The sequence below is a fragment of the Cupriavidus sp. UYPR2.512 genome (assembly GCF_000379565.1).
Taxonomy (GTDB): Bacteria; Pseudomonadota; Gammaproteobacteria; order Burkholderiales; family Burkholderiaceae; genus Cupriavidus.
Genome location: NZ_KB902854.1, coordinates 54545 through 111099 on the forward strand (window position 1 = coordinate 54545; position 56555 = coordinate 111099).

General features: G+C 65.9%; 48 protein-coding genes and 2 pseudogenes (1 of these 50 cut by a window edge). 23 read left to right on the forward strand and 27 right to left on the reverse strand.

Annotation, left to right across the window (positions count from 1 at the left end):
- The first annotated feature begins 277 nt into the window (after positions 1-277).
- Both selB and A3A5_RS0104985 read left to right on the forward strand, forming a co-directional pair.
- A complete protein-coding gene (gene selB, locus A3A5_RS0104980) occupies positions 278-2188 on the forward strand; it encodes a selenocysteine-specific translation elongation factor (protein WP_018309519.1) in 1911 nt (636 codons plus the stop codon).
- A 442-nt stretch (positions 2189-2630) separates the two neighbouring features.
- Entirely contained in the window at positions 2631-3218 is a 588-nt protein-coding gene (locus tag A3A5_RS0104985) for a helix-turn-helix transcriptional regulator (RefSeq protein WP_081623804.1), read from the forward strand.
- An 85-nt stretch (positions 3219-3303) separates the two neighbouring features.
- On the opposite strand, the gene A3A5_RS0104990 is transcribed toward A3A5_RS0104985, so the two are convergent.
- Positions 3304-4545 carry an ABC transporter substrate-binding protein gene (locus tag A3A5_RS0104990; protein ID WP_018309520.1) on the reverse strand — a complete coding sequence of 414 codons (1242 nt, stop codon included), beginning with the start codon at positions 4543-4545 and terminating at the stop codon, positions 3304-3306.
- Positions 4546-4573: 28 nt separating this feature from the next.
- Positions 4574-5629, reverse strand: coding sequence for a cyclase family protein (locus tag A3A5_RS0104995; protein WP_018309521.1), 1056 nt, complete (start codon positions 5627-5629; stop codon positions 4574-4576).
- 390 nt (positions 5630-6019) lie between these two features.
- On the opposite strand from A3A5_RS0104995, the gene garD reads away from it, so the two are divergent.
- Positions 6020-7585, forward strand: coding sequence for a galactarate dehydratase (garD, locus tag A3A5_RS0105000; protein ID WP_018309522.1), 1566 nt, complete (start codon positions 6020-6022; stop codon positions 7583-7585).
- Positions 7586-7603: 18 nt separating this feature from the next.
- Here garD and A3A5_RS0105005 read toward each other — a convergent pair whose 3' ends face one another.
- Positions 7604-7828 carry a DUF3820 family protein gene (locus A3A5_RS0105005; RefSeq protein ID WP_013952607.1) on the reverse strand — a complete coding sequence of 75 codons (225 nt, stop codon included), beginning with the start codon at positions 7826-7828 and terminating at the stop codon, positions 7604-7606.
- 206 nt (positions 7829-8034) lie between these two features.
- Positions 8035-8940: a LysR family transcriptional regulator gene (locus tag A3A5_RS0105010; RefSeq protein ID WP_018309523.1), complete on the reverse strand. Its 906-nt coding sequence runs from the start codon at positions 8938-8940 to the stop codon at positions 8035-8037.
- A 116-nt stretch (positions 8941-9056) separates the two neighbouring features.
- Between A3A5_RS0105010 and A3A5_RS0105015 the strand changes: the two genes are divergently transcribed.
- Positions 9057-10253 carry a CaiB/BaiF CoA-transferase family protein gene (locus A3A5_RS0105015; protein WP_018309524.1) on the forward strand — a complete coding sequence of 399 codons (1197 nt, stop codon included), beginning with the start codon at positions 9057-9059 and terminating at the stop codon, positions 10251-10253.
- Positions 10246-11385, forward strand: coding sequence for an acyl-CoA dehydrogenase family protein (locus tag A3A5_RS0105020; RefSeq protein ID WP_018309525.1), 1140 nt, complete (start codon positions 10246-10248; stop codon positions 11383-11385). Before A3A5_RS0105015 ends, A3A5_RS0105020 begins: the two co-directional genes overlap by 8 nt.
- Before the next feature lie 27 nt (positions 11386-11412).
- Here A3A5_RS0105020 and A3A5_RS0105025 read toward each other — a convergent pair whose 3' ends face one another.
- The 5 genes from A3A5_RS0105025 to A3A5_RS0105045 form a co-directional block, all read right to left on the reverse strand.
- The gene (locus A3A5_RS0105025) at positions 11413-11961 is read right to left on the reverse strand and encodes a ProQ/FinO family protein (RefSeq protein ID WP_018309526.1); all 549 of its coding nucleotides are present in this window, start codon (positions 11959-11961) and stop codon (positions 11413-11415) included.
- Between the two features lie 323 nt (positions 11962-12284).
- Positions 12285-12659 carry a cupin domain-containing protein gene (locus tag A3A5_RS0105030; protein WP_018309527.1) on the reverse strand — a complete coding sequence of 125 codons (375 nt, stop codon included), beginning with the start codon at positions 12657-12659 and terminating at the stop codon, positions 12285-12287.
- Positions 12660-12987: 328 nt separating this feature from the next.
- The gene (locus A3A5_RS0105035; protein ID WP_035811832.1) at positions 12988-14028 is read right to left on the reverse strand and encodes an MBL fold metallo-hydrolase; all 1041 of its coding nucleotides are present in this window, start codon (positions 14026-14028) and stop codon (positions 12988-12990) included.
- 63 nt (positions 14029-14091) lie between these two features.
- Positions 14092-14433 carry a hypothetical protein gene (locus A3A5_RS0105040; RefSeq protein ID WP_018309529.1) on the reverse strand — a complete coding sequence of 114 codons (342 nt, stop codon included), beginning with the start codon at positions 14431-14433 and terminating at the stop codon, positions 14092-14094.
- 328 nt (positions 14434-14761) lie between these two features.
- The gene (locus tag A3A5_RS0105045) at positions 14762-16276 is read right to left on the reverse strand and encodes a PLP-dependent aminotransferase family protein (protein WP_018309530.1); all 1515 of its coding nucleotides are present in this window, start codon (positions 16274-16276) and stop codon (positions 14762-14764) included.
- Positions 16277-16410: 134 nt separating this feature from the next.
- Here A3A5_RS0105045 and A3A5_RS0105050 point away from each other — a divergent pair, with 134 nt between their 5' ends.
- The 4 genes and pseudogenes from A3A5_RS0105050 to A3A5_RS37630 all read left to right on the forward strand — a co-directional run bounded on the left by A3A5_RS0105050 (position 16411) and on the right by A3A5_RS37630 (position 22050).
- Positions 16411-17682, forward strand: coding sequence for a 4-aminobutyrate--2-oxoglutarate transaminase (locus A3A5_RS0105050; RefSeq protein ID WP_018309531.1), 1272 nt, complete (start codon positions 16411-16413; stop codon positions 17680-17682).
- Between the two features lie 9 nt (positions 17683-17691).
- Positions 17692-19143: an NAD-dependent succinate-semialdehyde dehydrogenase gene (locus tag A3A5_RS0105055; protein WP_018309532.1), complete on the forward strand. Its 1452-nt coding sequence runs from the start codon at positions 17692-17694 to the stop codon at positions 19141-19143.
- A 273-nt stretch (positions 19144-19416) separates the two neighbouring features.
- On the forward strand, positions 19417-20394 hold the full coding sequence (locus A3A5_RS0105060; RefSeq protein ID WP_018309533.1) for a tripartite tricarboxylate transporter substrate binding protein: 978 nt from the start codon (positions 19417-19419) through the stop codon (positions 20392-20394).
- 65 nt (positions 20395-20459) lie between these two features.
- Positions 20460-22050: pseudogene (locus A3A5_RS37630) on the forward strand (gamma-glutamyltransferase family protein).
- 87 nt (positions 22051-22137) lie between these two features.
- On the opposite strand, the gene A3A5_RS0105070 reads toward A3A5_RS37630, so the two are convergent.
- Positions 22138-22731: a hypothetical protein gene (locus tag A3A5_RS0105070; protein WP_018309534.1), complete on the reverse strand. Its 594-nt coding sequence runs from the start codon at positions 22729-22731 to the stop codon at positions 22138-22140.
- Between the two features lie 155 nt (positions 22732-22886).
- On the opposite strand from A3A5_RS0105070, the pseudogene A3A5_RS40735 reads away from it, so the two are divergent.
- Positions 22887-23167, forward strand: a pseudogene (locus A3A5_RS40735) (winged helix-turn-helix transcriptional regulator); the annotation flags it as partial.
- A 10-nt stretch (positions 23168-23177) separates the two neighbouring features.
- Here the strand turns inward: A3A5_RS40735 and A3A5_RS0105080 are convergent.
- The 4 genes from A3A5_RS0105080 to A3A5_RS0105095 all read right to left on the reverse strand — a co-directional run bounded on the left by A3A5_RS0105080 (position 23178) and on the right by A3A5_RS0105095 (position 27783).
- Positions 23178-24545, reverse strand: a complete 1368-nt coding sequence (locus tag A3A5_RS0105080; protein ID WP_018309535.1) for an MFS transporter — start codon at positions 24543-24545, stop codon at positions 23178-23180.
- Between the two features lie 83 nt (positions 24546-24628).
- On the reverse strand, positions 24629-25807 hold the full coding sequence (locus A3A5_RS0105085; protein ID WP_018309536.1) for an FAD-dependent monooxygenase: 1179 nt from the start codon (positions 25805-25807) through the stop codon (positions 24629-24631).
- A gap of 42 nt (positions 25808-25849) precedes the next feature.
- Positions 25850-26707, reverse strand: a complete 858-nt coding sequence (locus tag A3A5_RS0105090; RefSeq protein WP_018309537.1) for a fumarylacetoacetate hydrolase family protein — start codon at positions 26705-26707, stop codon at positions 25850-25852.
- 32 nt (positions 26708-26739) lie between these two features.
- Positions 26740-27783 (reverse strand): cupin domain-containing protein, encoded by a 1044-nt coding sequence (locus tag A3A5_RS0105095; RefSeq protein WP_018309538.1) that lies wholly within the window; start codon positions 27781-27783, stop codon positions 26740-26742.
- A gap of 114 nt (positions 27784-27897) precedes the next feature.
- Here A3A5_RS0105095 and A3A5_RS0105100 point away from each other — a divergent pair, with 114 nt between their 5' ends.
- Positions 27898-28377 (forward strand): MarR family winged helix-turn-helix transcriptional regulator, encoded by a 480-nt coding sequence (locus tag A3A5_RS0105100; protein ID WP_026200469.1) that lies wholly within the window; start codon positions 27898-27900, stop codon positions 28375-28377.
- 86 nt (positions 28378-28463) lie between these two features.
- Here A3A5_RS0105100 and uraH (A3A5_RS0105105) read toward each other — a convergent pair whose 3' ends face one another.
- The 3 genes from uraH (A3A5_RS0105105) to A3A5_RS0105115 are packed head-to-tail and all read right to left on the reverse strand — an operon-like array spanning position 28464 to position 30681.
- A complete protein-coding gene (gene uraH, locus A3A5_RS0105105; RefSeq protein ID WP_011616942.1) occupies positions 28464-28799 on the reverse strand; it encodes a hydroxyisourate hydrolase in 336 nt (111 codons plus the stop codon).
- Positions 28800-28829: 30 nt separating this feature from the next.
- Positions 28830-29339: a hydroxyisourate hydrolase gene (gene uraH, locus A3A5_RS0105110; RefSeq protein WP_018309540.1), complete on the reverse strand. Its 510-nt coding sequence runs from the start codon at positions 29337-29339 to the stop codon at positions 28830-28832.
- A 1-nt stretch (position 29340) separates the two neighbouring features.
- Entirely contained in the window at positions 29341-30681 is a 1341-nt protein-coding gene (locus A3A5_RS0105115) for an MFS transporter (protein WP_018309541.1), read from the reverse strand.
- A 390-nt stretch (positions 30682-31071) separates the two neighbouring features.
- Between A3A5_RS0105115 and A3A5_RS0105120 the strand changes: the two genes are divergently transcribed.
- Positions 31072-32016 (forward strand): LysR family transcriptional regulator, encoded by a 945-nt coding sequence (locus A3A5_RS0105120; protein WP_018309542.1) that lies wholly within the window; start codon positions 31072-31074, stop codon positions 32014-32016.
- A 125-nt stretch (positions 32017-32141) separates the two neighbouring features.
- A complete protein-coding gene (gene uraD / locus A3A5_RS0105125) occupies positions 32142-32660 on the forward strand; it encodes a 2-oxo-4-hydroxy-4-carboxy-5-ureidoimidazoline decarboxylase (RefSeq protein ID WP_018309543.1) in 519 nt (172 codons plus the stop codon).
- 9 nt (positions 32661-32669) lie between these two features.
- Here the strand turns inward: uraD and A3A5_RS0105130 are convergent, their stop codons facing one another.
- Both A3A5_RS0105130 and A3A5_RS0105135 read right to left on the reverse strand, forming a co-directional pair.
- The gene (locus tag A3A5_RS0105130) at positions 32670-33335 is read right to left on the reverse strand and encodes a hypothetical protein (protein WP_018309544.1); all 666 of its coding nucleotides are present in this window, start codon (positions 33333-33335) and stop codon (positions 32670-32672) included.
- Entirely contained in the window at positions 33332-34738 is a 1407-nt protein-coding gene (locus A3A5_RS0105135) for a selenium-binding protein SBP56-related protein (protein ID WP_018309545.1), read from the reverse strand. The genes A3A5_RS0105130 and A3A5_RS0105135 overlap by 4 nt, the downstream gene beginning before the upstream one ends.
- A 307-nt stretch (positions 34739-35045) precedes the next feature.
- Between A3A5_RS0105135 and A3A5_RS0105140 the strand changes: the two genes are divergently transcribed.
- Positions 35046-35465 carry a PaaI family thioesterase gene (locus A3A5_RS0105140; RefSeq protein ID WP_018309546.1) on the forward strand — a complete coding sequence of 140 codons (420 nt, stop codon included), beginning with the start codon at positions 35046-35048 and terminating at the stop codon, positions 35463-35465.
- Between the two features lie 9 nt (positions 35466-35474).
- Here the strand turns inward: A3A5_RS0105140 and A3A5_RS0105145 are convergent, their stop codons facing one another.
- A complete protein-coding gene (locus A3A5_RS0105145; RefSeq protein WP_018309547.1) occupies positions 35475-36473 on the reverse strand; it encodes an AraC family transcriptional regulator in 999 nt (332 codons plus the stop codon).
- Between the two features lie 160 nt (positions 36474-36633).
- Here A3A5_RS0105145 and A3A5_RS0105150 point away from each other — a divergent pair, with 160 nt between their 5' ends.
- From A3A5_RS0105150 to A3A5_RS0105175, 6 genes are all read left to right on the forward strand, one after another.
- Positions 36634-37614, forward strand: coding sequence for a quinone oxidoreductase (locus tag A3A5_RS0105150; protein WP_026200470.1), 981 nt, complete (start codon positions 36634-36636; stop codon positions 37612-37614).
- Positions 37615-37626: 12 nt separating this feature from the next.
- Entirely contained in the window at positions 37627-38469 is an 843-nt protein-coding gene (locus A3A5_RS0105155) for a TauD/TfdA family dioxygenase (protein WP_018309549.1), read from the forward strand.
- A gap of 50 nt (positions 38470-38519) precedes the next feature.
- Positions 38520-39578 (forward strand): 3-keto-5-aminohexanoate cleavage protein, encoded by a 1059-nt coding sequence (locus A3A5_RS0105160; RefSeq protein ID WP_018309550.1) that lies wholly within the window; start codon positions 38520-38522, stop codon positions 39576-39578.
- Between the two features lie 114 nt (positions 39579-39692).
- A complete protein-coding gene (locus tag A3A5_RS0105165) occupies positions 39693-40703 on the forward strand; it encodes a tripartite tricarboxylate transporter substrate binding protein (protein ID WP_018309551.1) in 1011 nt (336 codons plus the stop codon).
- 135 nt (positions 40704-40838) lie between these two features.
- Entirely contained in the window at positions 40839-41222 is a 384-nt protein-coding gene (locus A3A5_RS0105170) for a hypothetical protein (protein WP_026200471.1), read from the forward strand.
- 58 nt (positions 41223-41280) lie between these two features.
- A complete protein-coding gene (locus A3A5_RS0105175) occupies positions 41281-41622 on the forward strand; it encodes a zinc ribbon domain-containing protein YjdM (RefSeq protein WP_026200472.1) in 342 nt (113 codons plus the stop codon).
- Positions 41623-41688: 66 nt separating this feature from the next.
- On the opposite strand, the gene A3A5_RS0105180 is transcribed toward A3A5_RS0105175, so the two are convergent.
- On the reverse strand, positions 41689-44976 hold the full coding sequence (locus A3A5_RS0105180; RefSeq protein WP_018309554.1) for a bifunctional cytochrome P450/NADPH--P450 reductase: 3288 nt from the start codon (positions 44974-44976) through the stop codon (positions 41689-41691).
- A 164-nt stretch (positions 44977-45140) separates the two neighbouring features.
- On the opposite strand from A3A5_RS0105180, the gene A3A5_RS0105185 reads away from it, so the two are divergent.
- Positions 45141-45788: a TetR family transcriptional regulator gene (locus A3A5_RS0105185; RefSeq protein WP_018309555.1), complete on the forward strand. Its 648-nt coding sequence runs from the start codon at positions 45141-45143 to the stop codon at positions 45786-45788.
- 80 nt (positions 45789-45868) lie between these two features.
- Here A3A5_RS0105185 and A3A5_RS0105190 read toward each other — a convergent pair whose 3' ends face one another.
- Entirely contained in the window at positions 45869-46312 is a 444-nt protein-coding gene (locus A3A5_RS0105190; protein WP_018309556.1) for a cupin domain-containing protein, read from the reverse strand.
- A gap of 277 nt (positions 46313-46589) precedes the next feature.
- On the opposite strand from A3A5_RS0105190, the gene A3A5_RS0105195 reads away from it, so the two are divergent.
- Positions 46590-47747 (forward strand): pyridoxal phosphate-dependent aminotransferase, encoded by a 1158-nt coding sequence (locus A3A5_RS0105195; protein WP_026200473.1) that lies wholly within the window; start codon positions 46590-46592, stop codon positions 47745-47747.
- A 24-nt stretch (positions 47748-47771) separates the two neighbouring features.
- Positions 47772-49073, forward strand: coding sequence for an MFS transporter (locus A3A5_RS0105200; protein WP_018309558.1), 1302 nt, complete (start codon positions 47772-47774; stop codon positions 49071-49073).
- Here the strand turns inward: A3A5_RS0105200 and A3A5_RS0105205 are convergent.
- The 5 genes from A3A5_RS0105205 to A3A5_RS0105225 all read right to left on the reverse strand — a co-directional run.
- Positions 49070-50296, reverse strand: a complete 1227-nt coding sequence (locus A3A5_RS0105205; protein WP_026200474.1) for a cyanophycinase — start codon at positions 50294-50296, stop codon at positions 49070-49072. The two genes, A3A5_RS0105200 and A3A5_RS0105205, sit on opposite strands and share 4 nt — an antisense overlap.
- Positions 50297-50743: 447 nt before the next feature.
- Positions 50744-51967 carry a polyhydroxyalkanoate depolymerase gene (locus tag A3A5_RS0105210; RefSeq protein WP_018309560.1) on the reverse strand — a complete coding sequence of 408 codons (1224 nt, stop codon included), beginning with the start codon at positions 51965-51967 and terminating at the stop codon, positions 50744-50746.
- A 662-nt stretch (positions 51968-52629) separates the two neighbouring features.
- The gene (locus tag A3A5_RS0105215; protein ID WP_018309561.1) at positions 52630-53952 is read right to left on the reverse strand and encodes a CitMHS family transporter; all 1323 of its coding nucleotides are present in this window, start codon (positions 53950-53952) and stop codon (positions 52630-52632) included.
- A 229-nt stretch (positions 53953-54181) separates the two neighbouring features.
- Entirely contained in the window at positions 54182-55222 is a 1041-nt protein-coding gene (locus tag A3A5_RS0105220; protein WP_018309562.1) for an isocitrate/isopropylmalate dehydrogenase family protein, read from the reverse strand.
- A 325-nt stretch (positions 55223-55547) separates the two neighbouring features.
- Positions 55548-56555, reverse strand: partial view of a CYTH and CHAD domain-containing protein gene (locus tag A3A5_RS0105225; RefSeq protein ID WP_018309563.1) — the 3' portion only. Its footprint extends 525 nt past the window's final position; only the last 1008 of its 1533 coding nucleotides appear in the window; its start codon lies beyond the right edge, outside the window; the stop codon is at positions 55548-55550.

Sequence of the window (56555 nt, forward strand, 5' to 3'; positions counted from 1 at the left end):
GCCAGGTCTCCGGGTCAATCTGTCCATGCAGTTGTCATTTAAGGCATCGCTTATAGGCACGCAAAGAATCGCTGAATTTACCTTAAGTGGCCAGGCAATTATCTTGTCCCCAACGATGCAGGAACCCTGAGCGCAGCGGTATCGGTGCACGCTCGAGCAAGCCTCATCGGCCTTTCGAACAGGGACAGGAGACCATGCATGTTCACGACGAGAATATTCCGGCGACAGTACCTGATGGCCTGCGTCGCGCCAGGCTGCCGGGCGACCTGACGCGGCCATGATCGTTGGTACGGCAGGACATATCGATCACGGCAAGACCAGCCTGGTCAGGGCGCTGTCGGGCATGGATGCCGACCGCCTGAAGGAAAAGAAGGCGCGCGGCTTCTCGATCGAGCTTGGCTATGCGTACGTGCCGCTTGAGAACGGCGACGCGGTCGGCCTGGTCGATGTCCCGGGCCACCAAAAGCTCATTCACACCATGGCCGCGGGCGCAAGCGGCATCGACTTCGCGCTGCTCGTGGTCGCCGCCGATGCCGGCGTGATGCCGCAAACGCGTGAGCACCTGGCCATTGTGCAACTGCTCGGCATCCGGCGCGGCGCGATTGCGCTGACCAAGGTCGATCGTGTGGATGACGCGCGGCTACAGCAGGTGCGCGAGGAGATCGCGGTGTTCCGGCTCGGCAGCATGCTGGAAGATGCCCCGGTTTTTGAAACCTGCGCAACGCGCGCCGACGATCCGGGTGTGAAAGCGTTGAAGCGGCACCTGCACGCGGCCGCGGCTGCGTCGCGCACCAGGCGCGACGACGGGCTGTTCCGCCTTGCGGTTGACCGGGTCTTCACGCTTGCCGGGCAAGAGACGATCGTGACGGGAACCGTGGTGTCGGGGCGCATCCATGTCGGCGACAGGGTGTTGCTCGCGCCAAAGAACGAGTCTGCGCGCGTGAGCAGCATCCATGCGCAGAATCGTCCTGCTGCTGCCGGGCGGGCGGGGCAGCGCTGCGCGCTGAACCTGGCCGGCATCGACAAGGGCGCGATCGACCGCGGTGACTGGGTGGTCGATGTGCGCCTGGCACAGGCGTCGGAGCGCATCGATGTGATGCTGACCCTGTTGCCGGACGCCCCCGCGCTGGAGCACTGGGCGCCCATGCATGTTCATCTGGGCACGCAGCACCAGGTGGCGCATGTCGCGCTGCTCGATGGCCCGACGCTTGCCCCCGGCCAGCGCGCGCGCGTGCAGCTTGTGTTCGAGCGGCCGGTGTGCGCGCTGCCTGGCGATCCCTTTGTCGTGCGGAATGCGCAGGCCAGCCGCACCATCGGCGGCGGCGATGTACTTGATCCGTTCGCGCCCGCGCGCAAGCGCCGCTCCCCGGCGCGGCTGGCGTGGCTCGACGCGATGCAGGCCATGCTTGACACCGGTTCGGTTGGCACATTGCTCGAGCAGGCGCCAAACGGGCTGTCGCGCGCGCTGCTGGAGCGGCTGAGCGGCATGCCGGCGGCGGCCATCGAACTGCCGCGGGACACGCGCGTGATCGAACTTCCGGGCGACGATGCCTTGCTGGTGTCCAGCGCGGCGTGGCAGGCGCTGGCGGGGCGATTGACCACTGCGCTGCGGCAATTTCACCAACGCTCGCCGGATGTACTCGGTCCGGAGGTGGCGCGTTTGCGCAGGATCGCCGCACCGCTCGCGCAAGACGCATTGTGGTGCGCGCTCATCGATGACGCCTGCGCGCGCGGTGACATCGTCAGGAACGGCCCCTGGCTGCACCTGCCCGAGCACACCGTGACGCTCGACGATGGGGAGCGCGCGCTTGCCGCGACACTGCAGCAGGCCATGAAGGCGGGGCGCTTCGATCCGCCATGGGTGCGCGAGCTGGCGAGCACGCATGGGGTGCCGGAGGACAGGGTGCGGCAACTGATGCGCAAGCTCGCGCGTCATGGCGAGACCTTTCAGGTCGTGCATGACCTCTTCTACGATCCGGAGGCTATTCGCGAGCTGGCCTTGCTCGCCGCTGTCGATGCCAGCAAGAACGCCGGCACGGTCGTCGCTGGGGCATTTCGCAATGCCACCGGCCTCGGACGAAAACGGGCGGTTCAGGTCTTGGAATTCTTTGACCGTGTTGGCTACACGCGCTTCGACCGTGGCCGGCATCTGGTGCGCACGGAAAGTCGTTGGCTGGAGTTGCTCTGACGGTTGCACGGTCCCCGCTGACAGAGGTCACTGCCACCTCTGTCAGCGGGCCGGGCCGCTCCCCCTTCCTGACCTCGCCCCCCCCTTCGCAAGAGGCAGGAACTGCTGAGGCTTCGTTCATTTGCCCCAACTCTCGTTGACGACGGATTTGGAAGACCCTGGCGGGGCCATTATTATGTGACCGAAGCACCGGGCAAATGACTGGCATGATGATATCGAAACCGTGTGGAAGGTAATACCCTGCTGATCAGCAGGGTGCTTTTGGAGTCGGGCGGCATGGTTATTCATCAGCCAGCTCGAAAACCTTGAATGGTGCTGGCGGTACCAGCGCCATACATATATTTGGCGTGTGATTTAATATTCACGTTGGCCGAGAGGGGTTCGGGTGAATCCGGGCGAAGGGCCCAATCAAAGCGCCAGTATCGGGGGGTTCTGGACTGCCATGAGTATCGAGATCAAAAAAGATATCACCGAGTTCGCGGACCATCTGCTGGACGCCGTGTTCCTGGTCGACACAGGCGGCCGCATCCAGTATGTCAGCGCGGCCTGCGAGGGCATTTTTGGCTATACGCCGAAGGATATGGCGGGCGAGTTCATCATCGATCTTGTCATGCCTGCCGACCAGGACCGGACCATTATCGAGGCCAAGCAGGTCATGTCGGGAAAGAAGCGGATCGGTTTTGAAAACCGCTATCGCCACAAGGACGGCAGCGCCGTCCATATCATGTGGTCCGCCGGATGGCTCCAGTCGGAACGGCTGCGCGTCGGGGTTGCCCGAGATGTCACTGCGCTGAAGAAAGAGAGCATTCTTGACCTTGGGCTGGCGCTTTCTTCCGTTCCGTTGGCGCCCCACGAGCAGAAAGTCTTGCGGCTGTTGTTGACCGACGCATCGGAAAAGCAGATTGCCCAGCGCCTCGGTTTGGCCGTTTCCACGACCCACTCCTATGTGACCGGCATATTCCGGAAGTTCGGCGTCAGGGGCCGGGCCGGATTGATGAGCCTGTGGCTGGAAAACCTGACCAGGGATTAGCGGTAGCGGAAAACCGAGGACTGGGCCACGGCGGGGGGCGATGTGGTTCGCTACTGCGTTACCCCTGTCATTCGTCGGCCCTCTATCAGCGCCTGACCAGCGAACACTGTGACTTCGATACCGGCATGAATGCCTGCTCGCCCGGCACTGTGGCCAGCACCTTGTAGTAGTCCCATGGGTACTTGGACTCGGCCGGTGTCTTGACCTCGAACAGATACATGTCGTGGACCATGCGGCCGTCTTCGCGGATGCGGCCGTTCCTCGCGAAGAAATCGTTGATGGGCATGGCCTTCATCTTTTTCATCACCGCCGCGGTCTCGTCGGTGCCCGCTGCCTGCACGGCCTTCAGGTAGTGCGTCACCGATGAATACGCACCTGCCTGGCTCATGTTAGGCATCTTCTTCAGCTTGTCGAAATAGCGGCGCGACCAGGCACGGGTGGCGTCGTTCATGTCCCAGTAGAAGGCCTCGGTCAGCACCAGCCCGGAGGCGGTCTTCAGGCCGATGGCGTGGATGTCGTTGATATAGAGCAGCAGGCCCGCCATGCGCTGCGTGTTGTTGCGGGTCAGGCCGAATTCAGAGGCGGCCTTGATCGCGTTGACGGTATCGCCGCCGGCATTGGCCAGGCCCACCACCTGTGCCTTGCTGGCCTGCGCCTGCAGCAGGTAAGAGGCAAAGTCGCTGGTGGCCAGCGGATGGCGCGCGGCGCCAAGCACCTTGCCGCCGGTCTCGTTGATGACGGCGGTGGCCGAGTCCTGCAGCGTGTGGCCGAAGGCGTAATCCGCCGTCAGGAAGAACCAGGACTTGCCGCCGCGCTGTACCATCGCGCGCGCGGTGGTGTTGGCCAGCGCGTAGGTGTCGTAGGCGTAGTGCACTGACACCGGCGTGCACAGGTCGTTGGTGATGCGCTCGGTGCCCGGGCCGGAGAACACCACGATGCGGTTCTTCTGTCTTGCAACCTCAAGCACCGCCAGCGCTGGCGCCGACGCGGCCACGTCGAGGATGGCGTCGACATTGGCGGTGTCGAACCATTCGCGCGCCTTGTTGGCGGCGATGTCGGCCTTGTTCTGGTGATCGACCACCACCAGCTCGATCTTCTTGCCCAGCACCTTGCCGCCGAAATCGTCGATGGCCATCTGTGCGGCAGTGGCGCTGCCGCGGCCGGTGACATCGGCATACAGGCCGCTCATGTCGAGCAGCATGCCGATCTTGACGACATCGTCAGAGACAGCGGCCTTGGGCTGTGCCTGGGCGGTGCCGCAGGCAAGCGCCGCGGTGAAGGCGAAGGCGCTGGCGGCAATGCGGCGGATCGAGTGGCGATGGTTCATGGTGTCTCCCTGAATTATTGTTGTTGGCTCATACCGTGGCGATCGGCGTCACCGGCGACCCCACTGCGCCGGGCAGGCGCAGCGGCGGGGCGGTGAGCTGGAAGCGGGTACGGCCGTTGGCGCGCAACCAGTCCGCCAGTTCGCGCAGGTACCATAGCTCGCCCAGCGGCAGGCCGAGCTTGAACAGGCAGTGGTGGTGCAGCGGCAGCAGCGGGTGGCGCTTGTCGCCGTCGGGCGCGGGGCGCGCGGGGTAGCGTTCCACCGCGTAGTTGTCGGCGATCAGCGCGGCGATGCCGGCATCGGTGATCCAGTTCAGCAGGCGGTCGTCGCGGCCGTCGAGCGCGCAGCAGCTGTGGTGCAGCACGGCTTCATCGGGGTCGCGCTGCATCGACAGCACCACCTCGGCAAAGCCAGTGCGCAGCAGCAGCATGTCGCCGCGTTCGACTTCCACCTTGCCGGCGTCCAGCGCGTGCATCAGGTCGTCGTAGCCGACATTGCGGAAATCCATGCCGAAGGTGTGTGCCAGGTCCACCAGCACGCCCCGGCCCTGCATGCCCTTGACCGCGAAGTTCTCGATGCCCAGCGCCTGCGCGGCACTGTGGTCGTGGCCGCAAGGGTGCGCGGCGAAGTTGTCGTCCTCGGCATAGTCCACCGGGCCGACGATATGCTCGTTGGCGCGGTAGCCGTTGTAGTAGACGCGCTCCAGGCGGCCGTCGCCGTCGGCATCGAACAGCGCACCCACGTGCGCCAGTGCATCCCATTGCGTGCTGTACTGCAGGCACAGCAGCACCTGGTCGTCGCTGATGACGTCGGTGGCGGCCGGGTCCATCCTGGCCAGCGGGAAGTTCACATAGGGGATGTCGTCGCGAAAGGTGGGCCGCAACACCGGCGGATGCCGGCGCGGGTTGAGCTTGTTGCCGCCGGGGTAGTCCAGCGGCAGCGACAGGCAGAAGCTGATGCCGGCCTGCACCTCGCGCGCGCCTTTGACGACCTGCTCCGGGCCGATCAGGTTGATGCGGCCGAGCTGGTCGTCGGGGCCGAAGTCACCCCAGTTGGAACCTTGCGGACGTTGCTTCCAGCGCATGAGTCATGCCTCCTGTCGTGTGCGTGGCCGGGGGGGGCGGCCGGGGTGGTATGGGTCCAAAGCAGGCGCGGCTGCGCGATGCGCGTGGCCTCGCGGGCGTCCTTATCCGGTTCACTTGGCATGCAACCGGTTGCACTCTTATAGGCGATGTCCCGGGGCGCGGTCATTTTGCGGTGCAGCAGAATATCGGCTTCCCGGCATGTCGCCGAGGGCGCCTAGCGCCTGTTTATCATGTGTCATCGTACAACATGGAGGCGGAGTATCGAATAAGCTGCGGCCGAAGGCTGGGAACTAGGGGAATTCCCGGGGCCTCCCCGGTCACGAACGCGATAGAATGTTGTCAGACAACGTAACACTATGGCTGCGCGAATGCGCCGGGCTGGAGATGACATGGCAGTGACCCCGACAGCGGCTGGGCAAGCGGTTCGCCCCCTGTACATCACGATGCACGCGAACGACAACGTTGCGATCGTGGCCAACGACGGCGGCCTGCCGGCGGGAACGGAATTCCCCTGCGGCCTGGTGCTGGCCGAGGGCGTGCCGCAGGGCCACAAGGTGGCCCTGGCCGACCTGCGCGAGGGCGACGCGGTGATCCGCTACAACGTGGTGATCGGCTACGCGCTGAAAGACCTGCCGCGCGGCAGCTGGGTCAATGAGCGCGTGATCCAAATGCCGGCCGCGCCGGAACTGCACGACTTGCCGGTCGGCACGCGCGTGGCGCCGCTGCCGCCACTGGAAGGCTATACCTTCGAGGGCTACCGCAATGCGGACGGCTCGGTCGGCACGCGCAATATCCTGGGCATTACCACCACGGTGCAGTGCGTGGAGGGCGTGGTGGAGTTTGCCGTGCGGCGCATCAAGGAAGAACTGCTGCCGAAATACCCCAATGTTGACGATGTGGTGGGCCTTGAGCACACCTACGGCTGCGGCGTGGCGATCGACGCGCCCGATGCCGGCATCCCGATCCGCACCATCCGCAACATCGCGCTGAACCCGAATTTCGGCGGCGAGGTGATGATCGTCAGCCTGGGTTGCGAGAAGCTGCAGCCCGCGCGCCTGATCGGCGCCGGCACCATCCCGATCCAGAAGGAGGGCGAGCCCGACGTGGTCTGCCTGCAGGACGAGCAGCATGTGGGCTTTGCCTCGATGATCGATTCGATCATGGCTACCGCCGACAAGCACCTGGCCCGCCTGAACGCGCGCCGGCGCGAGACCTGTCCGGCGTCAGACCTGGTGGTCGGGGTGCAGTGCGGCGGCAGCGATGCCTTCTCCGGGGTCACGGCCAACCCCGCGGTGGGCTTTGCCACCGACCTGCTGGTGCGCGCCGGGGCCACGGTGATGTTCTCCGAAGTGACCGAGGTGCGCGATGGCATCGACCAGCTCACCGCGCGCGCCGCCACGCCCGAGGTGGCCGACGCGCTGGTGCGGCAGATGGCCTGGTACGACCGCTACCTGGAGCAGGGCAAGGTCGACCGCAGCGCCAACACCACGCCGGGCAACAAGAAGGGCGGCCTGTCGAACATCGTGGAAAAGGCAATGGGCTCGATCGTCAAGTCCGGCACCGGCCCGATCCACGGCGTCACCGGCCCCGGCGAGAAGGTCACGCAGAAGGGGCTGATCTATGCCGCCACGCCCGCGGGCGATTTTGTCTGCGGCACGCTGCAACTGGCCGCCGGCATGAACCTGCATGTGTTCACCACCGGGCGCGGCACGCCATACGGGCTGGCCGAGGTGCCGGTGATCAAGGTGTCCACCCGCAACGACCTGGCACGGCGCTGGCACGACCTGATGGATGTCAACGCCGGCCGCATCGCCACCGGCGAGGCCACCATCGAGGAAGTGGGCTGGGAGCTGTTCCACACGCTGCTCGCCGTGGCCAGCGGCAAGAAGTCATGGGCCGAGCACTGGAAGATCCGCAATGCGCTGGTGCTGTTCAATCCGGCGCCGGTGACCTGAAGTCCGGGGCTGAAAAGCTTAAGTGCGCCCGCGCAACGGCTTGAGCAGATGCGACAGGCCGTTGTGATCCAGTTCGTGCATCAGCGCCAGCAACGCGCCGATCTGCCCCGGCGGGAAGCCCTCGCGCGCGAACCAGTTCAGGTAGTTGCCCGGCAGGTCGGCGATCACCGTGCCTTTGTGTTTGCCAAAGGGCATGGTGACTGTGACCAGCCGCTTGAGGGCGTCGGCGTCGAAATCGGTCATGGGTGGTCGGAAAGTCGGAAGGCTCCACGCTATCACAGTCAGGAAGCGCTCGTGATGCCGGTTCGACCAAGCACCTGCGTGTGCCCGCCCGAAGCCGCGTTGGGCCCGAAGAGCCCATTGATCCATGCCTCCGTCGCCGGGCCGGTGGGCTTGTTCGGGATGCCGAGCGCGGAAAATGGTCCCTGCCGAAAATGCGCCGCCCGCCGTCAAGCGCGCTGGATCTTCGCTTCTTCCACCGCCGCGCGCACGCATTCGGCCAGCAGCTCCGACGCCCGGGTGCGCGTCGCGCGGGCCGTGCGCGCGATCACCAGCGGCTGGCGCACGGTGTCTTCCCGTATCGGCTTTGCCACGACGGCGGTGACCTGGGACGACGCCGGCGCCTGCGTGATCAGCAGCGCCGCGCCCAGTCCATTCGCCACCATGCCGCGCGCCAGTTCCAGGGAAGTCGCGCGGTAGCGCACCTCGGGCTGCAGCCCAAGTTGCCAGAACGGCGCCATCAGGAATTCACGGCTGTGCGGCAGGTCGATCAGGATCAACGGTTCCTGCGCCAGTTCGTGCAGCGACAGGCTGCCTTTGCGCCTGGCCAGCCGTGAGCCCGCAGGCAGCAGGCCGTAGGGCCGCAGCTCTGCCAGCAGTTCGCGCTCGATGTCATCGGGCATGCCTACGTCGTAGGTCAGCGCCAGCTCGATCTGCCCGCCGTGCAGCCAGTCTTCCAGCTGGGCGAGATCCCCTTCGACAAAGCGTACTGACAGTTTGGGATAGCGCTCGCGTGCAAGGCGCAGCACCACCGGCAGGTAGACCGGCGCCAGGGTGCGGAAGACGCCGATCTGCACCTCGCCCGCCGCGGCATCGCCGCTCTTGTCGACTTCAAATGCCGTTGCTGCCCCAAGAATGTGGCGCGCTTCCGCCAGCTTGCGCACGCCGAAGCGGGTCAGTGTCATCCTTGCGCCGACGTCGCGGGCAAACAGGGCTTCCTCGAACAGCGTCTCCAGTTCGCGGATGGCAACGGAGATTGAGGGCTGCGAGACATTCAGCAGCCGCGCCGCCGCCGTGGTGCTGCCGGTTTCCGCCGTCGCGGCGAAGTATCGCAACAGCCGCAAGGAGACACGCATCAGAAAATCCTATAGGTGCTAGTCGAATTCCATATTTTACTTGATAGCCTGCGCTGCGCAGAATCGGTGTCACTGAAACGCAAGCCCGCGGGTTTGCAAGCCCTGGAGGCCAAGACGTGACCCATTCCGACCTGCCGCTTGCCGGCATCCGCGTGATCGATTTCTCGCGCGTGCTGGCGGGCCCATACTGCACGGCGCTGCTCGGCGACCTCGGCGCCGAGGTGATCAAGATCGAACCGCCTGGCGGCGACGACTACCGCGCGGTCGGTCCCTTCGTCGATGGCAAGAGCGGCCTGTTCTCTGCCATGAACCGGAACAAGCAGAGCATCGTGATCGACCTGAAGACGGCAGCGGGCCTGGAGCTGGCGCGCTCGCTCTGCGCCCGGGCCGACGTGGTGGTCGAGAACTTCCGCCCGGGTGTCGCGGACAAGCTGGGCATCGGCTATGAGGCGCTGCGTGCGCTGAATCCGTCGGTGATCTACGCCAGCGTGTCGGGCTTCGGCCAGACCGGGCCGGATTCACACCGCCCGGCCTACGACATCATCCTGCAGGCAATGTGCGGGCTGATGGATGCCACCGGCGCCCCGGACGGCACCCCGACCATGCTGGGCGAGGCCGTCTCCGATGCGGTCAGCGGCCTCTTTGCCTCATGGGGCGTGCTGGCCGCGCTGCTGGCGCGCGAGAAGACCGGGCGGGGCACGCAGGTCGATGTCTCGATGTTCGACGCCACCCTGAGCCTGAGCGCCACCCTGGTTGCGCGCTATGCCGCGACCGGCCTGGCGCCGCGGCGGGTCGGCAACCGCCATCCCTCGTCCGCGCCGTTCGGCGTGTACCGCGCCGCGGATGGCTTCTATGTGGTGGCGGTGCTGAACAACAAGCTGTTTCAGGCGCTGGCCAATGCCATCAGCCGGCCGGAGATGGCGCAGGATCCGCGCTTTGCCGACGACGAGACGCGCTGCCGCTTCGAGGGCGATCTGCGCGCCGGTCTGGAGGCCTGGTCGGCCAGCCTTTCCGTGGCCGAGGTGAACCGCCTGCTGAGCGAGGCGGGCATTCCGGTCGCGCCGATCCGCAACGTCAAGGAAGCCCTGGAAAGCGACCATGCCGCCCACCGCGGCCTGCTTGCCGAAGTGCCCGATCCGGAGGGCGGCACCGTGCGGCTGCCCTCGCAGCCGGTGAAGTTCTCCGGCTACGGCGCCAACCGCGTGACGCCCGCGCCGTCGCTGGGGCAGCACACCGAAGCCATCCTGGCCGAGCTGGCCAACGCTGCTACGGCGCATCCGCAAGTGTTCAGCAAGGAGAAACAACATGCATAAACGACTGGGCGTCGAGCCGGGCGATCTTGAGATTGCCGACGCCATCGGCCGCTTCGCGCAAAGTGAACTGGCTCCCAAGGCGGCCGAGGTGGACCGGGCCGAAGCCTCCACCACGTGCTATGTGCCGCAACTTGCCGAACTCGGCCTGTTGGGGATGAACCTGCCAGAACGCTGGGGCGGGACCGGGACCTCGCCGGTGGCACTGATCCTGTCGCTGGCGGAGGTTGCCAGGGCCTGCGCCTCGACTTCGTCGATGATCGGCGCGCACTACCTGGCTACCGATTCCATCCTGATCGGCGGCGACGACAGCCTGCGCGAGCGCTACCTGCCGGACGCGGCTGCCGGCATCAAGCTGGGCGCCTTTGCGCTGACCGAGCCGCGCGCCGGCTCCAATCCGGCCGACATGGCCACGCGCGCCACCCCGGAGGGCGACGGCTACCGCCTGCGCGGGGTCAAGCATTTCATCTCCAACGCGGACGCTGCGGACTTTATCGTCGTCTACGCCAGGACCGATCCCGCCGCGGGCACGCGCGGCATCAGCGCCTTCGTGGTGGACCGGCACAGCGAGGGCGTGGAGATCGCGCCCGCCGAGAAACTGATGGGGATTCGCGGGGCGCCGGCCCATGAGGTGGCGCTGGACTGCCTGGTGCCCGCAGCCAATCGGCTGGGGCCGGAAGGCACGGGCTTCCGTACCGCGATGAAGGTGCTGGACAACAGCCGCCTGGACGTGGCCGCCACCAGCCTGGGCATTGCCGAGGCAGCGCTGGCCTGCGCGGCGGACTGGGCCCGGCAGCGCCAGGTCGGCGGCGAGCCGCTGGCGCGCAAGCAAGGCCTGCAATGGATGTTCGCCGACATGCGCACGCGGCTGGAGGCGGCCTGGCTGCTGACCCTGCAGGCCGCGGTGCGGCGCCGGGACGGCGAGCCCTTCACCGAGCAGGCATCGATGGCCAAGCTCTATGCTTCAGAGATGGTCGGGTTTGTCACCGACGCCGCGCTGCAGATCCACGGCGGCTACGGCTTCACGCGCGAAATGCCGCTGGAGCGGCTGGTGCGCGATGCGCGGATCCTGCGCATCTATGAAGGCTCGTCGGAAATCCAGCGGACGGTGATCGCGCGCGCGGTGCTGGCGTAAGCGCCGCTGCAGATCCGACGGCGGGGATCAAGGCGTGGCAGGCGTGTCAGGGCTGTCAGGCGTAGTGGCGGCGGGCGCGGCAGGGGTGTCAGGCGTGGCCGCGGGCGTGGCAGGCTTGGCTTTCCGCGGCCGGGCGCCCGCACTGCGGCGGGCCTTCAGCTGCTGGGCCCGCTTGGCATCCGCCAGGCTGACGACGCCGGCTTCATTGCCGTCCAGGTCCAGCCGCTTGGCGCCTTCCACCATGCACGACCAATAGCGTGCGCCGCTGCACCAGGTGCGGATCGCTTCACGCAGCTCCGCCTCGGTCAGGGCAAGCCTGGCCGCATGCTGGGCCAGATCCTCGAACGTGCCGACCTTCAGCGGCACCTTGGGCGCCGGGTTCTTCGGAAACGCCTTGGGGAAGTGCTTCTGCAGCCGGGCAATGGAATGCACCACCGGATCGACGGGCGGCTTGGCGGGCGCGGCAGCCTGCGCGGCAGCCGGCGCGGGGCGCCGGCGCTTGCCTTCCGTACGTGATTCGGCCTTCGCCTTGTTTGCCAGTTGATCCCTTAGTGCTGCGAGTTGTTCAAAGCCCATGATATTTGCCGTTCTGTGAACCAGAATTGTAGCAAGGCTGGGCCATCGACAGGTTTGGCGGCATTCGAAGTTGGGCGAACCGAACGCCAGATGAAGTCGCCGCAAGCTACCGGCGGCTGCGGCAGCCAGGCAGTATCGGTCCAAATCCCCTCGGAGCTGGTCCGGTACCGAGAATCTCACGGCATCTACGCATAGTTGCGAACTGCGCATAGTGGCCGGCTACGGCGATGCCCAGTTGACCGTTCGGCACGCGGGCCGCCGCTGGAGGCGTTCTCAAAAATGCTGGTCCCAACCGCGCTGTGGCCGGGACCACGTGTTTCCCATTACGCCTTGGCGAAGGTGTCAGCGGACATCACCTCAATTCCGACGAAGGGTTGGTCGCCTTCAACCCAGGCTTCGTGTCCTGGCGGGATAGTGTATGAATCGCCCGCGTTTATCGTCTGTTCGGTACCGTCCTTCATACGAACAGTGAGACGTCCGGATACTGCATAGCCCACATGGGAGGCCTGGCAATGGTCGGTGTGGACGACAGGTTTGATGCACTCCGACCACCGCCATCCGGGTTCGAAATTGAATCGTCCGATCGTGAAACCTTCGAGTTGGACGACTTCGATCCGGGTTTTCGCAGGGGCGCGAATCTCATCGGGTGACGCGTGGGATTTCACTTCAAACTTTGTTACCGCGACTGGGGCTCCCATGTCTTTTCCTCCCTTATACGTTCAGTGGCCACCGACCGAAATAACGCCGGCAAGGGCATGCGCGATCATTCACCGATCCCCCCGGTAAGGTCGCCGAACCAGGAGAGAAGCGGCATCCTAATACTAGGGCGCAGATTGGAGGTGCTGAGTCGCTATTGCCGAGACATGTGCTATAGCGCACGGAGGAATGCTGATGTCCGCCATCGAGCCACCTGCGTGCTATCGGAGATGCGCGTCGGCCTGCCCTGGGCTATGTGTTCGCACGTGTACTGTGGCCAACATGCAGGTAGTTGCCTTGGGCTTCCGGCTATGGCACGGCACGACGGATCTAGGCCGCCGGCGGTACCTGTTCAGCAAAGGACTCCGAGGTCCAGGCGTCCCGTACCTCGGCAGCCAGTTCATCGGCGCGCCCCTGATAGCGTGGCGAAAAATGGAACGGCGTCACCGCGCGTGCACCGATGCTGCGTGCAATCCGCCCGGCCTGGGCAGCGGTCAGGTGGTTCTTGCGCAGGCCGTGTGCCCGGTCGACATCCAGAAACACGCTCTCGATGAAGAGCTGGTCGACGCCTTGCATCAGTTGCGATAGCGCTTGCACGTTCGCGCTCGTATAGCGCAGGTCGGTCACGTAGCCGATGCGCCGGCCGGGCTCGGCATCCAGGATCAGCCGGCTCAGCTCGCCGACCGTTCGCGCCGACGCATGGTCGCCGCGCCTGTCCCGCCACTGCACAAGGATCGGCGCATCGCCGGCCGCGCCGGTCAGGACGGCATGCTTGAGTTCTCGCAGCCAGGCGCCGGTGGTCAGGCCGGATGCGGCCAGGCGCTCCTTGTTGATGCCGAGGCGGGCCTTTTCCTCCACCAGGTAGGCCAGGCATGGAATCCCGTGGTCGACAAAGCAGGCGCGCACCCGGAACGTCGCTTCGTCGTGCACGATATCGCCGGTCCTCTCGACGCGCGCTTCGGCCTCCCTGGCAAAGGCGTGCCGGCTGGAAAAACAGGCGCGCCGCATCTGCCCGTCCAGTCCAAGTTCGGCCACTTCGATGACCAGTTCGGTGGCGTAGCGATGCACCACGTTCCAGGTATAGGCAAGCAGCTTGTGCTCGACCTGTGCCAGGAATCCCGGCCCGCCGACCAGCACGATGCGCGGCTTGCGCCCGAGCAGCACCCGCAGCAGCTTGTCGAAGCCAGAGAAATGATCCATGTGCGCATGCGTGACAAACACATGCGACAGGCGCATCAGCTCGCGCGGCATCAGCCGGGCGATGTCGCCCAGGTCGAACAGCAGCGCGCGCCGTTCGTCCAGGAAGTCTACGAACAGCCCCGGGTCGCCAAAGGCATCGTTGACGAGGCGGGCTTCCAGCAAGGGACGCATGATCCATCGCGGTGCGACCGGCACCAAGGTCAGGCAAGGGCGCATGCTGGTCCGGGCTGCCAGTCACCGCCCGGTCAGCTGGCGAAGCAGCTTCTGCACGATCCGCTCATGCTCTTCCAGCGCCGCGTCAAGCGTCTGCGCGCCATGACTTTCATTGTCCTGCTCAGCCAGCCCCGTCACGCGCGTGATGAACAAGGGGGTGTCCGTCGGTGCGGCCTCCGACACGCCCCGGAAGCGGGTCGTCACCATGCCGCCGGACTGCTCCAGCAGGGTGCGGCGGAATACCAGGTCGTTGTCCGCCATCCAGCGCGACCATTCGTCGTGGTCGGTGACCTGCACTGGCCGGTTCTTCTCATCAAGGATATAGAAGCGGCGCCATTCCTGTGTGCCGTGACGAGGCTTCATTGAAGGCCACCTCCGTGCGGTTGTGGGCCGGGTTGCCACCCGGGCGCGGCGGGCACCATGGCCGGGGTGCCGGAAACTGGCCGTCCCTGGCCGCAAAGTGCTTTGCAAGGGACTGCCACGCAATGCGCGATGCAAGGCACGACCTCAATGTTGCCCTATAGCCAGTCTATTTAACGCCCGCCACAAACCGCAGTAGATTTAAAGGGACAGGGGCGCACAAGTTTGCCACCGGGGTGCCCGCGACGTGGCTGTCGCCAGGGAGTGGATGCTCCGGTTATATCAGGATGGAACCGCCTTCAGGACGGCGGGGCTTGTCTCTTGGCACGCTTCAACGCTGCGGGGCGCGCATGCTGCCGCGCGGCAGGCAGCCGAGCAGCCTGTCGAAGGCCGGCGCGATGTCCTCTTCCGGCACGCAGGCGTACCCCAGCAGCAGGCCTTTCTGCACGGCATCGCCGATGTAATAGCGCGACAGCGGCCGCACCACGATGCCGCGCTCGCGGGCGGCAGCGGTGATGGCCACGTCGTCGGCATCGTCGGGCAGGCGCAGCACCAGGTGCAGGCCGGCGTTGCTGCCGTGCTCGTGCAGCGCGCCGGGGCCAAGATAGCGCTCGATCAACGCGGCCAGGATGGCGCGCCGCCTGGCATACAGCGGCCGCATGCGGCGGATGTGGGCGGCATAGTCGCCGGCCTGCATGAACTCGGCGACGGTTGCCTGCGTCATCAGATGGCCTGCCCGGTATAGCTCGGCGTGCGCGGTCTGGAAGGCGCCGGCCAGGCTGCGCGGCAACACCAGGTAGCCCATGCGCAAGCCCGGATAGAGTGTCTTGCTGAAGGTGCCGATATAGATCACCGGCGCATCCGGTTCCATGCCCTGCAACGACGGAATCGGCTGCCCGGAAAAGCGGAATTCGCTGTCGTAGTCGTCCTCGACGATCCAGCTGCCGCGCTGGCGGGCGTACTCCAGCAGCGCGCGCCGGCGCTTCAGGCTCATCACGGCGCCAAGCGGGTACTGGTGCGAGGGCGTGACGAAGATAAAGCGCGGCGCGGGCATCTCCCTGCCGGCTTCTGTGTCGGGCAGCGTCAGGCCCTCGTCGTCCACCAGCTTCGGCACCATGCCGATGTCGCTGACCTGCAGCACGCCGCGGATGCCCCAATAGCTGGGCTCTTCCACCCACGCCTGGTCGCCGGGCGAGCCCAGCATCCTCACCACCAGGTCGATGGCCTGGTGAATGCCCTCGGTGATCAGCACCTGGTCCGGATCGCAGCGCACCGAGCGCGCCACCCGCAGATGCGCCGCCAGGGCTTCGCGCAGCGCCGGCAGCCCGCCGCCATGGCTGTAGCTCAGCCACTCCGGGTGCGGTTGGCGCCACAGGCGCGCCGAGATCTGGGCATAGCGGCGATGCGGGAAGCGCGTGACGTCGGGCACGCCCGGCATGAATGCGCCCCACTGCGTGGGCGAGGCCGAGGCATTGGCCAGCAACCGCTGTCCGCGCGGCGACAGGCCGGGCATGGCCCGCGGCCCGACCTCAGTTGCCGGGACCGCGGCGGCGTTCAGGTAGCGCTCCGGCGCGGTGGCGGCAACGAAGGTGCCGCTGCCGGTGCGCGCGTACAGGTACCCCTCGGCCAGCAGCTGGTCGTAGGCAAACATCACCGTATTGCGCGACAACCCCAGTTCGGTGGCCAGGTCGCGTTGCGGCGGCAGGCGGGTGGCCGGCGCAAGGCTGCCGTCCTGTATCGCGCCGCGGATGCATTCATAGAGGCCGCGGTTGAGCGGTTTGCCCAGGGCCGCCGTGCCTTCGGGACCCAGGCGCTGGAGCAGCTGGTCGCCGCAGATCGATTTCAAATTGGCACCATCGGAATTGCGAAAGCGGTACTGGATTATAGGGCCAAGGCCGGTTGAAATATCTCGCATCGCCGGGCTCCTGCCAGCGGTGTCCGATTCGCGAGTCGGCCGGTGCCGACAGTCCTTACCGCACAATGACCATGAAAAACCTCGAACTGAACCAACGCCGTACCCTCGCGACGCCGCGCGGCGTGGGCGTGATGTGCGATTTCTACGCCGACCGCGCCGAGAACGCCACGCTGTGGGACGTGGAAGGCCGTGCCTACACGGACTTCGCCGCCGGTATCGCCGTGCTTAATACGGGCCACCGCCACCCGCGCGTGATGCAGGCCATCGCCGCGCAGCTGGAGCGCTTCACGCATACCGCCTACCAGATCGTGCCCTACCAGGGCTATGTCGCGCTGGCCGAGCGCATCAACGCGCTGGTGCCGATCCAGGGCCTGAACAAGACGGCCCTGTTCACCACCGGCGCTGAGGCCGTGGAGAATGCCATCAAGATCGCCCGTGCGCATACCGGCCGCCCCGGCGTGATCGCCTTCTCGGGCGCCTTCCATGGCCGCACGCTGCTGGGCATGGCGCTGACCGGCAAGGTGGCGCCGTACAAGATCGGGTTTGGCCCGTTCCCCTCCGACATCTACCACGCCCCGTTCCCCAGCGCGCTGCATGGCGTCAGCACTGAGCGGGCGCTGCAGGCGCTTGAAGGCCTGTTCAAGACCGATATCGATCCGGGCCGCGTGGCCGCGATCATCGTTGAGCCGGTGCAAGGCGAAGGCGGCTTCCAGGCGGCGCCGGCCGATTTCATGCGGGGCCTGCGGGCGGTGTGCGACCAGCACGGCATCGTGCTGGTCGCCGATGAAGTGCAGACCGGGTTTGGCCGTACCGGCAAGATGTTCGCGATGTCGCACTATGACGTGGAGGCGGACCTGATCACGATGGCCAAGAGCCTCGCCGGCGGCATGCCGCTGTCGGCGGTCAGCGGCCGGGCCGCGATCATGGATGCACCGCTGCCCGGCGGCCTCGGTGGCACCTATGCCGGCAATCCGCTGGCGGTGGCGGCAGCGCACGCGGTCATCGATGTCATTGAAGAAGAAGGGCTGTGCGAGCGCTCCGCCAGCCTTGGCCACCAGTTGCGCGAGCACCTGCTCGCGCAGCGCAAGCACTGTCCCGCAGTGGCCGAGGTGCGCGGGCTGGGTTCGATGGTCGCCGCCGAATTCTGCGATCCCGCCACGGGCCAGCCCAGCGCCGAGCATGCCAGGCGCGTACAGGCCCGTGCGCTGGAGGCCGGCCTGGTGCTGCTGACCTGCGGCACCTACGGCAATGTCATCCGTTTCCTCTATCCGCTCACCATCCCGCAGGCGCAGTTCGACGCGGCGCTGGCGGTGCTGGCACAGTCGCTGGCCGAATAAGGGGAACACATGGAACTCCAACACACTGCGCTGCTGCGCAGCCATTGCCTGATCGATGGTGAATGGACCGGTGCGCAAAGCGGCGCAGAGCTCGCGGTCTGCAACCCGGCAACCGGCGCACGGATCGGCTCGGTGCCCCTGGCCGGCGCGGCTGAAGCCGAACAGGCGGTGCGCGCCGCCGAGCGCGCGCTGCCGGCGTGGCGCGCGCAGACGGGCAAGGCGCGTGCCGCCGTGCTGCGCCGCTGGGCCGACCTGATGCTGGCGCACCAGGAGGACCTGGCCCGGCTGATGACCGCCGAGCAAGGCAAGCCGCTGGCCGAGGCGCGTGGCGAGGTGGCCTACGCCGCGAGCTTCCTCGAATGGTTTGGCGAGGAAGCCAAGCGGGTCGATGGCGAGGTACTGGCCAGCCCGCGCAGCAGCCAGAAGATGCTGGTGCTGCGCGAGCCGGTGGGCGTGTGCGCGGCCATTACGCCGTGGAACTTCCCCGCGGCGATGATCACGCGCAAGGTAGGCCCGGCGCTCGCCGCCGGCTGCACCATCATCGTCAAGCCCGCTGAACAGACCCCGCTCACGGCCCTGGCGCTGGCCGTGCTGGGCGAACAGGCTGGCGTGCCGCGTGGCGTGCTGCAGGTGGTGACCGGCGACGCCGTGCAGATCGGCGGCGTACTGTGCGCCAGCCCGGTGGTGCGCAAGCTCAGTTTTACCGGCTCGACTGCGATCGGCAAGCTGCTGATGGCGCAGTGCGCCGGCACCGTGAAGAAGCTCTCGCTGGAACTGGGCGGCAACGCGCCGCTGATCATCTTCGACGACGCCGACCTGGATCGCGCGGTCGAGGGCATCCTTGCCTCCAAGTTCCGCAACAGCGGCCAGACCTGTGTCTGCGCCAACCGCATCTATGTGCACGGCCGCGTCTACGACGAGGTCGCGCGCCGGCTGGTCAGCGCGGTCGAACAGTTGCGCCCGGGCCATGGCGTCGACAGCGGGGTCACGCAAGGCCCGCTCATCGACGCCGATGCCGTGGCCAAGGTCGAAGCGCATATCGCCGACGCGCTCGCGCATGGCGCCACGGTGCTGACGGGCGGCCAGCGCCATGCGCTCGGCGGCACCTTCTTCGCGCCGACCGTGCTGGCCAATGCGACTTCGTCGATGCGGGTCGCGCGCGAGGAGACCTTCGGCCCGCTGGCACCGCTGTTCCGCTTCACCAGCGAAGAGGAGGTGGTGGCGATGGCCAACGATACCGAATCCGGGCTGGCCGCTTACTTCTTCTCGCGCGACATGGCAAAGATCTGGCGCGTGGCGCAGGGGCTCGAATACGGCATGGTCGGCATCAATACCGGGCTGATCTCCAACGAGGTGGCGCCGTTCGGCGGCGTCAAGCAATCGGGGCTGGGCCGCGAAGGCTCACGTCATGGCATCGACGAGTATCTGGAGACGAAATACCTCTGCATGGAAGTCGAATAACAACAATGGGGTGAAGCACACCCCACCACCAGGGCGGGGCACGGCGCACCCACGCAGTGCGCTGGCCCCACGGAGACAAGACAGTCCGGAAAATGCCGGTGCCAGGTGGACGACGCCGGTGCAAGACCTGCGCAAACTTCCAGGAAAGGGAAGGGGGCGGACAGGGCGCGCGCCGGGATCGGCCCAATGCAAATGGCACGCATATTGCGGACTGGGAAGTGCCATCCGTTCCTGTCAGCGGATGCCATTTCTTCTATCGATGAGGGTACAAAAATGCGTTTCACTGCTATCCCCAGCCTGCTTGCGGCCGCCATGCTGGCGGCCTCTTCCCTGGCGCTTGCGCAAGGCGCCCGCGACTGGCCCAGCCAACCGGTGCGCATTGTCGTGCCGTTCCAGGCCGGCTCGGCCACCGACCTGATCTCGCGGCAGATCGGCATCGGACTTGGCAAGGAATACGGCCAGACCTTCGTGGTTGAAAACCGGCCGGGCGCCGCCGCGATGATCGGCAGCGAGGTGGCCGCGCGCGCGCCGGCCGATGGCTATACGCTGCTGATGTCCGGGCCGGCATCGATGGTGACCAACCGGTTCCTGTACAAGAAGCTCAGCTATGACCCGGATGCGTTCGAGAAGGTGGCAGTGGTCGCGGTCACGCCGAATATCCTGTTGTCCAACCCCTCGCTGCCATTCAAGACGCTGCCCGAGATGGTCGCGTATGCCAGGGCCAATCCGGGCAAGCTGACCTATGCCTCGTTCGGCGCCGGCACCACCTCGCATATCGCCGGCGAGATGCTGAAGGCCGCGGCCGGCATCGATATTGTCCATGTGCCGTACAAGGGCGCCGGCGAAGCGATTCCGGCGCTGCTGTCTGGCCAGGTGTCGATGTATTTCGACACCATCATGACCGGCCTGCCGTATGTGAAGGCAGGCAAGCTGCGCGCGCTCGGCATGTCCACCGGCAAGCGGTCGCCCAACGCGCCGGAGATTCCGACGATTGCCGAGCAGGGTTATGCCGGCTTCGATATCGCGCCCTGGTACGGCATTGTCGCGCCCAAGGGCACGCCGGCCGACGTGGTCAGCAAGCTCAATGTTTCGATCAACAAGCTGCTCAAGGCCCCGGAGTTCCGCGAGCGCCTGGCTGCCACCGGCGCCGAGCCGCGCGGCGGCAGCGCCGGCGATTTCAGCGCGATGGTCAGCGCGGAGATTCCGCGCACCGAAAAGCTCGTCAGGCAGTCCGGCGTGACTCTGCAATAAGCCGCGTGCCGCAACCCTGGGGCGCCGCCCGCGCGCCCTTTCATCTGTTCTGAATGGAGTTCCCGATGTTGCCTTTCGACTGGACCTTTCCCTACCCGTCGCAAAAGATGCCGCTGCTGGCCGCCAACGCGGTCAGCACCAGCCAGCCGCTCGCCGCGCAGGCGGGGCTGCGCATGCTGTACGAAGGCGGCAATGCCATCGACAGCGCCATTGCCAGCGCGATTGCGCTGACCGTGGTGGAGCCGGTCATGAACGGCATTGGCGGGGACATGTTCGCGCTGGTCTGGCACGAGGGGCAGCTGTACGGGCTCAACTCCAGCGGCCGGGCGCCGGCGCGCTGGACACCGGATCATTTCGCCGGGCACGACAGCATGCCCCAGGTGGGCTGGGATACGGTCACCGTGCCGGGCCAGGTCGCGGGCTGGAAGGCGCTGTCGGCCCGCTTCGGCAAGCTGCCGTTCGCGCGGCTGTTCGCACCGGCCATCGAGTACGCTGAACAGGGTTTCCTGGTGTCGCCGCAGATCGCACGGCAATGGGCCGCGCAGGTGCCGGTGCTGGCCGGGCAGCCCGGCTTTGCCAAGGCGTTCCTGCGCGACGGCAGGGCGCCGCAGGCGGGTGAGCGCTGGCGCTTCCCGGAACAGGCTGCCACGCTGCAGCGCATTGCCGAGAGCGATGGCGCAAGCTTCTACACGGGTGAACTCGCCGCGCGCATCGTCGCGTTCGCCGAGGAGACCGGAGGCGCCATCCGCGCCGACGACCTGGCCGCGCATCGCGCTGCCTGGGTCCAGCCGATGACGCAGCAGTTCCGCGGCTATACGCTTCATGAAATTCCCCCGAACGGCCAGGGTATTGCCGCGCTGATCGGCCTTGGCATCCTGGACCGCTTCGACGTGGAAAGCATGGGCTGCGACAGCGCCGGCTTCTACCACGTCAGCATCGAGGCGATGAAGCTGGCCTTTGCCGACCTGCACCGGCACGTGTCGGACCCGGCCACCATGCAGCACGCGCCCGCCGCGTTCCTGGATCCGGCCTATCTTGCCGAGCGCGCGGCGCTGATCGATATGAAACGCGCCGGCACACCCACCGCAGGCATCCCCCAAGACCGGCGGCACCGTCTACCTGTCCAGCGCGGATGCAGCGGGGTCGATGGTGTCGTATATCCAGTCCAACTACCGCGGCTTTGGCTCCGGCGTGGTGGTGCCCGGCACCGGCATCGCGCTGCACAACCGCGGCGCGGGCTTCAACCTGAAGCCCGGCCATGCCAACTGCGTGGCGCCAGGCAAGCAGCCGATGCACACCATCATCCCGGGCTTCGTCACCCGCAATGGCGAGCCGGTGATGTCATTCGGCGTGATGGGCGGGTCGATGCAGGCGCAGGGCCATGTGCAGATGATGGCGCGGCTTGCCGCCTTCGGCCAGAATCCGCAGGCCATGAGCGATGCCCCGCGCTTCCGCGTGGAGCACGGGCCGGTGGTGAATGTCGAGGCGCATCTGCCGCCGGACGTGGTCTCCACGCTGCGCGGCATGGGCCATCGCGTTGAAGTGGCGCCGTGCGACAGCCTGGAGTTCGGGTCGGCGCAACTCATCTACAAGGCGCCGTTCGGCTATATCGCGGCCTCGGACTCGCGGCGCGACGGGCAGGCAGTCGGGTTCTAGTGTCCTGTTCCGTAGATAGCCAGCCAAGGTATCTGCGGAACAGGACACCCGGTGCGGGCAGGGCGTTGCGGGGCGATCCGCCCGCGGTCACAGCGGCGCAGGCTGGGGCTGGGTGGCTGGCGTGGCCGCAGCGGGCTTCTTGTTGTCAGTGCCACCATATGAGAAGTACCTCGCCTTCGCGCCCTTGGCCCAGTACGCCACGGTGAAGTGCTTGCTGTCGCGCCCATAGAGCAACTCCAGGCTGCCATTGGCGGCGGCCCACTCCGCGTAGCCATTCTCCGCCGCGCCTTCGGTCTTGCGCAGGGACGCATAGCGCTCGTCGAGCTTCTTGCGCACCTCATCCAGCGCCGGGCGCTCGAACGTCATCGTGATCAGCGCCACGGTGTCCTGCGCATCGCAGTTCAGGATCACGCGCGTCAGGCCCGGGAGGTGGAAGCGCTCCAGATGCCTGAGCTCAACGGCGTCGCCACCGGCCCACTCGGACTTGCCGGTCCTGGCGTGATTCTGCGGCGGCGCCAGGCGAGAGCACCTGGCCTTGCCCAGCTCCAGTCCCAGCGGCGCCGCGGTGTTGCTCGCTGCGTCAGGCTGGGCGGGGGATGCGGCATGGATCGAAACGGATGCCAGCAGGGTGGCGCAGAGCAGGGCGACCTGCTTCAGGTTCAGGCGGGAATGTGCTTTCACGGTCTTGAGGGAAGTTGTCAGCCGGGGATTCTACGGCTTTCTTGCTTCCTGCCATGCATCTCCACGCCTGCCCGTGGTCCTTGCGCGCCCGGTCTGCCCTGACCGACCTGATGGGGCACCAGGTCGATTTCATGATCTCCGATATATCGCCGGCCATGACGCTGATCCAGGGCGGCAAGGACCCGAGCGATGAAACCTGCCCCGTTGCGCGCACCCTGGAGCTGGTCGGCGAGCGCTGGTCGCTGATGATCGTGCGCGATGCCTTTGATGGCATGCGCCGCTTCAGCGACTTCCAGCGCAGCCTGGCGGTTGCGCGCAACATCCTGTCCGACGCCTGCGCCGGCTGGTGGAGGCCGGCATCCTGGCGACGCAGCCGGCTTCAGATGGCAGTGCGTATCACGAGTATGCGGCGGACCCCGGGCGCGGGCCGGTGCCGCATACGGGGATCAGTGTCCGGGCGAGGACGGGGCGGTGCCGCCCACCGTCACGGTGGCGCGCGCTTCGCTGGCAAGGGCAATGGCAAACAGCACGGCGGCCACCAGCATGGGCGCGGCCAGTGCCGCCGAGTAGGCCGTGCGCGACCAGCCCGCGGTGATCAGCACGCCGGCAAGGTAGGGCCCGAGCGTGCCGCCCAGGCGTCCGAAGCCCAGCGCCAGGCCGGTGCCGGTGGCGCGCACTTGTGGCGGGAACACGCGCGGGGCCAGTGCATACAGGCAGACCACGGCACCGTTCATGAAGAAGCCGATCAGCGCGGCCATGGCGATCAGGTTGGCGGTGGTGGCGGGAATGACCGTGAACACCACCACGCTGGCAAAGCACAGGCCAAGGTAGGCGGTCGCCATGCGGCGCAGGCCGTATCGTGCCGTGGCCCAGCCGAGGGCGATGCCGCCCACTACGCCGGACAGGTTCATCACCACCGAGCCCGAGATACCGCTTTCTACGGTCAGGCCCATGTCGACCAGCATCTTCGGCGTCCAGCTGAGGAGGAAGTAGAACGTCAGCATGACCAGCAGGAACGCTGCCGAGGCCAGCACCGTGCTGCGGCGCTGTGCCCCTGCAAATAATGCGGCGAAGCTCGGGCGTGACTTGCCGGCGCGCTGCGCGGGCAGCGCGGCGAGCGGCGCCTGGCCCAGGCGGGACAGGATGCGGTTGACCGCGTCGAGCGCGCCGCTGGGGCGCCTGGCCACCAGAAAATCCAGCGATTCCGGCAGCAATGCCATGGCGACCGGGAACATCAGGATCGACAGCACGCCGCCAGTCAGGAACACCGAGCGCCAGCCGTGATGTGTGACCAGGTAGACCGAAGCCAGCCCGCCGATGGTCGCGCCGACCGAGTAGCCCACGGTCATCATGCTGATGTTGAGGTCGCGGCGGCGCGATGACGAGTATTCCGCCACCAGCGTATTGATGCTCGGCAGCACGCCGCCGATGCCCAGCCCGGTGACAAAGCGCAGCAGGCCCAACTGCGTCACGTCCGCCGCAAAGGCCGAGGCAATCATGCCCGCGCTGAGCAGCACCAGGCAGGCCAGCACGGTGGGCCGGCGCCCGGCGCGGTCCGCGATGGGTGCAATCGTCAGCGACCCGATGGCCATGCCGGCCAGGCTGGCGCTGAACAGCACGCCCAGCTCGGTCGGCTTCAGGCCCCAATCCCTGGCGATGGATGGCGCCGTCAGCGCCAGTGCCAGCACGTCGAAGCCGTCCAGCATGTTGATCGCAACGCAGATGGCGACGGCCGCAATCTGGAACCACGACATGTCGCGGTCATGGATCAGTGCGTCAAGGCTGCTCGCACTGGCAGCGGTTTCCTGATGCATGTTGTCTCCCGTTATTGTTGTGTGCGCCGTCAGGGCGAGGCGCGGGTCTGGTGGAGGGCGCATGCCCTCCCTTGGTCGAGGTTCTATGTCTGCGCGGCGTAGAGCCAGTTCACTGGCGAATAGTCGTCAGCCTGGCGGTCTGCCAGCAGCGCATTGCGTACGCCGGCGCCAACCGGTTCCATATGGATGATGTCGCCGAAGATCCGGGCGGTATGCTGGACCCGGGCAGTGCGCGGCCGCCTGACGCCGGCATAGGCCGCAAGCGCCGCGGCCGGGTCGTCGGGGTTTGCGGCGAAGGCATTGGCCAGCGTGCAAGCGTCCTCGAGGGCCTGTGCGGCGCCTTGTGCCAGGTACTGCAGCATCGGGTGAGCGGCGTCGCCCAGCAGGGCGATGCGCCCGCGCGTCCATTGCGAGATCGGCTCGCGGTCGAACAGCGGCCAGCGCCGGTTGGTGGCGATCATGGTCAGCGCATCCCTGACCTCCGGGCAGGCTGGGGCAAAGCGTTCGGCCATCTCTTCCCGGGTGCCCCAGTCGTCGTGGCCAGGCGCATAGCGGTCGCTGCGGAAGACCGCGACCTGGTTGTAGAGCTCGCCGCGCCGCACGGGGTACTGCACCAGGTGCATATCGGGTCCGGTCCACATCATCACGTTGTCGCTGCCCGCGTGGGCGGACATGCGTTCCATGGGGATCGTGCCGCGGTAGGCCACGTAGTGCGAGCACACCGGCTCGCGCGCGCCGGCCAGCGCGCTGCGCACGGCTGAGCGCAAGCCGTCCGCACCGATCAGCACATCACAACGGTAGACCGAGCCGTCGGCGCAGCGCGCGTCGGCGGTGTCGCCGTGATCGGTCACCGTGGTCACATGGCGGTTCGTCTCCAGGGTGATCCGGGGGTGCTCAAGGCAGGCCCCGAGCAGGGCCTCGAGCAGGTCGCTGCGATGCATGACCACGTAGGGGTAGCCATAGCAAGCCTGGAACTTGTCGCCCAGGTCCATCGCCGTCACGTTCTGCCCGGAGAGGGCGTCCATCCAGACCAGGCGCTGCGGGAAGACGGCGGTTTTCCAGACCTTGGCGAGCACGCCGAGATGGTCCAGCGCCCGCGACGCGTTGGGCGCAAGTTGCAGCCCGGCGCCGACTTCGCTGAACGCTTGCGCGCGCTCGATGACATGGACTTGCTGGCCTTGCTGCGCCAGGGCGAGTGCCGCGGCCAGGCCGCCGATTCCGCCACCCACGACCAGGGTGGCGACTGAATTGATTTGGCTCATATGGGGTTCCGATTTGCAGCTTGGGCGTCTGGTGCGGGCCCGTCAGGCCGCGCGCACCCGCACATCCATCTGGCCGACATGCGCAATGCGCGCACTGATGACGTCGCCCGGCAAGATCGGGCCAACCCCGTCAGGGGTGCCGGTAAAGATCACATCGCCGGGCAGCAGCGTGTAGTAGGCGGAGGCCCAGGCGATCAGTTCAGGGATGCCGATCACCAGGTCGCGGGTGTTGGCCCGCTGGCGCAGTTCACCGTTGACATGCAGTTCGATGTCCAGCGCGCCTGGGTCGGCCACTTCGTCCGCAGTCGTCAGCCACGGGCCGAGCACCGAATAACTGTCGATCGACTTGCGCAGCGAACGCTCTTCCGGGCCGCGCACGGTCATGTCCAGGCCGATGGCATAGCCGGCCACGTAGTCCAGCGCCGCGGCGACCGCAACGCGGTCAGCCGGCTTGCCGATCACGACCGCCAGTTCCAGTTCATGGTCATTGCGGCGATCGAGGTGGCGCAGTGCGACGCCGTCGCCGGGCCCCGCCAGGGAGCTGCTGGCCTTCAGGAACAGGCCAACTTCTTCGATGCGCTTGAGATGGTGCGCATGGAAGGTGGCGGGGTCGCCCTCTGCCTCGGCCATGTGCTTGAGGTAGTTCACGGGAGCTGCCGGCAGCTTGCTGGCATAGCTCACCGGGCTGTTGAGGGTGACCGAGGCCAGCGGCAAGCGGCGTGCCGATGCGGCCAGTTCGCCGGCCGCCTTCATGACTTGCGGCAGGTGGGCGATCAGCGGATCGCACTGCGGCACCGGCCAGCGATGGGTCGGCAGGACGTCGACGGCGGCGGTGACGTCAAGGACCTCATCGCCCTGGACCAGGCCTAGCTTGTTGTTGTCGAAGCGGCAGATACGCATGGATGACTCCGGAGTGGGATGGGATCGAAAGCTCAGGCGAAGCGCCGTTCCTGGAAAAAGCCGAGCTTCCTGTGCAGCGGCTCGTCGTCGATGCGCAGCAGGCAGGACGGGCCGCTGTGGACGTCCGCGCGGTGAGCGATCTCGGCAAAGGCGGGCGCCGTGAAGGTATCGCCCGCGCTCCAGACAAAGGACTTGCCGTCGATGGTGGATTCACCGTTGCCTTCTATGACATGGAATACGGCCGCCGGCGAGCGCGGCACGGGAGCGTGTGCACGGCCGGCGGGGAGCAGCATGGCGGTGAAGCCGATCACCGGCAGACAACTGTCGCCAGTCTCCGGATTGACATAGGAAAGCTCGGCCGGCGCGCCGTCCGCGGCATGCCGGGCCAGTTCCAGCAGGCCGGCACGCGTGCGCTGCCACGGGAAACGCAACATCGGGTATGGGTTGGTGCGGTGCATGGCGGGCGGGGTTGCCAGCCCGTCAGCCAGCAGGCGGCTTTGCAGCGTGGCCAGCGTGTCCTCGGTATTGCAGCCGGGCGTGCCGGCCTGCGCATAGGACGCTTCCACCGCGGTGAACACCGGCAAGTCCAGCACGTCGAGCCACGTCACCGGGCCGGTGCCCTGGTGGCCATGGTCATGCCACTGGCCCGACGGCGTCAGGATGACATCGCCACGCTCCATGTCGCAGCGCTGGCCGTTGACCACCGTGAAGCCGCCATTGCCTTCAATGACCACGCGCGCGGCACTGGGCGAATGCCGGTGCGTGGGTGCTGTTTCACCGGGCAGGATCAACTGGATGCCCGCATAGACGCCGCCGGTGGCCTGCATCGCGGCGGGGCCGCGGCCGGGGTCGCTCAGCACCAGTACGCGGCGCTCGGCCTTCTCTACCGGCACCTGCTCTCCGGCCTGGAGCAGCAGGGGCCTGATATCCCGGTAGCGCCAGAGGCTGGCAACGGTCACGCCGGCAGGGCGGCCATGGGGCAAGGCACCGGACAGGTGTTCCCATAGTGGGGTCAGGCCGGTGGCGGCCAGCTTTTCGCGGTAATCGGCAGACAACGCTGCGGCGGGGTGATGCATGTCGCGTCCTCCTCGGGTAGTTCGTCACCAGTATGATAGTCACAATAGTGATTATCAGTACTGGGGTTAACCTGAGGTACCATGCGGCATTGCCCGCAATACCCTGGTATGGAAATGGAAGACAACAGCCTTGAAGTGATCCTGTACGACAAGCCCGGACACCTGATCCGCCGGCTCCAGCAGATCGCGACCACTGTCTTTCTGGAAGAAACGGCCGGCTTTGATACCACGCCGGTGCAGTACGGCGCCCTGGCGGCGGTGCGCGCTCACCCGGGCATTGACCAGCTCCGGGTGGCACAGGCGATCGGCTTCGATCGCAATACGATTTCAGGGGTGGTGGAGCGGCTGGAGGCCAAGGGCCTGATCTCGCGCGAGACCGGCACCGACCGGCGCACCAAGCTGCTTTACCTGACGCAAGCGGGGGAGGCGTTGCTGCGGCAGATGTACCCGGGCACGGAACGCGCCCAGGACCGCATGCTGACCGGCCTGACCAAGGCGGAGAAGGCGGCGTTCGTGAAGATGCTCAAGCGCGTTGTCGATGCCAACAACGAAGTGAGCCGCGTGCCGGTGTCGGCCCCGCCGCGGCGCGGATAGATCCCTGTGCAGGGACCGGGCCCGGCAGTGCCGGGGCCCGGTAGCGCATCGTCGTCGCCCGTGCCTTGCGCACGGGCGAGGTTCATTCAGCTGCCCCGATACGTCCCGAAGCTCCACGGCGAACACAGCAACGGCACATGGTAGTGCTGCGCGGCGTCCGCGATGGTAAAGCGCACGGGCACGATGTCGGCGAACACATCGGGGGTGCGGAAGTAGTCCGCCACCCAGAAGCGCAGTTCGAACTCGCCGGTGCGCGCCTGCGCCGGCGGCAGCATCGGCGTGTCGGTGCGGCCGTCGTGGTTGGTGCGGGTGCGCGCGATCAGCCGTGGCGGCTGGGTGGCGACGTCGAACAGTTCCACCTGCATGCCGGCCACGGGGCGGCCCAGGGATACGTCGAGCACATGTGTGCTGATGCCTGCCATGATGCGATGTCTCCGGGTTGGGCCGCGGCGTCAGCTGCCGCGGTAGTAGTTGTAGCTCCACGGCCCGAACAGCACGGGCAGGTGGATGCGCTGGCTGGCGTCGGTGACGCGCAGGCGCAGCGGGATCTTCGACAGGAAGGATGGCTGCGGCAGGCAGGCCTTGCGCGCGGCAAAGTATTCGTCCGCATGCAGGATCAGTTCGTAGGTGCCGGTGCGGTAGCTGTCGCCGATCAGCAGCGGCGGTTCGCTGCGGCCGTTGGCGGCCAGCGTGACGGTCTGCAGCGGCGTGCGCTGGCCATTGTCGATGCGGAACATCTCCACGCGCATGCCGGCCGCGGGCGTGCCGTGGTAGGTGTCCAGCGCGTGCAGCGTCAGGCGCGGGCTCAGGCCGCCTTGCTGCACGGGTGCCGCGGTCTGGTTGGGGGCCGCAGCATCCGGCGTGGCGCCCCAGCTGGCGCCGGCCAGCAGCGCGCCGCCGCCCAGCGTCATCGATTGCAGCGCGAAGCGCCGGCGGGTGGGATCAAAAGCGTGGTTGTCCATGTCAGGCCCCTTGCTTGCCGCCCAGCTTGCGGATGCCGGCCAGCACCAGCACCGCGGCCAGCACCTCGATCACCGCCACCAGGTACAGGCCGGAGGTGAGCTTGCCGGTAGTGTTCTTGATCAGCCCCATCACATAGGGCGCGCCAAAGCCGGCCAGGTTGGCCACCGAGTTGATCAGGGCCACGCCCACCGCGGCGGCGCTGCCTGCCAGGTAGCGGTTGGGCAGTTGCCAGAACACGGGGATGGCGCTCATGGTGCCGACCAGCGCGGCAGTCATGGCCAGCAGTGCGATCACCGGCGACAGCACCTGCGCACCCAGCAGCACGGCCAGCACGGCCATGGCACCGCCACCGACCAGCGCGGCGCCGCTGAAGTGCCAGCGCACTTCGTTGCGGCGGTCCGAATGCGCGCCGTTGAGGATCATGCCGGCGGCACCGCAGAGGTAGGCCACGGCCGCGATCCAGCCCACTGCCATCGGCGTGGTGAAACCCACGTCCTTGATGATGGTCGGGATCCAGAAGGTCAGCGTCGAGTTGGCGCACAGCAGGCAGAAGAAGATCGCGATCAGCAGCCACACCTTGGGGTTGGTGAAGAGCGTGCGCCAGTCGTGGCCGCGCTCGCCCTGGGCGGCGTGGTCGCGCTTGAGTGCGTCCTGCACTACGCGTTTCTCGGCGTCGGAGAGCCAGCGCGCCTGCTCGGGCTTGTCGGTCATGTAGAACCAGGCAAAGATGCCGGCCAGCACCGACGGGATGCCTTCCAGGATGAACAGCCACTGCCAGCCGTGCATGCCGTTCACGCCGCCCATGCTGGTCATGATCCAGCCGGCCAGCGGGCCGCCCAGCACGCCGGCGATGGCCGACGCGGACATGAAGGTGCCGAAGGCGCGCGCGCGGCGCTGCGACGGATACCAGTAGGTCAAGTACAGGATCACGCCGGGGTAGAAGCCGGCCTCGAACGCGCCCAGCAGGAAGCGCAGGATGTAGAACTGCGTGGGCGTGGCGACAAAGGTCTGCAGCATGCAGATCACGCCCCAGCAGATGGTGATGCGCATGATCGTCTTCTTGGCGCCGATCTTCTGCAGCAGCATGTTCGACGGCACCTCGAAGAAGAAGTAGCCGAGGAAGAAGATGCCCGCGCCCAGCCCGTACACGGCCTCGCTGAAGCCCAGTGAATCCAGCATCTGCAGTTTGGCGAAACCGATGTTCACGCGGTCCAGCCAGGCCAGCACCCACAGCACCCCCAGGAAGGGCAGCAGGCGCCAGGTAACCTTGCGGTAGACGCTGTCCTCGGCGTCGTCGGCGGTGCCGGCAAATACCGGGATGCCTTGTTTTGTGATCGACATGATGTCTCCTGTCTTGTCGTGTTCTGCCAGGTCTTGCCTGGCGGCGGTGCATGCCGTGCGCCGGGTTGGGAGCAAGTATATGAATGGCCCGCCAATGCGAAACGAGGGGGCTGGTATAGGCCCCATAGCAGCACCGATATGGGCTGTAATCCCTTGCGTGGCGCGGGTTTGCGGGTGCTGCGGCCAGGCCTTGGCGGACCTATGGATTACCCTAGGCAGGCCGTTTTACGGGGTGCGCGCACGCGGATCGGGCAGGCTCGTCCGGGTTGTACCGGTTGCCGTGCGGTGCGCGACACGCTACAAAGTCGCCATTGCCTGGCATGGCGCTGCCGTCCGGAGCGGCGCCAGCCGCACCCGCCAGGCCTCCACTATTCCTGCCACGGACCCAACATGATTCGCGCCGACGACCCGTTCGATACCTACCTGCTGCGCGTGCTGTGCATCCTGATCGCCGAGCAGAGCGTGTCGCGCACGGCGATCCGCCTGAACCAGTCGCAGCCTGCCATCAGCGCCGCGCTCAAGCGCCTGCGTGCGATCTTCAACGACCCGCTGCTCACGCGCGAGAAGAACGTGATGGTGCCGACCGAGCGCGCGCTGCAGCTGGCGCGCAATGCCCAGGCCGCGCTCAGCGCGCTGGACAACCTGCTGGTATCGGACGACCGCTTCGATCCCGCCACCACCGAGCAGAGCTTCGTGGTGGCCATGCCGGACTACCTGGCGCCGCCGTTCTTCGCGCACGTGGTGCGCGCGGTGCGCCGTGCGGCGCCGCACGCGCGGCTGTCGGCGCTGCCGCTGGGGGCCACCTTCGATTACGAGCAGGCGCTGTCGGCGGGGTCGGTCGACATCGTGATCGGCAACTGGCCCAACCCGCCCGAGCACCTGCACCTGTCCGTGCTGCTGGAAGACGAGGTGGTGTGCGTGGTGGCGCAGGACAGCGTGCATGCGCAGCCCGGCAAGCTCACCGCCCAAGCCTACCTGGGCGCCTCGCATATCGTGCCCACGCCGTATTCGCGCGACCAGCGCGGCCTGGTCGATGCGGGCCTGAGCACCATGCGCGTGCACCGCGACAACCGCGTCAGCTGTCCCTATTTCAACCTGGCGCCCAGCCTGATCCCCGGCACCGACCTGATCCTGACCACCGCACGCCACTTCGCCAACTACCATGCGCAGCATGTGCCGCTTGCGGTGCTGGAGCCGCCGATCGAGTTCCCGTTCATGCGCTTCTACCAGCTGTGGCATCCGTCGCGCCACCGCTCGGCCGCGCATGTCTGGCTGCGCGGCATGCTGACCGCCGCCTCGCAGGAGCTGCGCGACCTGCGCGATATGCGTCGCTAGCGGTATCGGTTTCTGTTATGGGATCTATAGGGCGCGGGCTCTCGCCGCTGCGGCGGGCCGTTTCTATACTCGGCCCCCGTATCCAACGATTCCCCATGCGCGGGATCCCTACGGGAGAAGCATCCATGTCTCAACCACTCGACCTGGCGTCGGTCAACGCCCTGGACCAAGCAGCCTTTGCCGATGCCTTCGGCAGCGTGTTCGAACACTTTGCGCAGGCCGCCGAGGGTGCCTGGGCGCAGCGGCCGTTTGCGTCGGCAACGGCGCTGCATGGCGCCATGATGGACGTGGTGCGCAAGCTTGACGAGCCGCGCCAGCGCGATTTCCTGAACCTGCACCCGCAGCTGTCGGCACGCAATATCCGCGCGGGCACGATGACGGCCGATTCCAACGCCGAGCAGAAGAGTGCCGGCCTGGATGCGATGTCGGCGCAGCAAGAGGCCGCGCTGGACCAGCTTAACGCGGACTACCAGGCGCGCCACGGCTTCCCGTTCATCATCTGCGTGCGCCACTACACCCGCGAAGGCATCTTCGCCGCGTTCGAGCGCCGGCTTGGCCGCAGCACTCAGCAGGAGCTTGACGAAGCGCTGGCACAGATCGCCGCGATCACGCGCGGGCGTCTGGCGGCGCGGCTGGCCGGTTGAGTCCAGCGCTTATCCAAAGGCTTCAAGACCCAGCGCGAGCATCCCCACCAGGATGAGGCTGGCGGCCCAGACCGCCTCCAGGTTGAACCAGCTCCGCGACACGAACTTCAGTCCCAGGAAGCGGTAGACCAGCCATGCCATGCCGCCACCCATGGCGAACATGGCCAGGGTGTGGATGACGCTGACCACCAGCGCCATGCCCAGATTGGCGCTGGCGAGCGTGGCGGCGGCCTGATGCCCCGGGTCTGTCCCGGCACGGCAGAGGCCAAGATAGATCGGCACCAGCATCAGGCCGGCGCCATGTGCGATCGCCACCGCGAACGACCATAGCGCGAGCCGCGATGGTGCGATGCGCACCAATACCCGCGGGTGGCCGCGCCTGAGCAGCAGCACGATGCCGCAGCCAATCAGCAGCACGCTGGCGCCGATGCGGATCTGCGCTTGCCAGGCGACCAGGGCAGCCAGCATGCCGAAAGGCAGCGTTACCGCCAATACCGCGAGCGCGTGCCCGAAAGCCAGGTAACCCAGCGCGGCAAGGAGGGCGCGGCTGCTATGCGCCAGCAAGCCGTTCGATACCGCCAGCGGCCAGCCCATGGCCGGGTTGATGCCGTGATAGAGGCCGCTGGCCAGCACTGCCGACCAGAGGCCGATCTGTTCCCAGGCGTGACCGCTCAAGCCTTGACCGAGGGATAGCAAAACGAGTCTGTCGAGCAATCGCCGCCTTCCAGCCGGATCTGGTGCGCGCGGTAGCCTTGCGGAAACTCGACCCAGTAGTCATCGGCCAGCGTCAGCCCGCCGTCTGGTCCGGCATGCGCCATGACCTGCGTGCCAGGGATGCCATCGGGATAGAACTGGTTGTCCCAGGTGGAGTAGAGCGAGTTGGTCCAGTAGACGCGTTTGCCGTCGCGGCTGATCTCGACCATCTGCGGGCCGCCGGTGAAGGGCTTGCCGTTGGGATGCGGCGTGCGGCGGACGATGCCGCCGATATGGACCGAGCCGGCGAGCCTGGGCTTGCGCGGATCGGTGACGTCGTACTGCCGCATTTCGCCGGTGCCCCAGCAGGACACGTAGAGGAACTTGTCGTCGAGGGACAGATCGATATCGGTCACCAGCGGCGGCACCGCGCCGAAGCCTTGCAGCAGCGGCGGCAAGAGACTGGCATCGGCGGCTTCGGGCGGGATGGTTGCCGTCTTCTCGGCGTGGAACTTGCCCCCTTCGCGCCACCAGGTCCAGATCGAGCCTTCCAGGTTGGTGGTATCGACCACCACGCCAACAAAGCCGTATTCCCGGATCGGATCATGCGCAGGCCGGACTTCCAGCGCCATCTGGTGATTGGCACCCAGGTCGATGGTCTGCACGTTGCGGCGCGCCCGCAGATCCCAGAAATGCAGCTTGTGCCCGTAGCGGTTGCCCAGCAGGTCCTCGGGCACCAGCCCGTTCTCGAACTGCGGCGGCAGGGCCCATTCGCTGGACACCATGTAGTCGCGCGGCAGGTTCCACCAGAAGTCGTAATGCTTCTCCTGATCGCCGCGGTCGATTTCCCAGCGGCCCAGCACGTCGAAGGTCTCGCAGTCCATGATGAAGATGCCGGGCGAGCCGTCCGTGCCATCCGGGCCACTACCCCCGAGTGTGCTGACGTAGATGCCCTCCGGCCCGCAGTGCACGGTGTGGGGCCTGGAGTAGCCGGTCTTGCGGAAGATCTCGTCCGGCTCAACGATCTTGTGGATCCGAGCCTGGGTCGGGTGCGGCTTGGTGTCGATGATATACAGGCGCGAAGAGCGCATGCCCGGAATGATCAGGTAGCGCCGTTCGAGAAACGCATGGCCGGTCAGCGGCGACAACGACGACGAGCACGCATTCCAGCCGAAATGGTGCAACTCATCGCCCTTGTTGGTCATCGGCACGGTATGCACCACCTGGCTGTAGGTGGGCGAGCCGGGTTTGGCGTCGATCACCGCGAGCGCGTCCGGCTGCGAGGCGTCGGGGCTTAGCAGCACCGTATAGGCAAATGATTCCGCTGGTGCCGCTATCGCGAGTTCCGGCGAGGCGTGAAACGTCGGATCTGGCCGCATGTTCATGGTGAACCCTCCAGGTTTTGCAGGACGTCGCAACGTCGCCGGTACATCACTTGGCAGTGGTGCGTGGCCAAGGTGCAGGGGAAGCCTACTTAGCCTAGGTCGTTCTCAATACCGAGTCAAAGGCGGCGCAGGCGCGGCAAGCGAATAGCCCCCACGGGGCATATTCATGCTGGCAAAAGAGGCGCTTCGTGAAATAGAGATTTACGAAAAGCCGTAAATCAAGCAGAAATGAGGCTCCGGGGCCAGCGCGCGCAACAAGCGCTACGCCGGTATCAGGGAAACGATCAGCTTAATGGACAGCCAAGCAATGGATGCGGTGAAACCTCGGGGTGAGGGGGATGAAGAGTTCTGCCTGGACAATCCGGCACTGGAGAGCATCGGTGTCAGGATCACCCAATGGCGCGACGACTATGTAGAACTTGAGCTGCCGCTCGCGCCTAATATGCTCAACCGCAGCCGGGTGGTGCATGGCGGCACCCTCTGCACCCTGCTCGACGCCGCCACTGGCTACTCGGGCCTTTACTCGGCGCCGGGCGAGGCCGCGCGCCACGCGGTCACGCTGTCGCTGACATCGAACTTCCTGAGCAACGGGACGGGCAAGCTGCTGACCGCAAAGGGCATGGTCGACCGGCGCGGACGCTCGATCTTCTTTTCGCGCGCAGAGGTGTGGCTGGACGGGGAGTTGCTGGTGGCAACGGGTGTCGCCACGATGAAGTACCTGAAGTAGCAGTACGTCTCAGGCGCCGTCCTGGCGCCAGCGTGTCGGCGACTTGCCGAACTGTGCCGCGAACCAGCGCGAGAATGCGCTGGGTTCCGAAAACCCCAGCAGCGTGGCGACCCGGGCGAGCGGCCGCTGCGGATCCTGCAGATAGCGTTGCGCAAGCTCGCGGCGCACTTCATTGACCAGTGCGGAGAAGGTGTCGCCGTCCTGCTCCAGCTGGCGCTGCAGCGTGCGCGGACTGATGCCAAGGCTTTGCGCGACCTGTTCCACCGCGCCGCGGCCGCGCGGCAACAGCTGGTGCAGGGTGCGCCGGACATCGGCCGCGATGGACGGCTTGCCGGCCCCCGGCTGCAGGTCGAGGAAGCCCCTGGCGTACCCGGCCAGGCTGGCATCGGCCAGGGGGTTGACGCGGTCCAGGTCGCCGCTGGCGAGCACCAGCCCGTCGAACTCCGAACCGAACTCAATGTGTTGCCCGAACAGGCGCCGGTGGATTTGCAGATCGGCCGGCGCCGCATGGGCGAAGTGCACGCTGTGCGGCTTCCAGGATGCGCCCAGGATGGCGCGGATCAGGCTGTACAGGGCGGCAACGGTCAGTTCCATGGCCTGTCTGCCGGGCTGGTGCCGGCCCGTCTGCAACGTCACATGCAGCACCGTAATCTCAGGATATTCCGTGACCAGGATGGAGATGGAGTCACTGAGCCAGTGGCGGTAGCGCTCGATCTCCGCCAGTGCGTGGCGCAGCGTGGGCTGGTGCTGCAGCAGCAGGCTGACCGGGCCGAAGTCTGACAGGCGCCACGATTCCCCCACCATCAGGCCAAGCGAATGGCAGGCCGTGACGCGCGCCGAGGCCTCCAGCACTTCGGCCAGGCGCGCTTCCGGGATGCGCAGGTCCGGGGTGTACAGGCAGGCCTGGTCCAGGCCGGCCTGGGCCACCATGCGCACCGGATCCAGGCCCGCGCCCCGGGCAATCGCCAGGTATTTGGTCAGGGAAGCGCTGCGAACAAGGACGGTCATAAGGCTGCCGCGAGAGTGGGTGGGGCGTCGGTCGTGTCCGTCATCAAATGTCAAATCCTGGCGCGATCGGTCAAGGGTGCCGCGCCATGGCTGTCTGACAATCGTTACCGTCGCGCCAATGATAGCGGCGCGGGCAGGACACGACAATCAGGAGACAGCCTTGGCAAAAGCCATTCGCATGTACGAAACCGGAGGGCCCGAAGTCCTCCGCTATGAGGACGCCGAGGCAGGCGATCCGGGCCCGGGCGAGGTGCGGATCCGCCACGCCGCCGTCGGGCTGAACTATGCCGACACCTACTTCCGCAATGGCACCTACCCGGTGCCGCTGCCCAGCGGCATGGGCGTGGAGGCAGCCGGCGTGGTGCAGTCGGTCGGGCCGGGCGTGACCCACGTCGCGGAGGGCGATCGCGTCACATACACCGGTTTTATCAACACGTTGGGCGCGTACAGCACCGAGCGCCTGGTGCCCGCCGCACCGCTGATCCGCCTGCCGGAAGCGATCAGCTTCGAGACCGCGGCAGCGATGACCATGCGCGGCCTGACCTCGGCCTACCTGATGCGCCGCATCTACCCGTTCAGCGGTGGCGAAACCATCCTGCTGCATGCGGCTGCCGGCGGCGTGGGGCTGATCGTCTCGCAATGGGCCAGGCTGCTCGGCCTGACCGTGATCGGCACCGTCTCGACCGAGGCCAAGGCAGAGGTGGCGCGTGCCCATGGCTGCGACCACATCATCAACTACAGCCATGTGGACGTGGCAAAGCGGGTGCGGGAGCTGACCGATGGCGCGGGCGTGTCCGTGGTCTTCGACAGCGTGGGCAAGAGCACCTTCATGGCGTCGCTGGATTCGCTGAAGCGGCGCGGGTTGATGGTTTGCGTCGGCACGGCCTCCGGCACCATCCCGCCGTTTGACCCGCAACTGCTGGCGAGGAAGGGCTCGGTCTACCTGACCCGTCCGGCGCTGGCCGACTACATTGCGGACCCCGCCGAAAAGGCCGAACTGGCCGCCGAGGTGTTCGGCCACGTTGCCGCTGGCCGTATCCGCATCGAAATCAACCAGCGCTATGCGCTGCAGGATGCCGTGCAGGCCCACCGGGACCTGGAATCACGCAAGACCACCGGGTCTTCGATCTTTGTGCTGTAAAGGAGCGTCCCCATGCGAGCCCAACCCCTTACCTGCAATATCGGCGCCGAAGTCAGCGGCGTCAGCCTGGCCGATGCCGCGCGCGACGAAGCGCTGTTTGCCGAGATCAAGTCCCTGCTGCTCACGCACAAGGTGCTGTTCCTGCGCGACCAGGAGATCTCCCGCGCGGATCACGTGGCGTTCGCGCGCCGCTTTGGCGAACTGGAAGACCATCCCGTGGCCGGCAGCGATCCCGACCATCCCGGGCTGGTCCAGATCTATCGCAGCGACAAGCGCGAGAACTACGAGAACAGCTACCACACCGACGGCAGCTGGCGCGAAACCCCGCCCATGGGCTGCGTGCTGCGCTGCATCGAATGCCCGCCGGTCGGCGGCGACACCATCTGGGTAAACATGGCGGCGGCCTACGAGCACCTGCCCGAGGAAATCAAGCAGCGTATCGCCGGCCTGCGCGCCAAGCACAGCATCGAGCATTCATTCGGCGCGGCGATGAGCCCGGAAAAGCGCGCCGGCCTTGCCGCGCAGTACCCCATGGTCGAGCACCCGGTGGTGCGCACGCATCCGGAAACCGGTGAGAAGGCGCTCTACGTCTGCGGCTTCTCCACGCATTTCGCCAACTTCCATACGCCCGAGAACGTGCGCTACGGACAGGACAAGACCCCGGGCGCCAGCCATCTGCTGAACTACCTGATCAGCCAGGCGGCGATTCCCGAATACCAGGTGCGTTTCCGCTGGCAGCCCAACAGTGTGGCCATCTGGGACAACCGCTGCACCCAGCACTACGCGGTGCAGGACTACTGGCCGGCGCCGCGCAAGATGGAGCGCGCCGCCATCATCGGCGACAAGCCGTTCTAAGGCGCGCCAGCCGCCGCCAGGCCACGTGCCTTTATCAATGGAGACATGCCGTGAATTACCTCGATGGATCCCTGTTCCCTGAAAACCAGCAGCCGTTGATCATCACCGCGGCACCCTACGCACCGGGCTGGCTGCCGTCCGATTTCCCGGAAGACATCCCCGTGACGATGGAAGACCAGATCCAGAAGGCCGTGGACTGCTACAACGCCGGCGCGACTGTGCTGCACCTGCATGTGCGCGAGCTTGACGGCAAGGGCTCGAAGCGTCTGTCCAAGTTCAACGAGCTGATCGCCGGGGTGCGCAAGGCGGTGCCGGAGATGATCATCCAGGTGGGCGGATCGATCAGCTTTGCGCCGGAAAACGAGGGGGATGCCGCCAAGTGGCTGTCCGACGACACGCGCCACATGCTTGCCGAACTCGACCCCGTTCCGGACCAGGTGACCGTCACGGTCAACACATCGCAGATGAACGTGACGGAGCATGCGGAACTCGCGGATTTCAAGGGCACCTCGCGTGAGAATCCCGCGATCTTCAATGCATACAAGGAAATGACGGTTCCTGCTCAGCCTGGCTGGGTGGAAGAGCATATCCGGCGCCTTTCCGCCGCCGGCATCCAGAGCGCATTCCAGTGCTACAACATCAACAGCTTCGAATCCGTGGAGCGGCTGATCCGGCGCGGCGTGTACAAGGGCCCGCTGGTCATGAACTGGGTGGCGATCAGCGGCGGCATGGATGCGCCCAGCGTCTTCAACCTCGCCAACATCGTTCGCGCCGTCCCGGATGGCGCGGTGCTGACCGTCGAAAGCTCCGTGCGCAACGTGCTGCCGGTCAACATGATGGGGATTGCGCTGGGCCTGCATGCGCGATGCGGGACCGAGGACTGCCTGTGGAACCAGTCGCGCACGGCCAAGATGAGCACGGTGAAGCAGATCGAGCAGCTGGTGCGCATCGCGGGCGAATTTGGCCGCAAGGTGGCAACGGCTCAGGAAGCGCGTGATATCCAGAAGATCGGCGTGTTCTACGACACGGTCGAGGAGACGCTGGAGGCCAACGGCTTCGCGCCGAACCGCAATGGCGGCAATCAGGGCTTCCTGCGCAAGGCCGCCTGACCTGTGTCGGTTGGCACTGGCGATCCGCCAGCAGAAGGGCAAGGGCGGCAAATCACCGGCTCACGATGAAGCCGGCCGCTGCCCTGAACAACCCTCGCACATTCGGAGACAACAATGAATCAAGCAGAACCGTCGGCACGCCGCAGGGCGTCGCTGTCATGCATGTTCGGTCTGGCGCTGTCGGTCGCGCTGCCGGCTGCGCTCCCATCGACCGCCTGTGCCCAGGCGTGGCCGACCAAGGTGGTCAGGATCGTGGTCGGCGGCCCCGCCGGCGGCACCGCCGATTTCCTCGGGCGCCTGCTGGCCGAGGGGCTGACGCAGTCGCTGGGCAAGCCGGTGATCGTCGAGCAGAAGCCTGGCGGCGCCGGGGCGATCGCGGTCAATACATTGCTTTCCGCGCCGCACGACGGGCATACGCTGCTGCTGATCCAGGGCGGCATCGTTTCTGAAACGCCGCTGGCGCTGAAGGTCTCGTTCAATCCTTTCAAGGACCTGAAACCCGTTGCCCAGGTGGCGCGGACGGGGCTGGTGCTGGTGGGCAACCCCAAGCTGCCGGCGAAGAACTTCAGCGAACTGCTTGCCTACATCAAGAGCAAGCCCGGGCAGATCGACTATGCCTCCTATGCCGCCGGCATGCGCGGGCAGACGCTTGGCGTCCAGTTCAACCGCCTCGCGGGCGTGAACATGAATCATGTCGGCTACAAGGGATCGCCGCCCGCGCTGCAGGATGTGATGGGCGGCCACGTGCCGCTGATGTTCGACGGCCTGGCCACGTCGCTGCCGCTGATCAAGTCCGGCAAGCTCAAGGCCTATGCCGTGGCGTATCCCAAGCGCATCCCCGCGCTGCCGGATGTGCCGACCTTCGCTGAAGTCGGCTTCCCGGCGATGACGGAGCCCGGCTGGATGGGGGTGTGGCTGCCACCGGACGTGCCGGCGGCGGTGCAGGAAAAGATCCGCAGCGCCACGCTGGCCATCGTGCAGCAGCCCGGCTACCGCGAGCGCGTGGAGGCCATGGGCATGGACGCCGGGCAGCCGCTCAGCAGCGAGGCGCTGTCCAAGGATGCGCGCGCCGCCCATGAGCGGCAGGCGGAGTTGCTGCGGTCGATACATTTCGTGCCGGAGTAGGGGGCCGGCAAGGAGGGCAGGCGCCCTGCGGGCGCCTCAGCGCAGCGTTCAGCAAAGTTGTATGCTTTTTGCATGGCCTGCCGGGTGCTCTCCAACGCGTTCCCGTCACGGCGCAAACAGTATGGCGGTGACGACATGAAGCCTGCTCACGCATTGATTGTGACTTGCGTCATGCTGGCCGCCTGCGTATCGACAGGCGTCGAGGTGAAACAGGAGCAAATGGCGAACTTCCTGCTCGGTTTCTCCACCCTCGACGACGTTACCAGCCAGCTGGGGAAGCCCTCGTCGCAGACCACCCTGGTCAACGGGTCGACCATCCTGATCTATTCGTTCGCGGCCTCCAGGCCGCACCCTGAGAGTTTTCTCCCGTTCATTGGCCCGCTGTTCGCCGGCGGCGCGATCCGATCGTCGACGGTGTTCTTCGAGTTCGACGAGAATGGCGTCCTCAGGAGCCAGCGCCTGACGACGTCCGGTAGCGTTTCGGGATGGAGCGTGCTGCCGCCTGACGTGTTGCCATAGGCGGGGGGGCGGTATACTTCCGCTCCTTTACGGCCCTGGCCAGACACCCGAGAGTCCCATGAGCGCTTTGCCTCCCTGCCCAAAATGTCATTCCGAGTTCACCTATGAAGACGGCGGCCTCTACATTTGCCCGGAATGCGCGCATGAATGGTCGGCGCAGGCCGCGGCGACGGCCGAACCGGAGGCCAGGGTGTATCGCGATGCAGCAGGCAATGTCCTGCAGGACGGGGACACCGTCACCGTCATCAAGGACCTGAAGCTGAAGGGGTCGGCCGGTGTGGTCAAGATGGGTACCAAGGTGAAGAACATCCGCCTGGTCGACGGTGACCACGATATCGACTGCAAGATCGACGGCTTTGGTGCCATGAGCCTGAAATCGGAGTTCGTCAGGAAGGTGTGAGCGGGCGTTGCACCTGCGCCAAGGCACCCTGCTCACGCGCATCCGTGCCGTGGCGGGGCCGGGGCGTCAGTTGAAGACATCCTGCCGGTACCTGCCCGCGCTGACCAGCTCCGCCAGCCAGTCCGACGCCGCCTCCGGCGTCATGCCCCCTTGCTCCGCCCCGATTTCCAGCAGCACCTGCCTGACCGCGGGCGCCATGTGGCGGCCGTCGCCGCACACGTAAAGGATCGCACCCTGGTTCAGCCGGGCCCAGACATCGGCACGGCGCTGCCACAGCAGGTCCTGCACGTAGCGCGGCTCGCCATCCACGACCGAACAGGCCAGGTGGACCTGCGCCACGCCCTGTGCCTGCCATCGCTCCAGGTCGTCGCGGTAGAGCCAGTCGTGCGCGGGATGGCGGCACCCGTAGTACAGCTGCACGGGGGCCACCGGCTGCCCGGCCGCCTGTTGCGCGGCCCGCTCTTCAAGAAAGCCGCGGAACGGCGCAATGCCTGTGCCGGGGCCAATCAGGACCATGGGCGTGGCCGGATCTGCCGCGGGTGCGAAGGTGGGATTGGGCGTGCGGATGGCGCCCGCCACCATGGCGCCGGGCGCCAGGCCCTGCAGCCAGGTAGAAGCCACGCCGCGGAAAAGTCCGTGGCCCGACAGCGCCGCAGACCAGACCGTGCCGACGGTGATGGTTGCCACGTCGGGCGAGACCAGCGGCGATGAGGCAATCGAATAGAACCTCGGCCGCATCGGCACGGTGCAAGCCAGCAGGGCGGCCAGATCCAGCTCGATGGCGGGAAAGCGGTCCAGCACGTCGGCCAGCCCCAGCCGGCGCGGTGCCACCTGGGCGGTGTAACCGGTCTCGGCGTCGTCCGAGGCCAGCTGCTGCAGGGCCTGGCGCGTGACCGGGCAGCGCGAAGACTGCGACAGCAGGCGCAAAGTATGGCGCGACACCACGTCCTGCAGTTCCACAAAATGGGTCAGCAGCTGGCGCACGGACAGGGCCTCGCCCAGCGGCAGGCCGCGTGCGGCGCCGCCGGAGGCGGACAACGTGACGATGGCTTCCGGGTCGATGTCGATCCGCTCACACAGGGCCGCGACCATCTCGGGCTGGTTCTGCGGATAGACAGCGAGGTGGTCGCCCGTGGCGTAGCGCACGCCTTCGGGCAGCCTGAGGCGGATATCGCGCGTGGAAGTCCGCGGCGCCTCGCGCGAGAAGTCCCACAGGCCGGATGGATCGTTCACCAGCTCGGTGTTGGCCAGGACCGTGAAGTTCTGGGTGTTTGCCGGCAGCGTGGACGCGCGGATCCCGGCGACGTCTCTCATCTGCACCCGGACCGGCGGCGTTCCCTGGGCTGGCCCGCCCACGCCGTCACCGGCCTGCAAGGCTTGCCACAGCAAGGCCAGCCAGCGTTCCGCGGCCTGGTCGAAGTCGCCGTTGCCGTCGGCTTCGCCACGCGGCAGCAGCGGACTGGCGCCGGCATTGGTGAAGAATTCATGGACCCGGCGCGGGAAGGCCTGGTACGTCGGCCATTGCGAGTTGCCGCAACCCAGCACGGCCACGCTCAGCGCCGGTGCGCGGTAGCCGCTGGCGGCGCCGCTATCGAGCAGCGCTTCGAGGCGCCTTGCCGAGTCTGGCGCGCGGCCGTTGTAGGTGGCGGCGATGATGACGGCCACGCCGGTGGGCGGGAGCGCGTCGGCCACATCGTCCAGGTCGCGCAGCGTCGCATCAAAGCCTGCCGCCAGCGCGCCGGCATGCACCTGCTCAGCCAGTTCGCGCGCGGTGCCGAGGCTGGATCCGCACAGCACGGCAAGCGGCCTGCCGCCGCCCCGCACATCGGGACCCGCCTGCGGCGCTTGCGCGGTCCCGGCCACCGGCGCCGCGGCGATCCGCTCATGCGGCCGGCGCCGGCGCGCACGCACTGTGAATCCGTCTGGCTTGATCGTCAGCGTTTCCTTGATGCGGAACTGGTAGTCGTGCGCGTCGGTGAACTGGAAATGGCGCAGCATCAGCGCCAGTGCCAGCTTGGCCTCGGTCAGCGCAAACTGGCGGCCGATGCACGCACGCTCCCCGTTGCCGAAAGGCATGTAGGCGTGGTGCGGCAACCTTGCCTCCTGCTCAGGCAGGAAACGATCGATGTCAAAGCGTTCCGGGTCGGCCCAGACCTTGGGGTCCCGGTGCAGCGCGGTCAGCACGACCGACAGGCGCCTGTCCTTGCGGATCAGGTAGCGGCCGCCCAGCAGCGTATCTTCAAACGGCGCCACGGCGAAGGCGGGCGCGGTGGGCCACAGGCGCAACGTTTCCTTCAGCACGCGGTCCAGTACCGGCAGCCGCGCCAGGTCGGCGTAGACCGGCGCCGCGTCGCCGGGCAGCACGGCGTCCACCTCGGCGTAAGCCTGTGCCATCACGCCCGGGTTGCGCAGCAGTTCATACAGCGCGAAGGTGAGCAGCCCGCTGGTGGTCTCGTGGCCCGCAATCAGGAACGTGATGACCTGGTTGCGGATGTTCTCGTCGTCCAGCCGCTGGCCGGTGTCCGGATCCCGCGCTTCCAGCATCAGGCCGAGCAGGTCGTTGGCCGTGCCGCCCCTGGGTTCGCCCGCATTGCCCGCGCGCCGCCGCCGGATCACGTCGTCCACCAGGTCGCGCATAAAGCGGGTGTCCTGGTCGAACTTCTGGTGTGCCGCATGCATGAAGCGGTCTTGCAGGGCAAAGCGGGTCAGCTTGGACATCGCCTCTTCCAGCGCGCCGACCATGGCCTCGATGAAGGGGTGCAGTTCTGCGCTGGCGAACGATTCAAAATCGTAGCCGAAGCCGGACAGCGCGATGGTATCGAGTGTCAGCCGCGTCATGTCGTCTGCGACCGCGATATCGGCATCCGGGCCTTGCCGGTCCCATTTGTCCACCAGCCGGTTGGCCACGCGCAGCATGACGTCAAAGTAGCCCTTCATCGCGCGCTGGCTGAACGCCGGCATCAGGATGCGGTGCGCCTTGCCCCAGTTGGCCTCGTCGGAGCGTGCGGTGAACAGGCCGTCGCCGGCCATGCCGCGCAGGTAGGACAGCGGCGGGCCGATGTATTTGCGGAAACGCGCGGCATCACACAACTCGGTGGCCAGTGCCACCGACGTCACAAACGGCACGCGCCGGCCGGCGAAATTCAGCTCGAAGATGCCGTCATGGTGGCGGCTGCGCGCCAGCAGGTGTTGGCCCAGCGCACCGGGTGTGATCTGCAGCAGGTTGCCCACCAGCGGCCAGCCCGGGTCGCGCGGGATGGGCTCAGGGACGGGGGTATGCATGGAGCGGGCAGGGGATTGATGCGGCGCGTCGGAGGCCTGGTCGGGGCTTGATAGCTCAATGGGCGGCGGCATGGCAGGGCTGTGTCTCCTGAACGGGCGCTGACACGCGATTTGCCACGTGCGGCCGTTTCATTTAACGTAGACATCTGTCTACCGGCGCAAGCGTAGACAACCGTAGACATGCTGTCAACGAAGCATGTCCGGCAAAAACCGAGTCCTGCTACTAAACCGCATTCATGGAAGCCATTGCCGACGGCAAACGCCGCCTGATCGACGCCGCGTTGCGGCTGGCCGCAGCCAAGCGCAGCTTTGCGGCACTCAAGCTGCGCGAGATCGCGCGCGAGGCCGGCCTGAATCCCAACACGTTCTACCGGCATTTCAGCGACATGGAAGACCTGGCCATCACCGCCATGGCCGAGGTAAGCGCTGAACTGCGGCCAATGCTGCGTGCGGTCCGATGGGCCGCCGCCCGGGACAACCCCGGTGAAGTGGCCGCACGTGCCTGCGAAGCCCTGTTCTTGTACGCGCAGCATCACCCGGATGCATTCATCGTTGGTGTGTGCGGGATCACGGGCCCGCAGCCCGCGCTTCGCGTTGCCATTCGCACGGTGCTGGATGACATCGCTGCCGAGATGGCGGAAGACATCGAGCGGCTGGGGCTGTGTCCCAAGCTCTCACGCCCGGCTATTGACGACGTCTGCGCGTACGTCGTTTCATACCTTTTCCACCAATGCGTCGACTACATCGAAGCCGATGCTGCCGGACGGCGCAGGCTGATGGCGCGCTCGGTGCAGTTGAGTTGCTGGCTGCTGCAGGGCGCGGCAGGGCCGAAGGCCCAGCCGGGAACGAAATCAGGCAGGGAGCGCAAGGCTGTGGCTGCGTAGCAGGTTGCGACGAAGCCCGCAGAAGGCAGGACCTCAGCCGAAGCGGCGGTCGAAGCGAAGGGGAGTGTCCAGGCCAGCGCTCACCCTGAAATTGTGACGCCACACTCTTGCGTCACCGCCAACAGCTTCTCCATGTCTGGCGCGCCTGGCGGAATTTCTTCATCGAGCCGCGTGAATAAGCGCGATGCGTTTCCGCCGTGGCTGGTGACTGAAATCATTTCGCCGCCGCCGAAGCCGAAACGGAAATAATGCACCGTGCCGGCTGGCACATGAACAAAGGTGCCAGCGATAGCAGTGATCGCTTGATCGCCATAGCCGATTTCGACCGTCCCCTTGGTAACGTAGAACGATTCGTCCCAGTCATGGCTATGGGGCGGTGGGCCACTGCCTTCTTCGCCCTGCTGCAGAAATACCTCATAGCCTTGCGTGGCGGCATTGGATGCCAGCACCGTGATCCGCTCTCCCACCACGTTGAGCGGGCGTGCAAAAGTATCCGGAGTCACCACAAATGGTTCTGGTTTCATACTTCTCTGCTCCGTCAGTGAGAACGATGCCGTGGCAATGCTACCCGGGTCCGAAGCATGCGGTAGCTCCAAAGCTAGCCGGCCACGGTGCCAGGCGGGTGCCTCCTTTCTTGATGTCTGGAAATTCTAGGCGGCCCACGACGGGAAGTCATCGCCAGGAATCGACGATTGCCGCGGCCAATGTGCGTCGGCAAACATTGCTCCCAGCGCAATGTCACTTGCTCCTGGCTCGCTTTCCCATTTCAATGGAGTTGACAGGGAGAAGGGGGATGACATCATGGCAGTCACTCGCTTGCAGAGCATTCCGGGCATCGGGGTTGATCGGATGGCCGACAAGGCTGACTCGATGCGAAATGCCAATATCTTGCGGCTAGAGAACCTCGACACTGACTTGCGGCCGCCGCCGGCGGCGATCCGGCGCACGCATGAGGCGATCGATGACGATGCTGCCAACAGCTATCTGCCATTCATGGGCCAGCATGCACTGCGGGAAGCCGCAGTCGAGCGCGTCCGACGCTTCTCCGGCGTCACATACGACCCTGATACCGAATGCATCATTTCCGCGGGTGGATTGGCCGGGATTCTGAATGTCCTGCTATCTACACTTGAGACGGGGGACGAGGTAGTACTCACCGATCCGACCTACGCAGGCCTGATCAATCGTGTCTACCTCGCAGGGGGCCTGCCAAGATTTGCGCGCCTCATACCAGGGGTCGACGGCTGGCGACTCGACCTGGAGAGCCTCGCTGACGCGATTGGGCCCCGCACACGGGCATTGCTCATCATGTCGCCGTCGATGCCGACTGGCTTCGTCGTGTCCGCGCCGGAGTGGGAGGAGATCGCCCGGCATTGCGATCAGGTTGGTGCGTGGCTGGTATATGACGCTGCCATGGAAAGAATCCTGTTTGACGGCCGGCAGGTTGTCCACCCCGTTTCTCTGCCTGGCATGCGCGAGCGCACCATCACAGTTGGCTCGGTTTCCAAGGAATATCGCATGATTGGCTGGCGAGTCGGCTGGATAGTCGGGCCGGAACAGCTTATGGCCGACGTTCGGCTGACCAGCTTGTCGAACGTCGTCTGCCAGGTCGGCATCGCCATGCCAGGGGCCACAGCCGCACTGACTGCCAGCGATGATGGCGTGGCCGCGGCAACGGCAGAGTGGGAATCGCGCCGCGATGTGTTGTTGTCCGCGCTGACTGATCTCCCCGTGATTCGTCCGCACGGCGGATGGTCTCTTCTGATAGATACTCAACGGCTCGGCCTTGCACCGTCGGAAGCGTCCAGGCGCTTGCTGGCGCGAGGCGAAGTGGCGGCCACGCCGATGGATAACTGGGGGCCAAGCGGCATCCGGTACCTGCGCTTCGTATTTGCCAATGAGCCGGTCGAGCGCATGGCTGACATTCGCGAGCGGATTCGCCTGGCGTGGGACATCTGATACGTGCGACGCTGAGCGACGAAAATGCTGGCCGCTTCCGGTCACAATGGTTCCGAGGGCAGCGACCGAACCCTCCTGTATTTCGGGTGGCTGACCCTGTTCATCGCCCTGGCAACGCCAGCCGGTTCCCTGGTTGATATACAGACGTCGTACCTGCTCAAGAACCAGTTGCATGCGACGGCAACGCAGATCTCGATATTCCGGCTGGTGACGGGCATACCAGTGTACGTTGCGTTCGTTTTTGGTCTCGCGCGCGACCAATGGAACCCACTGGGATTGCGGGATCGCGGCTTCTTCCTGATTTTCGCTCCGGTGACCGCGGCGGCGTTCATCTGGATGGCGTTTTCAGGTTTCTCATACGCGGGACTGCTTATCGGGATGCTGCTGGCAATGCTGTCGTCCCGATTTATCGCCGCAGCCTATCAGGGGTTGATCGCTCTGGTGGGCCAGGAGAAGTTCATGTCCGGGCGCCTGAGCGCTCTGTTGAACGTGGTCGGCTCCGTCCCGGTTGTTGCGGGAGCGTTCGCCTCCGGGTACATCTCCGATCATCTTGCCGCGAAAGAAGCCTTCCTCCTGGTGGCGATGTTCGCCTTATTGATTGCCGTGTTGGGGCTCTGGAATCCCGTTTTCGTCTTCGGCCATATCTACGAGAAGCCGCAAGCCAGGGGTACAGATCTCGTTGGGAATGTCAGGCGGCTGGTGAAGCATAGGGCCGTTTATCCAGCGGTTCTCATCTGCTTTCTGTGGAACTTTGCGCCAGGAGCGGCCACGCCGCTGCAGTTCTATCTGAGCAATGAGCTGCATGCATCGGATTCCATTTACTCGTACTACAACGGGATCTTTGCCGCCGCGTTCATCCCGACATTCTTGCTGTATGGCTTTCTGTGCAAGCAGGTATCGCTGAACAAGCTGCTGTGGTGGGGAACGATCGTCGCAGTGCCGCAGATGATTCCGCTGGCATTCATTCACTCAGCCAATCTCGCCCTTGTCTTGGCGGCACCGATAGGGCTGATGGGCGGTGTAGCCACGGCAGCATACTTCGATCTCGCGATGCGGTCCTGTCCGCCGGGCCTGCAAGGAACCTTGATGATGCTGGTGGATGGCGTTCTCGCGCTTTCGGCGCGTGCCGGCGATCTCCTGGGCTCGTGGATCTATAACAGCAGCCCAACGCACGGCTTCACGTATTGTGTGATCGCGACTACCGCGGTGTACGCACTGATCCTGCTTTTGATCCCGCTGACGCCAAAAGCACTGATTGCTACCAGGGATGGCGAACCAGGCCCGGCGGTCCAAGCGCTGGCGGGCGAGGAGGCGGGCACACCCTAGTAATGTATGGTGGCCGGGCTCTGGATGCCGGCGTTCTCGTCAACGACATACGCTTCGATTCCTGCGCTGCCGCCATTCCACCAGTTTGTCATATCAAAGACAGTCTCGTCGTCCAGCCGCTGGACATGGACGCCGTAGATGGTTAGCGGCTTGCCGGGCGCGCAGACCGCGGGCGATGTCAGTGGCCTCAGGAAGTGAACAGCGCTGGGCGATGTCGTGGATAGGTTGGTGACGCGCTGTGCAACGAAACGGCCCGAGATCTTCTGAATCTGCAACGCTGTCTCGACGTCCAGGCCAATCCCTCGGGCGGCCGACGGGTTCTTCAGGACGCCGCCCTCGCAGCCAGAACCGGACCATGGCGCAATGCTTCTTGACAGGAACGTGACCAGCCTGCCCATGCGATCGCGCGAGTCGAAGTGCGGATCGACGAAGGTATCGTCCAATGCCGTAGCGTTCAGGAAACTGGGGCCGGAAAACCCTTTCGGGTCAAATGTCATGTACTTGTTGTACGGATCGCTCAGCGCCTGCGGCGATGTGACCGTCCCCTCGATGGCCGAGAAAACGAACTGCCCCAGGACGTTGGCCCCGGCGCTGGTGCCGCCAACAGGAACGTTCTGCTGCATGAGCGCGGCGATGGTGGTGTTGAGCTTCGTGCCTTTCCAGAACTTGATGTAGTTGCTCTGATCGCCGCCCGCAATCCACAACGCGTTCGCGCTGCCGACAACGGCATTGACAAACGGGTCATTCGCCGCAGCGGTGTCGGTAATGACCAGCGTTTCCGCGGCAGTCAGGCCGAGGTACGCGCCACCGACATACCCGTCCACTGCGGGGATATCGGTCGCGTTCTTCTTGTTGCTGTAATAGAAGTAAGGGTCGTAAGCGTCGGTACCGGTCGCGCGAATCACGACCATGCGGCCGCCCGTAGCTTTCGTAATGCCCGCCTGCTGAATCATCCAGCGATACGCGCCATCGACATCAGGCCCGCCACCCATGATGACCACCGGCTGTACCGCCTGTGGCTGAGGTGAGGGGAGGGTCTGCACAGGCATCGGATCACCAGTCTTGAAGTACTGTGTACCGGTTACGAAGTAGCTGTAGGAGGGGGTAGTCTTGTCACCTGCGAACGCAGGGGGAATCAGCACCCCGAGTACCACGCTGATACAGGCGACCGCGTAGTACGCCACCACCATGCAACGCTGTGTGAACTGCGAAATGGATTCCATGACGTGACACCCCCTGCCGCGATCTTCTTTGTACAACTCGTTGACGACAGAAAAGCAACGCGCCAGATCCCTGGAAGGGCTGGCACATGTCACGTCACCAGGCAAAAGCTCCCGGCCGCTATTCCAAGCACGAGGACGTGCAGGCGTTCCGTTATAGATGCTGGCGCACAAAAACTCCAGCCAACCCTGGCCGCTGCAGAAGATGCAGTGAGGCAGAAACGACCACCAGCAACAAAGCTCGTATCGCGGCCAGCTTCCAAAGGTCACTACTGGCAGCGCTCACGCATGCCGGATCGCCATGAGAGCAAGGGTGCCACGGCAATCGGAAAGGTCTGTTCGCTTGCGTACGCTGGCGTTGTGCTGCTTGCCAGCGCAGCCGCAAAAGGCTAACGGTCTGCCAGCCTCATGCCAGCTTGTGTAGCCGGCCTCGGCGATGTGACACAGCGCTCAGTCAGCGCACCGTTGAATGAACTGCGTCATGGCAGGGAGGATGGATTGCCGGAAACGCTGGCCTGCGAAGGTGCCGTAATGACCCACGCCGTCAACGACCAGGTGTTCCTTCCGGTCGGCGGCAAGGCCTGCGCAGAGCGCGTGAGCCGCTTCGGTCTGGCCGCGGCCGGTAATGTCATCGTCGCTGCCTTCGATGGTCAGCAATGAAACGTTCCTAATGGCCTCGGGGTAGACACGGCGCTGGCCGACTTCCATGCAGCCGCGGCACAGGTGATGCTCCAGGAAAACCTTCTGGATGGTTTCCAGGTAGTACTCGGCCGGCACGTCGAGCACGGCGTTGTACTCGTCATAGAACTTGCGGTGCCTGGCTGCTTCGCTCTGCCTGCCATCGACCAGGTGGCGGTAAAAGTCGAGGTGTGCACCGGCATGCTGTGCGACGTTCATCGATACGAAGCCTGCAAGCTGGAGGAAGCCCGGATACACCCGGCGCCCGTTTCCCGGGTAGCCGGCGGGCACCCGTTCGATGACGTTGGCCTCGAACCACGCCAGCGAATATTGCTGCGCGAACTGGTCGACCGCCGTCGGGCTGACGCGGGTGTCGATCGGCGCGGCGATCAGGGTCATGGAGCGGGGCTGCATCTGCTCGTTGTCTTCGGCCATCTGGGCGACCGCGCAAAGCACCGGGACCCCGGGCTGGCAAACCGCCACGATATGGGTACCCGCGCCGAGGTATCGCAAGAACTTTTTCAGGTAATCGACATAGCCGCCGAGATCAAAGTGCCCGGCGTTGAGCGGCACCAGGCGCGCATCGGCCCAGTCGGTGATGTAGACATCATGCCCGGGCAGCAATGCCTCGACCGTCGGGCGCAGCAGGGTGGAGTAGTGGCCGGAGAGCGGCGCCACCAACAACACCCGCGGGCCAGGACTGGACATGTCCTTCCTGAAATGCAGCAGCCGGCAGAAGGGCTCCTCGATGAGCACTGTCTCGGTGACGGCCACCCGTTGCCCGCGTACGAAGACCTCGTCGATCTCAAAGCGAGGTTTCCCGTAGGCCTTGGTCAGCCGGGTGAACAACTCAAGCGCGGCGTCGGCCTCGCGCAGCCCCGGAAGCCAGGCGACCGACTCGCCCCAGAAATTGACTGCACGATAACCTGCCTCGATCATCGCCCCGAGCGGGCCAAGGGACTGCAGCGTGAGTTCCCGCAGAGCATAGAGCGCCATGGCGATTCCCGCCTCTTGAATAGGGTTGGTGTGTTGTTCTGGCGCAGGGGCCGGCAAACCGGGCGCCGCGCAATGCGGGCTTCAGCGCAGATGGCGCGCCCGACAGCCGCACGGCCGGCTTCGTGCAAGGTGGGCGGGCGGGCGACAGGTTTCTGCCGCGGGTACCTCAGTGGGAAGGTGGCGCTGGTGCACCGGGAAGTGCTGCGCGCGGCTCAGGTGCCGTCGATGTCGAATGGACTGGCTGCGGGAAGCACCGGTGTTGCCGTGGCGGCCGTTGCGGCCGGACAGATGCGCGCGGCCCAGGTCGCACGCGAATCGGCTGGAATGCTGCATGATGCCCCCCCACTACTCAAGCCACCAGCATTTGCGTCGCAATGCCAGCGGAACAGCTGCAAATCAAGTTACGCTATTTACATTCAGTAACATATTCGATCTAACCCTATTGCAACGCTTTGCATACGTCCTTGGCAACGAAGGAGCGCTGGCGAGGTCGTTCGATGCGAATGTGGCCTTATATGCTGGCGATATGTGATCCTATATTGCCAGCAAGGCGGACCTAGCCGGGCCGTCTGCCAGGCTATTTGTAAATTTTTGCAAGTTGCGTTCGGATAAAACGCAAGGCAGGCGGATGTCGTTGACCCGCCCCGTCCGCTTCCTCGCTGTCACGCTACCCGGCCAATGAGCGGAATCACGCCAAAGGCAACAGTGGCCAGCATCATGACCACCGCCGCCGACAGCGCCCAGAGCAGCGTATAGCGCTGGTGATCGCCAAATTCGACCTCGGCCAGGCCGACCAGCAGGTAGGTCGACGCGACCAGGGGACTCAGCAGGTGAACCTGCTGCCCGATCAGCGAGGCGCGTCCGATCTCCGCCGCGCCGATGCCATAGACGGCGGCGGCCTTGGCCAGGATCGGCAGGATGCCGAAGTAGAACGCGTCGTTCGAGATAAAGAACGTGAACGGAATGCTCAGCACCCCGGTCACCAGGGCCATGTACGGACCCATCCAGTCCGGCACGGCGCTGATGACGCTGTTGGCGATGGCGTCGACCATCTTGGTGCCCGACAGGATCCCGACGAAGATGCCGGCGGCGAAAATCAGCGACACGACCGGCACGACGTTGGCGGCATGCGCGCCGATGCGCTCCTTCTGCTCGTGCAGGCTCGGGTAGTTGACCATCAGCGCGATGGCGGATGCGATGATGAACAGCGCAGGCAGCGGCAAGGTGCCGAGAATCAGCAGCACCATCAGGCCGATGGTCAGCAGGAAGTTGAACCACAGCAGCTTCGGCCTGGCGATCTGCGGATCGCCGGCGGCAGCCTCCGTCATGGCATGGCCGTCAGCGCCGGCCCCGGTGCGCATCAGTGCAATGCTGCCAAGCCGGTTGCGTTCGCGGCGGCCGAGCAGGAATGCCACGAACAGGCCCCACATGCCGGTGACAATCATCGGCAGGATCATCGGCACGAACAGCGACCCCACGTCCACGCCCAGCGCGCTGGCGGCACGCGCGGTCGGGCCACCCCAGGGCAGGATGTTCATCAGTCCGCCCGCCATCATGATCACGCAGGCCAGCACCAGCCGGCTGATGCCCAGGCGCTTGTAGAGCGGGAGCATCGCGGCGCAGGTGATCATATAGGTGGTGGAGCCGTCGCCGTCGAGCGACACCAGCGCGGCCAGCACAAAGGTGCCCATGATGATCTTGACCGGGTCGCCGCCCACGATTTTCAGGATCACCCGCACCACCGGATCGAACAGCCCGGCATCGATCATCAGGCCGAAAAACAGGATGGCGAACATCAGCATCACGCCGGTCGGCGCCAGCTTCTTGACGCCGTCCAGCATCATCGGGCCGAGTTCCGGGCCGAAACCGCCGATCGCGCCGAACGCAATCGGAACGAGGATCAGCGCCACCATGGCGGAGAGCCGCTTGGTCATGATCAGTGCCATGAACACGATCACCATCGAATAGGCAAGCAGGGTCAACATCGTCTTCTGTATCTCTTTGCCGCCAAGGCCGCGCGGGGCGCCTGGGCGGGTGTGTGTACGTCCGTCTGGCGCACGAGGTTCAGGGCGAGGTCATCCCCCCGGGGCACGGATGGGCCGCGCCGGGTATGGAATGACCGCGGAGGGTGGCAGTCTTGAACGCTGGCCCGTACGGGCCGCCGCGGCAAGACTTGTCGCGCCCGGCAGGTGCCGCGCGCTGCCGGGGCGTGGATCAGCCGGCGGAAACGATGCGTTTCACTACCGCGTCCGCAAACTGCAGCGTGGAGGCCGTGCCGTGCAGGTCGCCGGTCTTCACCTGGTCCTGGCCGAGGGTCAGCTCGATGGCCGAGCGCAGGCGCGCGGCCAGGTCCTGGCGGCCCACGTGGTCGAGCATCAGGCCGGCGGCCAGCATCAGCGAAATCGGATTGGCAATGCCCTTGCCGGCGATGTCGGGCGCGGAGCCATGCACCGCCTCGAAGATCGCAGCATCGTCGCCGATGTTGGCGCCGGGTGCCATGCCAAGCCCGCCTACCAGGCCGGCGATCTGGTCTGACAGGATGTCGCCGAACAGGTTGGTACAGAGCAGCATGTCGAAGCGCCACGGGTTGAGCACCAGCTGCATGGCGCAGGCGTCGACAATGATGTCGTCCATGTCCACGCGGCCGGCATAGTCCTGGGCGACTTCACGCGCCGCTTCCAGGAAGATGCCGGTGAGCGCCTTCAGGATATTGGCCTTGTGCACCACCGTAATCTTCTTGCGGCCGTTCCTGACGGCGTAGTCGAAGGCGAAGCGGGCAATGCGCCGGCAGGCGTCACGCGTGTTGGTGCCGGTGGACACCGCTACCGCATGCGGGTCGTCGCCAACCGGGATGTAGTAGTCATGGGCCACATAGAAGCCGCCGACGTTCTCGCGCACCAGCACCAGGTCGATATTCTCGAAGCGGCCCGGCACCAGGGTGCGGGCCGGGCGCACATTGGCATAGAGGTTGAAGGCTTCGCGCAGGCGCACATTGACCGAGCGGAAGCCACCGCCCACCGGCGTGGTCAGCGGCCCCTTCAGGGCCAGGCCGGTGCGGCGGATGCTGTCCAGCGTGTCTTCCGGCATGGGATCGCCGCTGTACTCGACGCCGGCCATCCCCGCCCGCCGGATATCCCAGGCAAACGGCGCGCCAAGCGCATCCAGCACGCGGACGGTGGCGTCCACGACTTCGGGACCGATTCCGTCGCCGGGGATCAGCGTGGCCGGGATCTGTTCGCGTGCACCGTTTTCCATTTGCGTTCCTGTCGTGAAGTAAGCGTTTCGCTGGCCGGCCAAGGCGCCGGGCCAGGGAGGCTGTGTTTCTCGTCCCTGGGGGCGTCGGTCGAGGATTCGGGCGTTTGCCGCCGGTCCCGCTGACCAGGGGCCCGATTCTAGGCGGGGAAGGCTGTCAGGAAACTGTCAATGTGCCGGCTATGTCATTGGGGTTTACACGGGGGCGGCGAACTCTGCTGACGGAGCGCGGCTGACGCATCGGGGCCGGTGACAGTGAAATCGTCGCGGGTGCAGTGCGCCAGGATTGGCCGCGACGATGAACGTGCGCTGAGGCCCGGAAGCCGCGCTAAGCGGGCAGGCGTGCCGCCTTGAATTGCTTCCAGAGGCGGCGCAGCGGCGCCTTGTCAACGCTGACGCAGCTTGCGAAATAGCCGCGCGCATAGCCACAGCCAATCGCAAGTTGCTGCCGCTCTGTCCCCAGGCGCAGCAGCAATCCCTCTGCAACCGCCATATCATTGCGCCATCCCAGGTCATCCTGCAGGCGCGACAGTTGCCGTCGATAGCGGCTCACCTTATTCGCGGCAAACAAGGATTCAAAGAACTCGGTCGCATAGCGCAGCTTCTTTGCGGCGATACGCGCACGATGGCGCCGCTGCTCATCGAGCTTTGCCATGCCCCGCCCCCGCTTGAGCAGCCTGCGTTGCCGCCTGCGCAACGTGGTCAGCGCGAAGTCCCTGGCGGATCCGGTGAGTGTCGCGCGCTGCGCCTCGTCAAGGCCATGGCGCCAGTCCGCGCTGCCCAGCCAATGGCTCAGCGTCAGGATCAGCCGGGTGTGACGATCGGAATTCACAGCCTCGGCCGCGCGTTGGCGGGCATCGGCTGCGACTGCCTTTGCCGCGGCAAGCACGGCGCCCGCGCCCACGTCCTCCGGCGCGCCATCGAATGCGTCAGGCAAGGTGGTGCTGGCAAGCACTTCCCAGTCACGTGCGGGGCCCAGTTCATCGGCAATCCATTTGAGTTCCGATTGCAGTGCCGGCGGGCAGGCAATCAGCGGCTCAAAGATGTCAAGCGCGGACCGCAGGCGACGCAGGCCCACACGCATCTGGTGCACGCATTCCGGATTGGAGCCGTTGACCACGCCGCGTTCGTTCCCCGAGATTTGCGCCAGGCAGTTCCGGGCAATGCACTCAAACACGGCTTCAGCCGACCCGGCGTCGGCCAGTCGGAGAGGCTCCGCGCGTACCGCTTCATTGGCCTCGTCAGCGACCAGCGCATAACCACGGTCGCCTTTGCTGGCGCGGCTCAGGCGCATTGGCACGGCGTCGAGCAGCCGCAGGGCAAACGCTGACAGATG

What these genes read in the sequence shown, in the direction of transcription:
- selB (WP_018309519.1), top strand. Translation starts at nt 278, where the DNA reads ATGATCGTTGGTACGGCAGGACATATCGATCACGGCAAGACCAGCCTG.
- A3A5_RS0104985 (WP_081623804.1), top strand. Translation starts at nt 2,631, where the DNA reads ATGAGTATCGAGATCAAAAAAGATATCACCGAGTTCGCGGACCATCTG.
- A3A5_RS0104990 (WP_018309520.1), bottom strand. Translation starts at nt 4,545, where the DNA reads ATGAACCATCGCCACTCGATCCGCCGCATTGCCGCCAGCGCCTTCGCC.
- A3A5_RS0104995 (WP_018309521.1), bottom strand. Translation starts at nt 5,629, where the DNA reads ATGCGCTGGAAGCAACGTCCGCAAGGTTCCAACTGGGGTGACTTCGGC.
- garD (WP_018309522.1), top strand. Translation starts at nt 6,020, where the DNA reads ATGGCAGTGACCCCGACAGCGGCTGGGCAAGCGGTTCGCCCCCTGTAC.
- A3A5_RS0105005 (WP_013952607.1), bottom strand. Translation starts at nt 7,828, where the DNA reads ATGACCGATTTCGACGCCGACGCCCTCAAGCGGCTGGTCACAGTCACC.
- A3A5_RS0105010 (WP_018309523.1), bottom strand. Translation starts at nt 8,940, where the DNA reads ATGCGTGTCTCCTTGCGGCTGTTGCGATACTTCGCCGCGACGGCGGAA.
- A3A5_RS0105020 (WP_018309525.1), top strand. Translation starts at nt 10,246, where the DNA reads ATGCATAAACGACTGGGCGTCGAGCCGGGCGATCTTGAGATTGCCGAC.
- A3A5_RS0105025 (WP_018309526.1), bottom strand. Translation starts at nt 11,961, where the DNA reads ATGGGCTTTGAACAACTCGCAGCACTAAGGGATCAACTGGCAAACAAG.
- A3A5_RS0105030 (WP_018309527.1), bottom strand. Translation starts at nt 12,659, where the DNA reads ATGGGAGCCCCAGTCGCGGTAACAAAGTTTGAAGTGAAATCCCACGCG.
- A3A5_RS0105035 (WP_035811832.1), bottom strand. Translation starts at nt 14,028, where the DNA reads ATGCGTCCCTTGCTGGAAGCCCGCCTCGTCAACGATGCCTTTGGCGAC.
- A3A5_RS0105040 (WP_018309529.1), bottom strand. Translation starts at nt 14,433, where the DNA reads ATGAAGCCTCGTCACGGCACACAGGAATGGCGCCGCTTCTATATCCTT.
- A3A5_RS0105050 (WP_018309531.1), top strand. Translation starts at nt 16,411, where the DNA reads ATGACCATGAAAAACCTCGAACTGAACCAACGCCGTACCCTCGCGACG.
- A3A5_RS0105055 (WP_018309532.1), top strand. Translation starts at nt 17,692, where the DNA reads ATGGAACTCCAACACACTGCGCTGCTGCGCAGCCATTGCCTGATCGAT.
- A3A5_RS0105060 (WP_018309533.1), top strand. Translation starts at nt 19,417, where the DNA reads ATGCGTTTCACTGCTATCCCCAGCCTGCTTGCGGCCGCCATGCTGGCG.
- A3A5_RS0105080 (WP_018309535.1), bottom strand. Translation starts at nt 24,545, where the DNA reads ATGCATCAGGAAACCGCTGCCAGTGCGAGCAGCCTTGACGCACTGATC.
- A3A5_RS0105085 (WP_018309536.1), bottom strand. Translation starts at nt 25,807, where the DNA reads ATGAGCCAAATCAATTCAGTCGCCACCCTGGTCGTGGGTGGCGGAATC.
- A3A5_RS0105090 (WP_018309537.1), bottom strand. Translation starts at nt 26,707, where the DNA reads ATGCGTATCTGCCGCTTCGACAACAACAAGCTAGGCCTGGTCCAGGGC.
- A3A5_RS0105095 (WP_018309538.1), bottom strand. Translation starts at nt 27,783, where the DNA reads ATGCATCACCCCGCCGCAGCGTTGTCTGCCGATTACCGCGAAAAGCTG.
- A3A5_RS0105100 (WP_026200469.1), top strand. Translation starts at nt 27,898, where the DNA reads ATGGAAGACAACAGCCTTGAAGTGATCCTGTACGACAAGCCCGGACAC.
- uraH (WP_011616942.1), bottom strand. Translation starts at nt 28,799, where the DNA reads ATGGCAGGCATCAGCACACATGTGCTCGACGTATCCCTGGGCCGCCCC.
- uraH (WP_018309540.1), bottom strand. Translation starts at nt 29,339, where the DNA reads ATGGACAACCACGCTTTTGATCCCACCCGCCGGCGCTTCGCGCTGCAA.
- A3A5_RS0105115 (WP_018309541.1), bottom strand. Translation starts at nt 30,681, where the DNA reads ATGTCGATCACAAAACAAGGCATCCCGGTATTTGCCGGCACCGCCGAC.
- A3A5_RS0105120 (WP_018309542.1), top strand. Translation starts at nt 31,072, where the DNA reads ATGATTCGCGCCGACGACCCGTTCGATACCTACCTGCTGCGCGTGCTG.
- uraD (WP_018309543.1), top strand. Translation starts at nt 32,142, where the DNA reads ATGTCTCAACCACTCGACCTGGCGTCGGTCAACGCCCTGGACCAAGCA.
- A3A5_RS0105135 (WP_018309545.1), bottom strand. Translation starts at nt 34,738, where the DNA reads ATGAACATGCGGCCAGATCCGACGTTTCACGCCTCGCCGGAACTCGCG.
- A3A5_RS0105140 (WP_018309546.1), top strand. Translation starts at nt 35,046, where the DNA reads ATGGATGCGGTGAAACCTCGGGGTGAGGGGGATGAAGAGTTCTGCCTG.
- A3A5_RS0105145 (WP_018309547.1), bottom strand. Translation starts at nt 36,473, where the DNA reads ATGACCGTCCTTGTTCGCAGCGCTTCCCTGACCAAATACCTGGCGATT.
- A3A5_RS0105155 (WP_018309549.1), top strand. Translation starts at nt 37,627, where the DNA reads ATGCGAGCCCAACCCCTTACCTGCAATATCGGCGCCGAAGTCAGCGGC.
- A3A5_RS0105165 (WP_018309551.1), top strand. Translation starts at nt 39,693, where the DNA reads ATGAATCAAGCAGAACCGTCGGCACGCCGCAGGGCGTCGCTGTCATGC.
- A3A5_RS0105170 (WP_026200471.1), top strand. Translation starts at nt 40,839, where the DNA reads ATGAAGCCTGCTCACGCATTGATTGTGACTTGCGTCATGCTGGCCGCC.
- A3A5_RS0105175 (WP_026200472.1), top strand. Translation starts at nt 41,281, where the DNA reads ATGAGCGCTTTGCCTCCCTGCCCAAAATGTCATTCCGAGTTCACCTAT.
- A3A5_RS0105180 (WP_018309554.1), bottom strand. Translation starts at nt 44,976, where the DNA reads ATGCCGCCGCCCATTGAGCTATCAAGCCCCGACCAGGCCTCCGACGCG.
- A3A5_RS0105185 (WP_018309555.1), top strand. Translation starts at nt 45,141, where the DNA reads ATGGAAGCCATTGCCGACGGCAAACGCCGCCTGATCGACGCCGCGTTG.
- A3A5_RS0105190 (WP_018309556.1), bottom strand. Translation starts at nt 46,312, where the DNA reads ATGAAACCAGAACCATTTGTGGTGACTCCGGATACTTTTGCACGCCCG.
- A3A5_RS0105195 (WP_026200473.1), top strand. Translation starts at nt 46,590, where the DNA reads ATGGCAGTCACTCGCTTGCAGAGCATTCCGGGCATCGGGGTTGATCGG.
- A3A5_RS0105200 (WP_018309558.1), top strand. Translation starts at nt 47,772, where the DNA reads ATGCTGGCCGCTTCCGGTCACAATGGTTCCGAGGGCAGCGACCGAACC.
- A3A5_RS0105205 (WP_026200474.1), bottom strand. Translation starts at nt 50,296, where the DNA reads ATGGAATCCATTTCGCAGTTCACACAGCGTTGCATGGTGGTGGCGTAC.
- A3A5_RS0105210 (WP_018309560.1), bottom strand. Translation starts at nt 51,967, where the DNA reads ATGGCGCTCTATGCTCTGCGGGAACTCACGCTGCAGTCCCTTGGCCCG.
- A3A5_RS0105215 (WP_018309561.1), bottom strand. Translation starts at nt 53,952, where the DNA reads ATGTTGACCCTGCTTGCCTATTCGATGGTGATCGTGTTCATGGCACTG.
- A3A5_RS0105220 (WP_018309562.1), bottom strand. Translation starts at nt 55,222, where the DNA reads ATGGAAAACGGTGCACGCGAACAGATCCCGGCCACGCTGATCCCCGGC.